The 57,297-nt window shown below is 72.7% G+C and carries 50 protein-coding genes, 2 tRNA genes, 1 other RNA gene and 2 pseudogenes (1 of these 55 only partly in view); 37 read left to right on the plus strand and 18 right to left on the minus strand.

Annotated features, from left to right (window positions below; genetic code table 11):
• Positions 1–117, plus strand: a pseudogene (locus CHB94_RS26035) (IS5/IS1182 family transposase); the annotation flags it as partial.
• A gap of 315 nt (positions 118–432) precedes the next feature.
• Here CHB94_RS26035 and CHB94_RS05670 read toward each other — a convergent pair.
• Positions 433–2,016 (minus strand): serine/threonine-protein kinase, encoded by a 1,584-nt coding sequence (locus CHB94_RS05670; RefSeq protein WP_217899190.1) that lies wholly within the window; start codon positions 2,014–2,016, stop codon positions 433–435.
• 48 nt (positions 2,017–2,064) lie between these two features.
• Entirely contained in the window at positions 2,065–2,412 is a 348-nt protein-coding gene (locus tag CHB94_RS05675; RefSeq protein WP_089335624.1) for a hypothetical protein, read from the minus strand.
• 212 nt (positions 2,413–2,624) lie between these two features.
• On the opposite strand from CHB94_RS05675, the gene CHB94_RS05680 reads away from it, so the two are divergent.
• Positions 2,625–2,709: transfer RNA gene (locus CHB94_RS05680), tRNA-Ser, on the plus strand.
• A 15-nt stretch (positions 2,710–2,724) separates the two neighbouring features.
• Here the strand turns inward: CHB94_RS05680 and CHB94_RS05685 are convergent.
• Positions 2,725–3,672, minus strand: a pseudogene (locus CHB94_RS05685) (DMT family transporter); the annotation flags it as partial.
• A gap of 255 nt (positions 3,673–3,927) precedes the next feature.
• On the opposite strand from CHB94_RS05685, the gene ffs reads away from it, so the two are divergent.
• From ffs to CHB94_RS05750, 13 genes are all read left to right on the plus strand, one after another.
• An RNA gene (ffs, locus tag CHB94_RS05690) (signal recognition particle sRNA small type) lies at positions 3,928–4,023 on the plus strand.
• Positions 4,024–4,192: 169 nt separating this feature from the next.
• Positions 4,193–6,418 (plus strand): DNA polymerase III subunit gamma and tau, encoded by a 2,226-nt coding sequence (locus CHB94_RS05695; protein ID WP_089335625.1) that lies wholly within the window; start codon positions 4,193–4,195, stop codon positions 6,416–6,418.
• A 4-nt stretch (positions 6,419–6,422) separates the two neighbouring features.
• Positions 6,423–7,592: an acyl-CoA dehydrogenase family protein gene (locus CHB94_RS05700; RefSeq protein ID WP_089335626.1), complete on the plus strand. Its 1,170-nt coding sequence runs from the start codon at positions 6,423–6,425 to the stop codon at positions 7,590–7,592.
• A 151-nt stretch (positions 7,593–7,743) separates the two neighbouring features.
• Entirely contained in the window at positions 7,744–8,088 is a 345-nt protein-coding gene (locus CHB94_RS05705; protein ID WP_089335627.1) for a YbaB/EbfC family nucleoid-associated protein, read from the plus strand.
• Positions 8,089–8,130: 42 nt separating this feature from the next.
• A complete protein-coding gene (gene recR, locus CHB94_RS05710; protein WP_089335628.1) occupies positions 8,131–8,730 on the plus strand; it encodes a recombination mediator RecR in 600 nt (199 codons plus the stop codon).
• Between the two features lie 413 nt (positions 8,731–9,143).
• On the plus strand, positions 9,144–10,229 hold the full coding sequence (locus CHB94_RS05715; protein ID WP_089335629.1) for a methionine ABC transporter ATP-binding protein: 1,086 nt from the start codon (positions 9,144–9,146) through the stop codon (positions 10,227–10,229).
• Positions 10,226–10,885 (plus strand): methionine ABC transporter permease, encoded by a 660-nt coding sequence (locus CHB94_RS05720; RefSeq protein WP_089335630.1) that lies wholly within the window; start codon positions 10,226–10,228, stop codon positions 10,883–10,885. The genes CHB94_RS05715 and CHB94_RS05720 overlap by 4 nt, the downstream gene beginning before the upstream one ends.
• Before the next feature lie 42 nt (positions 10,886–10,927).
• Complete coding sequence (locus tag CHB94_RS05725) at positions 10,928–11,749, plus strand: MetQ/NlpA family ABC transporter substrate-binding protein (RefSeq protein ID WP_089335631.1); 822 nt, start codon at positions 10,928–10,930, stop codon at positions 11,747–11,749.
• Between the two features lie 241 nt (positions 11,750–11,990).
• Complete coding sequence (locus tag CHB94_RS05730; protein ID WP_089335632.1) at positions 11,991–13,691, plus strand: ABC transporter substrate-binding protein; 1,701 nt, start codon at positions 11,991–11,993, stop codon at positions 13,689–13,691.
• A gap of 108 nt (positions 13,692–13,799) precedes the next feature.
• Positions 13,800–14,804 (plus strand): ABC transporter permease, encoded by a 1,005-nt coding sequence (locus CHB94_RS05735; protein ID WP_089335633.1) that lies wholly within the window; start codon positions 13,800–13,802, stop codon positions 14,802–14,804.
• Entirely contained in the window at positions 14,801–15,742 is a 942-nt protein-coding gene (locus CHB94_RS05740) for an ABC transporter permease (RefSeq protein WP_089335634.1), read from the plus strand. The genes CHB94_RS05735 and CHB94_RS05740 overlap by 4 nt, the downstream gene beginning before the upstream one ends.
• 7 nt (positions 15,743–15,749) lie before the next feature.
• Positions 15,750–16,805, plus strand: a complete 1,056-nt coding sequence (locus CHB94_RS05745; RefSeq protein ID WP_089335635.1) for an ABC transporter ATP-binding protein — start codon at positions 15,750–15,752, stop codon at positions 16,803–16,805.
• Entirely contained in the window at positions 16,802–17,938 is a 1,137-nt protein-coding gene (locus tag CHB94_RS05750) for an ABC transporter ATP-binding protein (RefSeq protein ID WP_089335636.1), read from the plus strand. Before CHB94_RS05745 ends, CHB94_RS05750 begins: the two co-directional genes overlap by 4 nt.
• Before the next feature lie 54 nt (positions 17,939–17,992).
• Here CHB94_RS05750 and CHB94_RS05755 read toward each other — a convergent pair whose 3' ends face one another.
• Complete coding sequence (locus CHB94_RS05755) at positions 17,993–18,352, minus strand: Rieske (2Fe-2S) protein (protein ID WP_089335637.1); 360 nt, start codon at positions 18,350–18,352, stop codon at positions 17,993–17,995.
• A 116-nt stretch (positions 18,353–18,468) separates the two neighbouring features.
• Here CHB94_RS05755 and CHB94_RS05760 point away from each other — a divergent pair, with 116 nt between their 5' ends.
• On the plus strand, positions 18,469–20,466 hold the full coding sequence (locus tag CHB94_RS05760; protein WP_089335638.1) for a TPM domain-containing protein: 1,998 nt from the start codon (positions 18,469–18,471) through the stop codon (positions 20,464–20,466).
• A gap of 93 nt (positions 20,467–20,559) precedes the next feature.
• Complete coding sequence (locus CHB94_RS05765) at positions 20,560–21,321, plus strand: VOC family protein (RefSeq protein WP_089335639.1); 762 nt, start codon at positions 20,560–20,562, stop codon at positions 21,319–21,321.
• Positions 21,322–21,469: 148 nt separating this feature from the next.
• Here the strand turns inward: CHB94_RS05765 and CHB94_RS05770 are convergent, their stop codons facing one another.
• From CHB94_RS05770 to CHB94_RS05780, 3 genes are all read right to left on the minus strand, one after another.
• A complete protein-coding gene (locus tag CHB94_RS05770; RefSeq protein ID WP_254920427.1) occupies positions 21,470–21,898 on the minus strand; it encodes a PPOX class F420-dependent oxidoreductase in 429 nt (142 codons plus the stop codon).
• Positions 21,899–21,983: 85 nt separating this feature from the next.
• On the minus strand, positions 21,984–22,952 hold the full coding sequence (locus CHB94_RS05775) for a pirin family protein (protein WP_089335640.1): 969 nt from the start codon (positions 22,950–22,952) through the stop codon (positions 21,984–21,986).
• 27 nt (positions 22,953–22,979) lie between these two features.
• Complete coding sequence (locus CHB94_RS05780) at positions 22,980–23,993, minus strand: pirin family protein (protein ID WP_089335641.1); 1,014 nt, start codon at positions 23,991–23,993, stop codon at positions 22,980–22,982.
• Between the two features lie 122 nt (positions 23,994–24,115).
• On the opposite strand from CHB94_RS05780, the gene CHB94_RS05785 reads away from it, so the two are divergent.
• From CHB94_RS05785 to mnhG, 11 genes are all read left to right on the plus strand, one after another.
• Entirely contained in the window at positions 24,116–25,144 is a 1,029-nt protein-coding gene (locus CHB94_RS05785) for a methylenetetrahydrofolate reductase (protein ID WP_254920428.1), read from the plus strand.
• Positions 25,141–25,911 carry a class I SAM-dependent methyltransferase gene (locus tag CHB94_RS05790; RefSeq protein WP_254920429.1) on the plus strand — a complete coding sequence of 257 codons (771 nt, stop codon included), beginning with the start codon at positions 25,141–25,143 and terminating at the stop codon, positions 25,909–25,911. Before CHB94_RS05785 ends, CHB94_RS05790 begins: the two co-directional genes overlap by 4 nt.
• A gap of 316 nt (positions 25,912–26,227) precedes the next feature.
• Positions 26,228–26,560, plus strand: coding sequence for a hypothetical protein (locus CHB94_RS26040; protein WP_254920430.1), 333 nt, complete (start codon positions 26,228–26,230; stop codon positions 26,558–26,560).
• Positions 26,557–27,873 carry an MFS transporter gene (locus tag CHB94_RS05795; protein ID WP_176445434.1) on the plus strand — a complete coding sequence of 439 codons (1,317 nt, stop codon included), beginning with the start codon at positions 26,557–26,559 and terminating at the stop codon, positions 27,871–27,873. Before CHB94_RS26040 ends, CHB94_RS05795 begins: the two co-directional genes overlap by 4 nt.
• 79 nt (positions 27,874–27,952) lie before the next feature.
• Positions 27,953–29,773 (plus strand): ABC-F family ATP-binding cassette domain-containing protein, encoded by a 1,821-nt coding sequence (locus tag CHB94_RS05800; protein ID WP_089335643.1) that lies wholly within the window; start codon positions 27,953–27,955, stop codon positions 29,771–29,773.
• Between the two features lie 106 nt (positions 29,774–29,879).
• A complete protein-coding gene (locus CHB94_RS05805) occupies positions 29,880–32,765 on the plus strand; it encodes a Na+/H+ antiporter subunit A (RefSeq protein WP_089335644.1) in 2,886 nt (961 codons plus the stop codon).
• The gene (locus CHB94_RS05810) at positions 32,762–33,286 is read left to right on the plus strand and encodes a Na(+)/H(+) antiporter subunit C (RefSeq protein WP_089335645.1); all 525 of its coding nucleotides are present in this window, start codon (positions 32,762–32,764) and stop codon (positions 33,284–33,286) included. The genes CHB94_RS05805 and CHB94_RS05810 overlap by 4 nt, the downstream gene beginning before the upstream one ends.
• A complete protein-coding gene (locus tag CHB94_RS05815) occupies positions 33,283–35,043 on the plus strand; it encodes a Na+/H+ antiporter subunit D (RefSeq protein ID WP_217899192.1) in 1,761 nt (586 codons plus the stop codon). Before CHB94_RS05810 ends, CHB94_RS05815 begins: the two co-directional genes overlap by 4 nt.
• Positions 35,040–35,633: a Na+/H+ antiporter subunit E gene (locus tag CHB94_RS05820; protein WP_089335646.1), complete on the plus strand. Its 594-nt coding sequence runs from the start codon at positions 35,040–35,042 to the stop codon at positions 35,631–35,633. The genes CHB94_RS05815 and CHB94_RS05820 overlap by 4 nt, the downstream gene beginning before the upstream one ends.
• Entirely contained in the window at positions 35,630–35,929 is a 300-nt protein-coding gene (locus CHB94_RS05825; RefSeq protein WP_254920431.1) for an MrpF/PhaF family protein, read from the plus strand. The genes CHB94_RS05820 and CHB94_RS05825 overlap by 4 nt, the downstream gene beginning before the upstream one ends.
• Entirely contained in the window at positions 35,926–36,393 is a 468-nt protein-coding gene (gene mnhG, locus CHB94_RS05830; RefSeq protein ID WP_089335647.1) for a monovalent cation/H(+) antiporter subunit G, read from the plus strand. Before CHB94_RS05825 ends, mnhG begins: the two co-directional genes overlap by 4 nt.
• Positions 36,394–36,458: 65 nt before the next feature.
• On the opposite strand, the gene CHB94_RS05835 is transcribed toward mnhG, so the two are convergent.
• Positions 36,459–37,184, minus strand: a complete 726-nt coding sequence (locus CHB94_RS05835) for a VOC family protein (protein WP_176445435.1) — start codon at positions 37,182–37,184, stop codon at positions 36,459–36,461.
• Between the two features lie 123 nt (positions 37,185–37,307).
• A complete protein-coding gene (gene leuA, locus CHB94_RS05840; protein ID WP_254920432.1) occupies positions 37,308–39,056 on the minus strand; it encodes a 2-isopropylmalate synthase in 1,749 nt (582 codons plus the stop codon).
• Positions 39,057–39,460: 404 nt separating this feature from the next.
• On the opposite strand from leuA, the gene CHB94_RS05845 reads away from it, so the two are divergent.
• Both CHB94_RS05845 and fdhA read left to right on the plus strand, forming a co-directional pair.
• Positions 39,461–40,234 carry an MIP/aquaporin family protein gene (locus CHB94_RS05845; protein ID WP_089335649.1) on the plus strand — a complete coding sequence of 258 codons (774 nt, stop codon included), beginning with the start codon at positions 39,461–39,463 and terminating at the stop codon, positions 40,232–40,234.
• A gap of 137 nt (positions 40,235–40,371) precedes the next feature.
• The gene (gene fdhA, locus CHB94_RS05850; RefSeq protein ID WP_089335650.1) at positions 40,372–41,586 is read left to right on the plus strand and encodes a formaldehyde dehydrogenase, glutathione-independent; all 1,215 of its coding nucleotides are present in this window, start codon (positions 40,372–40,374) and stop codon (positions 41,584–41,586) included.
• Between the two features lie 93 nt (positions 41,587–41,679).
• On the opposite strand, the gene CHB94_RS05855 is transcribed toward fdhA, so the two are convergent.
• The gene (locus tag CHB94_RS05855) at positions 41,680–43,272 is read right to left on the minus strand and encodes a phospholipase D family protein (protein WP_089335651.1); all 1,593 of its coding nucleotides are present in this window, start codon (positions 43,270–43,272) and stop codon (positions 41,680–41,682) included.
• 74 nt (positions 43,273–43,346) lie between these two features.
• Between CHB94_RS05855 and CHB94_RS05860 the strand changes: the two genes are divergently transcribed.
• Both CHB94_RS05860 and CHB94_RS05865 read left to right on the plus strand, forming a co-directional pair.
• Positions 43,347–44,615: an aspartate kinase gene (locus CHB94_RS05860; RefSeq protein ID WP_089335652.1), complete on the plus strand. Its 1,269-nt coding sequence runs from the start codon at positions 43,347–43,349 to the stop codon at positions 44,613–44,615.
• Entirely contained in the window at positions 44,612–45,670 is a 1,059-nt protein-coding gene (locus CHB94_RS05865; RefSeq protein ID WP_089335653.1) for an aspartate-semialdehyde dehydrogenase, read from the plus strand. Before CHB94_RS05860 ends, CHB94_RS05865 begins: the two co-directional genes overlap by 4 nt.
• An 82-nt stretch (positions 45,671–45,752) precedes the next feature.
• On the opposite strand, the gene CHB94_RS05870 is transcribed toward CHB94_RS05865, so the two are convergent.
• From CHB94_RS05870 to CHB94_RS05880, 3 genes are all read right to left on the minus strand, one after another.
• A complete protein-coding gene (locus CHB94_RS05870) occupies positions 45,753–47,564 on the minus strand; it encodes a S9 family peptidase (protein WP_089335654.1) in 1,812 nt (603 codons plus the stop codon).
• Between the two features lie 85 nt (positions 47,565–47,649).
• Positions 47,650–47,726, minus strand: a tRNA-Pro gene (locus CHB94_RS05875).
• A gap of 16 nt (positions 47,727–47,742) precedes the next feature.
• On the minus strand, positions 47,743–48,720 hold the full coding sequence (locus tag CHB94_RS05880) for a metallophosphoesterase (RefSeq protein ID WP_089335655.1): 978 nt from the start codon (positions 48,718–48,720) through the stop codon (positions 47,743–47,745).
• A gap of 53 nt (positions 48,721–48,773) precedes the next feature.
• Between CHB94_RS05880 and CHB94_RS05885 the strand changes: the two genes are divergently transcribed.
• Entirely contained in the window at positions 48,774–49,226 is a 453-nt protein-coding gene (locus CHB94_RS05885; RefSeq protein WP_089335656.1) for a GatB/YqeY domain-containing protein, read from the plus strand.
• Positions 49,227–49,286: 60 nt separating this feature from the next.
• Here the strand turns inward: CHB94_RS05885 and CHB94_RS05890 are convergent, their stop codons facing one another.
• Genes CHB94_RS05890 through bagA form a run of 3 tightly spaced genes read right to left on the minus strand, consistent with a single transcriptional unit; the run spans position 49,287 to position 53,892 of the window.
• Positions 49,287–51,608, minus strand: coding sequence for a penicillin-binding protein (locus CHB94_RS05890; protein ID WP_089335657.1), 2,322 nt, complete (start codon positions 51,606–51,608; stop codon positions 49,287–49,289).
• Between the two features lie 41 nt (positions 51,609–51,649).
• Entirely contained in the window at positions 51,650–52,909 is a 1,260-nt protein-coding gene (bagB, locus tag CHB94_RS05895; protein WP_254920433.1) for an ATPase BagB, read from the minus strand.
• Complete coding sequence (gene bagA / locus CHB94_RS05900) at positions 52,906–53,892, minus strand: ATPase BagA (RefSeq protein WP_089335810.1); 987 nt, start codon at positions 53,890–53,892, stop codon at positions 52,906–52,908. Before bagA ends, bagB begins: the two co-directional genes overlap by 4 nt.
• Before the next feature lie 109 nt (positions 53,893–54,001).
• On the opposite strand from bagA, the gene sp36 reads away from it, so the two are divergent.
• The 3 genes from sp36 to CHB94_RS05915 are packed head-to-tail and all read left to right on the plus strand — an operon-like array spanning position 54,002 to position 55,445.
• Complete coding sequence (gene sp36, locus CHB94_RS25020) at positions 54,002–54,172, plus strand: Sp36 family protein (RefSeq protein ID WP_089335658.1); 171 nt, start codon at positions 54,002–54,004, stop codon at positions 54,170–54,172.
• Positions 54,169–54,648 (plus strand): RidA family protein, encoded by a 480-nt coding sequence (locus tag CHB94_RS05910; RefSeq protein WP_089335659.1) that lies wholly within the window; start codon positions 54,169–54,171, stop codon positions 54,646–54,648. Before sp36 ends, CHB94_RS05910 begins: the two co-directional genes overlap by 4 nt.
• Positions 54,645–55,445: an NUDIX hydrolase gene (locus CHB94_RS05915; protein WP_089335660.1), complete on the plus strand. Its 801-nt coding sequence runs from the start codon at positions 54,645–54,647 to the stop codon at positions 55,443–55,445. Before CHB94_RS05910 ends, CHB94_RS05915 begins: the two co-directional genes overlap by 4 nt.
• A gap of 168 nt (positions 55,446–55,613) precedes the next feature.
• On the opposite strand, the gene CHB94_RS05920 is transcribed toward CHB94_RS05915, so the two are convergent.
• Positions 55,614–56,288, minus strand: coding sequence for a Crp/Fnr family transcriptional regulator (locus CHB94_RS05920; protein ID WP_089335661.1), 675 nt, complete (start codon positions 56,286–56,288; stop codon positions 55,614–55,616).
• Between the two features lie 146 nt (positions 56,289–56,434).
• On the minus strand, positions 56,435–56,674 hold the full coding sequence (locus tag CHB94_RS05925; protein ID WP_089335662.1) for a hypothetical protein: 240 nt from the start codon (positions 56,672–56,674) through the stop codon (positions 56,435–56,437).
• A 108-nt stretch (positions 56,675–56,782) separates the two neighbouring features.
• On the opposite strand from CHB94_RS05925, the gene nth reads away from it, so the two are divergent.
• On the plus strand, positions 56,783–57,297 hold the 5' portion of the coding sequence (gene nth / locus CHB94_RS05930; RefSeq protein WP_089335663.1) for an endonuclease III. 313 nt of this gene lie beyond the right edge of the window; only the first 515 of its 828 coding nucleotides appear in the window; the start codon lies at positions 56,783–56,785; its stop codon lies beyond the right edge, outside the window.

Here is a 57,297-nt window from a genome sequence, read left to right on the forward strand (position 1 = left end):
TGCGTCGACGCCTATCTAGCCCTGGCCGCCGCCATCGTCACCGTCCGTGCGCTATGCCGGGCCGCGTGGCGCCTCTACCGCTGGGACACCCGCCCAAAATCACCACGCATCCGCTGACCTACTGGCGGGAGCTCTTAGCGCGGTCGCGTCATGGCGGCCGGACTCCTTGGTCCGCGAGGAATGGAGCATGCACCTCAGCAACATGCTCACCGCCGCGCCCGACGATGACGACTGACATCAGACAGCGAGAACGCCAGACGAGCGCTTGGTGCCCCTTGGGGACGGGGAATGATCACCAGCGCGACGGGAAAGGGTTTTCACCAGGCGCTTGCTGTCCTGGTCCACGGCTTGTGTCGGTAGCCCGCAGAGAACGACGGCGGGCGCCCGCCCGGGTCCCAGCACCCGGCGGGCGCGCCGTTCGTCGTCCGGCCGTCAGCCGACCGGATAGTCGCTGTCGAGGATCAGCTCGCCGTCCCGGACGAGGAACGTGAACTGGCGCCGCGACGACTCGCTGCGGCCTCCGGGGGAGCGCAGCTCCATCGTGGCGGTGGCGGTGCTCCGCCCGTCCGCGGCCCGGATGTCGCTGAGCCGGACGTCCTCGAACTGTCCCCAGTAGTCGATGTAGTTGCTCTCGCTGATCGCGCTGCGCAGGGTCGGTCCGGTCAGTGCGTAGGCCTGGGCGGGGTCGGTGAGCACGAGCTCGTGGTAGCTCTCCAGGAACTGCTCGACGTTGTCCGCGGACAGCGCTTCCTGGGCCGCGGCCGGGGTCTCCGCCGGCTGCTCGGCAGGCGTGGTTTCCACGGGCGTGGTTTCCACGGGCGTGGTCGTCGCGGGCTCCTCGGTCTGCTCGGTGCTCGGAGCGGCTGCGGAGGAGCTGCTCGGCGACGGGGTCACCGCCTCGTCGGACGCGTCGTCCGCGGGCCGCATCACCAGGAAGGCGATCAGGCCGGCCAGGGCGGTGGCGACCAGTGCGGCCGTGATCCAGAGCGCTCGGCCGCGACGGCGCCTCGGCTCCGCACCCGGGCGGGCCGGTGGAGCGGGCGTCGGCACCGGCTCGGGGACCGGCGTCGGCGTTCCGCCGTCCGTCTCGAAGGGCGCCGCGAAGGCCGCCGTCCGGTTCCGCCCCGGGCCGGTCGCCCCGACGTCGGTCCGGGCCAGCAGGACGGTTGTCGTGTCGCCGTCCCGCCCGGCCGCGAGCCTGGCGAGCTCGTCGCGGACCTCCGTCATCTCCGGCCGGTCGGCGGGGTCGACGGCCAGCATCCGTAGCAGCGGCTCGGTCAGCGAACCGGCGCGCCGCGGCGGCACGATCTGGCCACCGGCGACCCGGTGCAGCATCGCGAGGGCGTTGTCCTCCATGCCGAACGGCGGCGTGCCCTCGACGCACGTGTACAGCGTCGCGCCGAGCGAGAAGACGTCGCTGGCCGCGGTCATCTCCCGGCCCTGCGCCACCTCCGGCGAGAGGAACGCCGGGGTGCCGGTGATCTGCCCGGTCTGGGTGAGCGTCACGTCGCCACTGGCGTGCGAGATGCCGAAGTCGGTGATCTTCACCAGACCCTCGATCCGGCCACCCTCGCCGATGAGGATGTTCGCCGGCTTCACGTCCCGGTGCACGATGCCCGCCGCGTGCGTGGCGGCCAGGGCGTCGGCCACCTGGGCGCCGATCTGCGCGACCTGGTCGGTCCGCAGGGTGCCGTCCTCGGCGAGAACCGCGGCGAGGCTGCGGGAGGGCAGGTACTCCATGACCAGCCACGGCTGTCCGGACTCCAGCGCCACGTCGTAGACCGAGATCGCATGGGGGTGGCTCAGTCGCGCGGCGATCCGGCCCTCGCGCAGAGCCCGCTGGCGCTGCTGGTCGGCCTCGGTCTCGCTGACGCCGGCCGGCGTCAGCACCTGTTTGACGGCGACCTGGCGGCCGAGCAGCTCGTCGCGGGCGAGCCACACGGTGCCCATGCCGCCGCCGCCCAGCTGGGACTGCAGCCGGTAACGCCCCGCCACCAGTCGTCCGGGCGTGGTCACGGGACGGGTCATGGATCGGCGGGGGCGACGGCGTCGACGGGGTGGGGATCAGACGGCGGACGGGATGCCGAACCGGCGCGCGTACTCCTCCTGGGCGCCGGCCGGGAGAGCGTCGTAGAGGTGACCGAGCTGGGCGTGCACGTCGGGGGAGAGGTCGTCGAAGATCTGCTGCCACGTGGGCGGCTCGTCGTAGCTGCGGGTCAGCAGCAGCTCCCACGCCTTCGACTGGCGATCGCGCTTGCCACGCTCGGCCAGGAACTCCGAGAGGTAGGAGTCCTTGGCCGCCGCCTTCTCCGCAGCCGTCGCACCCGGAGGCAGGTCCGCGGGGTCGCCGCCCCTGAGGACGCCGACGATCGCGTCGACCACTTCCGGCCGCACCTCGCCCGATTCGCTCATGTCCCTGCCTCCTCCCAGCCCGCTCCGTACGCAGATCATGCCGTGCCGCAGAGCCTTCCCCGGCGGCTCGACGATCAACCGCCCGGGGTGCAGGATGCCGTACGCCGGACGGTCCGTCGCCCCCGGAGCACCGGTCCGTGACTTCCGGCAGCGCCTCGAGCGCACCGGGACGCGGGTCCGGGGGCAGCGCCCGGTAGCATCGCCGGTGCACTGGAGGATTCGCCTAGTGGCCTATGGCGCTCGCTTGGAAAGCGGGTTGGGGGCAACCCCTCGGGAGTTCGAATCTCCCATCCTCCGCAGATAGAGCCCCGCGACGGCGGCGAGCACGAGCAGTCCCCCGGCCAGGGCGCCGGGGGACAGCCGCTCGTCCAGGAACGCCGTCGCCAGCGCTGTCGCGGTGAGCGGCTCCAGCAACGTCACGATCGAGGCCACCGCGCCCGGGACGCTGCGCAACCCGCGGAAGAACATCCCGTAGGCGAGCGCACTCGGCACGGCGCCCAGGTAGAGCAGCACGCCCAGCGCCACGGGATCGGCGGTGAAGCGCAGACCGGTCAGGAGCGCGACCGGTGTCAGGATCAGCGCCCCGCCGGCGAATCCGGCGAGGGTCACCGGGATCCCGGCCGGCACCCCGGCCCCGGCCAGGGTGACGACGGCGTAGCCGAGTGCCGAGCCCACCGCCACGAGTGCGCCCAGGACGACCATCGATCCCGTGTCGGCGCCCGCGGAGATCCCCACGAGCAGGACCAGCCCGAGGAGGGCGACGAGGAGGGCGACGACCGTGGCCCGGTCGGGCCGCCCGTGCCCGAGCACCGTGGCGCCGACGGCGATGAGGAGCGGCGCGAGCCCGAGCGCCACGAGCGTGGCGATGCTGACTCCGGCCGTGGCCACCGCGGCGAAGTAGGCCAGCTGGTAGGCGGCCAGTCCGGCGGCGACGAGGGCGAGCCTCGCGGCGGTGCCGCGCGTGGGCACGGTCGTCCCTCCGGTCCGGCGACGGCGGGTGAGGGCGAAGCCGGTCAGCAGCACGACCGCCCCGATGGCCATGCGGTGCCAGGCGATGTCGAGCGGTCCGAGGCCGGCGCGGTCGGCCACGATCTGGCCGCTGACACCGGAGGTGCCCCAGCACAGCGCGGCGAGGACGACGAGCAGGAACCCGCGGCGAGACGCGGCGGGGAGGGCGGGGGAGGACCCGGCGGGGAGGGCGGGGGAGGACCCGGCGGGGAGGGCGGGGGAGGACCCGGTGGGGAGGGCGGGGGTGGACATGACGCTCCTGGATCGGTGCCGTGGTGGGGGACTCGGATCCGGAGCACGGTGATGCGGCAGGTCGAACCGGCCTGCGGGTGCGGGATCAGCCCGCGGTGCTCCGGGTCAGGAGCGGGGCGGGGGCAGTGGAAGGACCCCGTCCTCCTCACCCCTCGCGGGCTCGGGGCGAGCCTCGGGACGGGGCCTGGGCGTCATGGGCGCGAAGGGTAGCGGGAGGCGTCGTCGGCGCGCAGGTGCAGTCCTCTACAGTGGACGCCAGACCCCTCGTGTGGCGTCATCCTGTGAACCTCCCCAGGGCCGGAAGGCAGCAAGGATAAGCGGGCTCTGGCGGGTGCGCGGGGGGTCCTTGCTATGTGATCTGTCGTCCTCCGGACGACACCGCCGCCAGGTGCCGTGCCCCGGGCGCGTGGAGCCGCTGCCCGTGTCCCCGTCGGGAGACCCACCGGGCCCCCGCGACGGGTCCACATACGAGGTCGCCCGTGTGCGCCGGCCTGTCGCAGCGGGCACGTAACCTGCCCACGTGGCTCTGGCGCTCTACCGCAAGTACCGTCCGGCGACCTTCGCCGAGGTGGTCGGGCAGGAGCACGTCACCGCCCCGCTGATGAACGCGGTGGACGGCGGCCGGATCAACCACGCCTATCTCTTCAGCGGCCCCCGCGGCTGCGGCAAGACGTCGTCGGCCCGCATCCTGGCGCGCTCCCTGAACTGCGAGCAGGGGCCGACCTCCACCCCCTGCGGCGTCTGCGAGTCCTGCATCGCCCTCGCACCCGACGGCCCCGGCTCACTGGACGTCATGGAGATCGACGCGGCCAGCCACGGTGGTGTCGACGACGCCCGCGACCTGCGCGAACGGGCCTTCTTCGCTCCGGTGAACAGCCGCTACAAGGTCTACATCGTCGACGAGGCGCACATGGTGACCACGCAGGGCTTCAACGCCCTGCTGAAGGTGGTGGAGGAGCCGCCGGACTTCCTGGTCTTCGTCTTCGCCACGACCGAGCCGGAGAAGGTCCTCCCGACCATCCGGTCGCGCACCCACCACTATCCGTTCCGCCTGGTTCCGCCGACGACGCTGCGCGGCCTGCTGGAGAAGACCTGCACGGCCGAGGGCGTGACCGTCGAGCCGACCGTCTACCCGCTGGTCGTCCGCGCCGGTGGCGGCTCGGTCCGCGACTCGCTGTCGATCCTCGACCAGCTCCTGGCCGGTGCCGGTCCCGAGGGAGTGACCTACAAGGCCGCGGTCGGACTGCTCGGCGTCACCGACGACGCGCTCCTGGACGAGACGATCGACGCGCTGGCCGCCCACGACGCGCCGGCGGTGTTCCGCGCCGTCGACCGGGTCGTCGAGGCGGGGCACGATCCCCGCCGCTTCGCCACCGACCTGCTCGACCGGCTGCGCGACCTGATCGTGCTGGACGCCGTCCCCGACGCCGGCGGCAACGGCCTGCTCGACTGCCCGCCCGACCGGCTGGACCTGATGAACCAGCAGGCCTCGGCACTGGGGTCCGCGACGCTCTCTCGGATGGCCGACACCGTGCACGAGGGCCTGACCGAGATGCGGGGGACGACGGCGCCACGGCTGCTGCTCGAACTCGTCTGCGCCCGCATGCTGCTGCCGGCCACCGATGACTCGGCGGCCGCGACCCTGCAGCGCCTCGAGCGGCTCGAGCGGCGGATGTCCATCGCCGGCGAGCACGCCGGCCGCCCGGGCGCGGAGGCGCCCGTTCGACAGGCCGCACCCCGGGAGACCCAGATCCCCGAGGCTCCCGTCCGCGAGGCGGCTCCGCGTCCGGTGCCGGCAGCCGCCCCGACGCCGACGGCCCCACCCGCGGCGGCCGCGGGTGCGCGCAAGGAGTACGTCCGTCCCTCGCAGCGCAGCGCGGTCCCGGCTCCGGTGCCCGCCAGTTCTGCCCCGGCCGCCGCCCCGGTCGCCGACGACTGGCCCGAGACGGTGCAGCCGGGCACGGGCCGGAGCAAGGCGGCGACCCCGGCGGCTGCCGGACCCGCCGCACCGCCCGCACCGCCGGCCGATCGGACGCCGGGCCGCGCGGTGACCGGCGAACCCGACATCCCGTTGCCGCCCGAGCCCACCGACGACGAGGACTGGCCGCACCCCGCCAGCTCCACCGCCGCCCGTGCCGCGGCCGCCCGCACCGAGGCCGCCGGCAGCGGGAGCGACGCGGCGAGCCCCCCGCCCCGCGCCGCGGCCGAGTCCGCACCGGCCCCGCGCGGCGGTGAGCCGACGCCGGTCGTCTCGGCCAACCCGGAGCCGGCTGCCGAGGACGGCGAACTCACCACCACCGACGTCCGCCGGATGTGGCCGGAACTGCTGTCGGTCGTCAAGAAGCACAAGCGCACCACCGAGGCGCTGCTCAAGAACGCCCAGGTGCACCAGCTGGCCAACGGCGTCCTCACCCTGGCGACGTCGTCACCGGCACTGGCCCGCCGCCTCGGCGACGACCTGAACAAGGACGTCATCCGGGAGGCGCTCAACGAGCTGCTCGGCGTCCGCTGGCGGGTCGAGGCCGTCGTCGAAGGTGCCGCGGCAGCCGGGCCGGCCGTTCCGCCCGAGCAGGCGCGGGAGGCGGCGCGCGCCGCCGAGGCCGCCGAGGCCCGCGAGCTCATGGCCGAGCGGGCCGCCGACGTCTCCGCCGGCGGCGACCGTGCGCCGGAGCCCGTGGTCGACCCCGAACAGGCGGCCCTGTCGCTGCTCCGGGCTCAGCTCGGCGCCCGCCCGGTCGACAGCTGAGCCGATGCGCGCGCGGGACCTCCCCGAGGACGAGCAGGCGATCGTCGAAGCCGTCGCGCACTGGGTCGACCGCGAGGTGCGCCCGCACGCCGGCCGGCTCGAGCGGGCGCAGGAGTACCCCACCGCCCTGATCGACCAGATGAAGGAGATGGGGGTCTTCGGGCTCGCCGTCCCCGGCCGGTGGAGCGAGTCCGCCGTCTCCACCCGGTGCTTCGCGCTGGTCACCGAGGAGCTCGCCCGCGGCTGGATGAGCCTGGCCGGGGCGGTGGGCGGGCACAGCGTCGTCGCCCGGCTGCTCGCCGGGTACGGCACCCCGGAGCAGCAGGAGCGCTGGCTGCCGCGGATGGCGACCGGCGAGGTCCGCGCCGCCATGGCGCTCACCGAGCCCAGCGGCGGCTCCGACCTCCAGGACATCCGCACCCGGGCCGTCCGGGACGGGGACGGCTACGTCGTCGACGGCAGCAAGACCTGGATCACGAATGCCCGGCACGCGGGCCTGATCGCCACCCTGGTGAAGACCGACCCGGCGGCGCAGCCGCGGCACCGGGGCATCAGCATCCTGCTGGCCGAGCCGGGACAGGTCGAGGTGTCCCGCGACCTGCCCAAGCTCGGCTACCGGGGCGTGGAGTCCTGCGAGCTGTCCTTCGCGGGATCGCGTGTGCCGGTGGACGCGCTGCTGGGCGGGGAGGAGGGCCACGGCTTCGCCCAGTTCATGGCCGGCCTGGAGCTCGGCCGGGTGCAGGTGGCCGCACGCGCGGTCGGGGTGGGCCAGGCGGCGCTGGACGACGCCCTCGCCTACGCCCAGCAGCGCGAGACCTTCGGCAAGCCGATCTGGGAGCACCAGTCGGTCGGCAACCTGCTGGCCGACATGGCCACCAAGGTGCACGCCGCCCGGCTGCTGGTGCTCGACGCGGCCGCCGGCATCGACGCCGGTCGGCGCAGCGATCTCGAGGCCGGGATGGCCAAGCTCTACGCGTCCGAGGCCTGCATGCAGGTGGCCCTGGACGCGATGCGCATCCACGGGGCCGCCGGGTACTCGGCCGAGATCGATGTCGAACGCTATTTCCGCGACGCCCCCCTGATGATCGTCGGCGAGGGCACCAACGAGATCCAGCGCAACGTGATCGTCCGCCGCCTGGTGGAGCGCTCCCAGGAGCGCAGCACGCGGAACTGACGTGGCCCCGTCCCGGGTCCCGCCCTGAGCCTGCGCAGGCAGATGGCCCCGTCCGGAGGCTCGCCGCGAGCTCGCGAGCGGGGAGAGGGACGGGGCCCTGCCAGGGGTCCGCTTACCGCTGCTGGTCATATGCGCGGCCTACTCTCGTGGCATGTTCCCCGGTGGTCAGCCCGACATGGCGCAACTCCTCCAGCAGGCCCAGCAGATGCAGCAACAGCTGGTCGCCGCCCAGGAGGAGCTGGCGCGTACCGAGGTCACCGGCTCGGCCGGTGGTGGCCTGGTCACGGTCACGATGACCGGCAGCGGTGACGTCACCGCCGTCACCATCGCGCCGGCCGCCGTCGACCCCGACGACCTCGAGACGCTGCAGGACCTCGTCGTCGCCGCCCTCCACGACGCCAAGCGCGCGGCCGACGAGCTGGCCGCGAGCACCATGGGCCCTCTCGCGGGCGGCCTGGGCGGTCCCGGTGGCGGTCTCGGCCTGCCTGGCCTCTGACCGCCTTCGCGAGACCACAGCGACCGGAGACAGAGGACAACCGTGTACGAGGGTGCCGTCCAGGACCTGATCGACGAGCTGGGCCGGCTGCCCGGCGTCGGCCCCAAGAGCGCACAGCGCATCGCCTTCCACCTGCTCTCGGCCGAATCCGCCGACGTGGGACGCCTGGTGTCGGCGCTGACCCGCGTCCAGGAGGAGGTCCGCTTCTGCGTGACCTGCTACAACGTCGCCGAGGGCGAGCAGTGCCGGATCTGCCGTGACCCGCGTCGGAGCGACGAGGTCCTGTGCGTCGTCGAGGAGCCCAAGGACGTCGTGGCGATCGAGCGCACGCGTGAGTTCCGGGGGCGCTACCACGTGCTCGGCGGCGCGATCAGCCCGATCGAGGGCGTGGGGCCCGACGACCTCCGGGTCAAGGAGCTCATGACGCGGCTGATGAACGGCGCCGTCACCGAGCTGATCATCGCCACCGACCCCAACCTCGAGGGCGAGGCGACGGCGGCCTACCTGGCCCGGCTGGTGTCCCCGATGGGTCTGGCGGTCTCCCGGCTGGCCAGCGGGCTGCCCGTCGGCGGCGACCTGGAGTACGCCGACGAGGTCACGCTGGGCCGGGCATTCGAGGGTCGCCGCCGCATCGACGCCTGAGAAAGGACCCCACTGCCCCCCACCGGCCCCCTGCAGGGTCCCGCCGCTAGCTTGCGAGCGGTGGGGGGCAGGGGGTGTTTCATCCTGCAGCGGGGCCGCGCCATGGCGTCGCCTGGTGTCCGCCGCAGGGCCGCGGCCGATGGTTGAGGGTTCTCTCACATTCGGCGGTGCTCGGTGGCAGGCAGGCCGCGGTCCGGGGCATCCTCGACAGGTGCTGAGGGGGTTTGCGTTGACGCGTCGTCGCGCCATCGACCTCATGCGCACGGCCAGCCGGCTGTAGCTCCGGAGCCGCCGAGCCCGCACGGACCCTTCCCGCCGTCAGGTCCCCCGCCCGCGGCCGCCGCCTCCGACCGGGCTCGCCCTTCCCGCGTCACCGTCCCGTGCGCACCCCGCCAAGTCCTGCCGAGGCCCTCGTGATCGAACTGTCCGACGTCCGCAAGGTCTTCCCCGCACGTCGCGGGGCGGCCGAGGTCGCCGCGGTCGACGGCGTCACGCTCTCGGTCGCCGCCGGCGAGTTCGCCGGCGTCGTCGGTCCCAGCGGGTCGGGCAAGAGCACCCTCGCCCGCCTGGTGAACCTGCTCGAGCGGCCGACCTCGGGCCGCGTCGCCGTCGACGGTCAGGTGCTGACCGATCTCGACGACGACGGCGTGCGCCGGGCACGCCGCTCCGTCGGCATGGTCTTCCAGCACTTCAACCTCCTCGACTCACGGACCGCGGCCGGCAACGTCGAGCACCCGCTCGAGCTGGCCGGGGTCGGCCGGGTCGAGCGCCGCCGCCGCGTCGCCGACCTCCTCGACCTGGTGGGCCTGGCCGATCGGCACGCCTCCCGCCCGGCCCAGCTCTCCGGTGGTCAGAAGCAGCGGGTGGCCATCGCCCGGGCCCTGGCCGCACACCCCAAGGTGCTGCTCTGCGACGAGGCGACCAGCGCGCTGGACCCCGCCAGCACCACCGGGGTGCTGGACCTGCTGCGCCGGGTCCGTGCCGAGCTCGGCCTCACCGTCCTGCTGATCACCCACGAGATGGCGGTCGTCCGCGCGGTCTGCGACAGCGCTGTCCTGCTGGAGTCCGGTCGGGTCGTCGACGGCGGCCGGCTGACCGATGTGCTGGCTCGCCCGCACTCGCCGCTGGCCGCACAGTTGCTGCCCGCGCCCGCCGTCGCCGGTCGGGACGGCGATCTGGTCCGGGTCACCGTCACCGACAGCGCGCCGGAGGGCCGCGTCCTGCGGACCCTCGCCGGGGAGCTCGGCCTGGACGTCGAGGTGGCGGGCGGCTCGGTGGAGACCGTCGCCGGCCGCCGGTTCGGCCGTCTCCTCCTGTCGGTGACCGGCGACGACGGCCGGCTGGACGCGGCGCTGCAGCGACTCCGGGACGGTGGATCGCTGGTCGAGCGGGCCGTGCCCGGAGACGAGCCGCCGGCGATCGGGGCACACGACGAACCGGCCACGGCCGAGCAGCCCTCGGCCCCCCGCCTCCTCGACGCCCCCGGGGTGCCGCTGTGAACGACTGGTCCCGCATCGCCCCGCAGCTGGCCGAGGCCACCGGAGACACGCTCTACATGGTCGGCGTCGCCACGGTGCTCACGGTCCTGATCGGCGTCCCGCTGGGGGTGCTGCTCACCGTCACCGCCCCCGGGGCGCTGTCCCCGCGCCCGATGCTGCACCGCGTCCTCGGCCTGCTGGTCAACCTCGGCCGGTCGCTGCCCTTCATCATCCTGCTCGTGCTGGTCGCTCCGGTGACCCGCGCGATCGTCGGGACGACCATCGGCTCGACGGCGACGATCGTCCCGCTGACCCTCGGCGCCGTCCCCTTCCTCGCCCGGCTGGTGGAGACCAGCCTGCGAGAGGTCAGCCCGGGCAAGGTCGAGGCCACCCTGGCCATGGGCGCCCGGCGCCGCGACGTCGTCCGGACCGTGCTGCTGCCCGAGGCGCTGCCCTCGCTGGTCGCCGGGGTGACCGTGACCGTCGTCGCGCTGATCAGCTACTCGGCGATGGCCGGCGCCATCGGTGGTGGTGGCCTCGGCGACTTCGCCATCCGCTACGGCTACCAGCAGTTCCGCACCGACATCACCGTGGTCACCGTCGTCCTGCTCCTGGCCGTCGTCCAGCTCCTGCAGTGGGCCGGCGACCGCTGGGCGCGCCGGCTGGCCCACGTCTGACTTCCCGCGCACGACCCGCCACCACGAGGAGAGAACCCGCACATGCACCGCCCGAAGAAGTCCGTCCTGGCCGCCGTCGCCGCCGCCACCCTGCTCGGCCTCACCGCGTGCGGGGGCGACGCCGAACTCTCGGCCGCCGACGAGCCGTTGAAGGTCGGTGCCTCACCGGTGCCGCACGCGGAGATCCTCCGGTTCGTCCAGGAGGAGCTGGCCGACGACGCCGGACTGGACCTCGAGATCGTCGAGTTCACCGACTACGTGCAGCCCAACGTCGCTCTCGACGACGGCTCGATCGACGCCAACTACTTCCAGACCGTGCCCTACCTGGAGGAGCAGGAGGCCAGCGCAGGCTACGACTTCGCCGCGCTGGACCCGGTGCACATCGAGCCGCTGGGCATCTACTCCGAGTCGCTCACCGACCTCGCCGACATCCCCGACGGCGCGACGGTCGCGATCCCGAACGACCCGACCAACGCCGCCCGCGCGCTCCGCCTGCTCGAGGCCAACGACCTGCTCACCCTGGCCGACACCGGGGACGCCGCGCCGACCGCCCTCGACGTCGAGGCCAACCCGAAGAACCTGGAGATCCAGGAGATCGAGGCCGCCCAGCTGCCGCGCTCGCTGACCGACGTCGACCTCGCGGTGATCAACGGCAACTACGCCATCGACGCCGACCTCTCGCCGGCCGACGACGCACTGGCGCTGGAGGAGGCCGAGGGCAACCCCAACGCCAACCTGCTCGTCGTCCGCAGCGGCGACGAGGGCGACGAGCGGATCACTCAGCTGGAGGAGCTGCTGCACTCCTCGGAGGTCCGGCAGTTCATCGAGGACACCTACGCCGGCGCAGTCCTTCCGGCGTTCTGAGCCCAGCAACGAACTCCGGCCCCGGGACCGTCGCACCGACGGCCCCGGGGCCGTCTGCTGCCTGCCCGCCCGAGGCGCCAGGCACCAAGGTCACGAGATGGTGTCGATGACGACGACGGCCTCACCAGCATCGACGGCGGCGTCCTAGGGTCCGCGTACGTCTGTGGACCGAATCACTTCCACGGCTGTCCCGCCCGGAGCACGTCCGGCCCGAGAGGGCCGAGAAGGCAGGTTTTCCGCGATGACCCGTCGCCATACCCGAGCTGTCGCCGCGTCCGCGGCGGCCCTCGTCGCCGTGACCCTGTCCGCCTGCGCGTCCAGTGACCGGGACTCCGGTGAGGGGGGCGGCGGCGAGCAGACCGGCGGCACCCTCGTTTTCGGCGCCGCCGGCGACCCGGCGATGCTGGACCCCGCGTTCGGCAGCGACGGTGAGACCTTCCGCGTCTCGCGGCAGATCTTCGAGGGCCTGCTGGGCAACGAGCTCGGTGGCACCGAGGCGGTCCCCGAGCTGGCGGAGGACTGGGAGGTCAGCGAGGACGGCCTCGAGTACACGTTCAACCTGCAGCAGGACGTCAAGTTCCACGACGGCACCGACTTCAACGCCGAGGCCGTCTGCTTCAACTTCGACCGCTGGCACAACTTCGAGGGCCTGGCCCAGAGCCCGAGCGCTTCGTACTACTACCAGGCGGTCTTCGGCGGCTTCGCCAGCACGCCGGACACCCCCAGCATCTACGAGAGCTGCGAGGCGACCGACGAGAACACCGCGGTGATCCGGCTGACCCAGGTCACCTCGAAGTTCCCCGCTGCCCTCGCGCTGCCCGCCTTCTCCATCCAGAGCCCAACGGCGCTGCAGGAGTACAACGCGGACGAGGTGTCGGGCAGCGAGGACGCGCTGACCTACTCCGAGTACGCCCTGGAGCACCCGGTCGGCACCGGCCCGTTTAAGTTCGAGAGCTGGGACCGGGGCAACGGCGAGGTCACCATCGTCCGCAACGACGACTACTGGGGTGAGCCGGCCAAGCTGGACGAGGTCATCTTCCGGACGATCTCCGACGGGAACACCCGCCGGCAGGAGCTCGAGGCCGGCTCGATCGACGGCTACGACTTCGTCTCCCCGGCCGACTACGAGACGCTCGAGGAGACCGGCGCCCAGGTCCTCGTCCGCGACCCGTTCAACATCCTGTACCTGGGCATGAACGGTGGGAACGTCCCCGGCTCGGGGGCCAACCCGGCACTGCAGGACCCGCGGGTCCGTCAGGCGATCGCCCACGCGATCGACCGGGAGACGATCGTCAACTCGCTCCTGCCCGAGGGCGCCGAGCAGGCCACCCAGTTCATGCCTCCGACCGTCGACGGCTGGGCCGACGACGTGACGACCTACGAGTACGACCCGGAGCGCTCGAAGGCCCTGCTGGCCGAGGCCGGGGCCACGGGGACGACGCTGCGGTTCTTCTACCCGACCGACGTCAGCCGGCCCTACCTGCCGGACCCGGCCGCGATGTTCCAGGTCATCAGCCAGAACCTGACCGACGCCGGCTTCACCATCCAGCCGACGGCGCTGCCGTGGAACCCGGACTACCTGAACGCCGTCCAGGCGGGTCAGGCCGACATCCACCTGCTGGGCTGGACCGGTGACTACAACGACGCCTACAACTTCATCGGCACGTTCTTCGCCGAGGCGTCGAACAACCAGGCGTCGGCCGAGTTCGGTGCGTTCAGCGCGCCGGAGATCTTCGCCGCGCTGGCCGAGGCCGACTCCGAGCCCGACCCGGCCAACCGCACGGAGATGTACCAGGAGGCCAACCGGCTGATCATGGACTACCTGCCGGCCGTCCCGATCTCGCACTCCCCGCCGGCGCTGGTCGTCGCGGAGAACGTGCAGGGCCTCGAGCCCAGCCCGCTGACCGCCGAGGTCTTCTCTACGGTGTCCCTCAGCGACTGAGAAAGGACCCCCTCGCCCCCCACCGCTCGCAGGCTCGCGGCGGGCCCCTGCAAGGGGTCCGCCGCGAGTCTGTCGGTCCGGTCCGCTCAGTGAGAGGGAACCGAGCGCGTGCTCCGCTTCATCGTCCGGCGGCTCCTCCAACTGATCCCGATCCTGCTCGGGCTCTCGATCCTGCTGTTCGCCTGGCTGCGCGCGCTGCCCGGCGGGCCGGCTCAGGCCGCGCTGGGGGAGCGCGCCACCCCGGAGGCCATCGCCCGGTACAACGAGCTCTTCGGCCTCGACGAACCGCTCATCGTCCAGTACCTGCGGTTCCTGGGCCGCGCCGTCCGGCTGGACTTCGGCACGTCCGCGCGCACCGGTCGCCCGGTGACGACGGAGTTCCTCGAGCGGATGCCCGGCACCATCGAGCTCACGATCTTCGCGATGATCTTCGCGATCGGCGTCGGCATCCCGCTGGGCTACCTCGCCGCCCGCAAGCACGGCAGCTGGCTGGACTCCGCCTCCGTCATCGGCTCGCTGCTGGGCGTCGCGATCCCGGTGTTCTTCCTCGCCTACCTGCTGCGCCTGGTGTTCGCCGTGGAGCTGGGCTGGCTGCCGGGCTCCGGCCGTCAGGACGTGCGGATCGACGCCACCCGCATCACCAACTTCTACGTCCTGGACGGCCTGCTGACGCGCGAGTGGGACGCCGCGTGGGACGCCGTCCTGCACCTGATCCTGCCCGCGATCGCGCTCGGCACCATCCCGCTGGCGATCATCGTGCGGATCACCCGCGCCTCGGTCCTCGACGTGGTCAACGAGGACTACGTCCGGACGGCGAACGCGAAGGGGCTGGCCACCTCGACCGTGCGGCGCCGGCACATCATCCGCAACGCCCTGCTGCCGGTGTCGACCACGATCGGTCTGCAGACCGGCCTGCTGCTGTCGGGCGCCGTCCTCACCGAGAGCGTGTTCTCCTTCGGCGGTGTGGGATCGGCGCTCTACGACGCGATCTTCGCCCGGGACTTCGCCGTCCTGCAGGGCTTCATCCTCATGCTCGCGGTGGTGTACGTGCTCGTGAACCTGCTGGTCGACATCTCCTACGGCCTGCTGGACCCGAGAGTGAGGGTCAGATGAGCGCGCTGGGCGAGCTCAAACGGGAACGGATCGACCAGCTCGCCGCCCGAGCCGGACAGGTGCCCGAGGGTGAGGGCGGGGTGTCGCTCACCCGCAGTGCCCTGCGGCGGCTGCGTCGGGACCCGGTGGCGATCATCGGGGCGGTCATCGTCGTGCTGTTCCTGTTCGTGGCCGCGTTCGCTCCGTTCCTGGCGCCCAGGGACCCGCTGGCCCAGAGCCTGCTGTCCGACATCCGGCCGGGTTTCATCCCCGGCAGCCAGGAGGGCTTCCCGCTCGGGGTGGACAACCTCGGTCGCGACCTGCTGTCCCGGCTGATCTACGGATCGCGGCAGTCACTGATGATCGGCGTCATCTCGACCGTGCTCGGCGTCATCGTCGGCATGGCGCTCGGCGTGCTGGCCGGTGCCTTCGGTGGCCGGGTCGACACGCTTCTGATGCGGTTCGTCGACATCCTGCTGTCGATCCCCAGCCTGCTGATGGCGATCAGCATCTCGGTGCTGCTGGGCCAGAACCAGTACGCGTTGATGATCGCCATCGCGGTCACCCAGGTGCCCATCTTCGCCCGGCTGCTGCGCGGGTCCATGCTCGCTCAGCGCGGCAGCGACTACGCCGTCGCGGCGCAGGCCCTGGGCATCCGCAAGAGCCGGATCGTCTTCGGGCACGTGCTCCCGAACTCGCTGAGCCCGGTCATCGTGCAGGCCACGCTGTCGCTGGCGACGGCCATCATCGAGGCGGCCGCGCTGTCGTTCCTCGGTCTCGGCGACCCCGACCTGGCCCGGCCGGAATGGGGCGCGATGCTGGCCAACGCCCAGGCCTTCCTGTCGATCCGGCCGGAGCTCGCCATCTATCCGGCGTTGTGCATCATCGTGGTCGCCCTGGGGTTCACCCTGCTCGGTGAGTCGCTGCGTGAGGCCCTCGACCCGAAGTTCCGGAGGTGAGCCGCCGATGAGCTCGGTGCCGGGCGGGCCGGCAGGCGCCCCTGTCCTGGAGGTCGACGACCTCGCCGTCACCTTCGCCCGCCGCGGCGAGCAGGCCACCCGCGCGGTCGACGGGGTGAGCTTCGCCGTCGGCGCCAGTGAGACGGTCGGCCTCGTCGGGGAGTCGGGCTGCGGCAAGTCGGTGACCTCGCTGGCCATCATGGGGCTGCTGCCGCGTCGCGGGGTGACGGTCAGCGGTTCGGTCCGGCTCGAGGGACAGGAGCTGATCGGCGCGAGCGACAGCCGCCTGCGCACGCTGCGCGGCGCGCACATGGCAATGGTGTTCCAGGACCCGCTCTCCTCCCTCAACCCGACGGTGCAGATCGGCACCCAGGTGACCGAGGTGCTGCTCGAGCACCGGGACATGTCGAAGTCCGAGGCCGCCACCGAGGCCGCCGACCTCCTGGACCGGGTGGGGATCCCCGACCCGTCCCGGCGGCTGAAGGAGTACCCGCACCAGCTGTCGGGCGGCATGCGCCAGCGCGCGCTCATCGCCATGGCGCTGGCCTGCTCGCCCCGGTTGCTCATCGCCGACGAGCCGACGACCGCGCTCGACGTTACCATCCAGGCCCAGATCCTGGAGCTTCTCAGAGAGCTCGTCGTCGACACCGGGACGGCGCTGGTGATGATCACCCACGACCTCGGCGTCGTCGCCGGACTGTGCGACCGCGTGCACGTGATGTACTCCGGGAAGATCATCGAGACGGCCGACCGGCACGAGCTCTTCGCCCGGCCGCGACAGCCCTACACCGGCGGCCTGCTGGCGTCCGTGCCGCGGCTGGACGCCGGGCGGGGCACGCCGCTCACGCCGATCCGGGGCTCGGCGCGCGACGCCATCCCGTGGGCCGAGGGCTGTGCCTTCGCGCCGCGCTGCGACAACGCGCAGGACGACTGCCTCACCGAGGTCTCCGGCAGCGTCGTGCCGCTGGAGTACGACGGGCCGGGCCGGGAGCTCCGCTGCCGGCACCCGCTCGAACACCCGCCGGCGCCGTCGGGCGCCACCGCCGCCGGAGCCGCCCGATGACCACGCCGGCCGCCGAGCCGCTCCTGCGGGTCCAGGGCCTGAAGGTGCACTTCCCGATCAAGAAGGGGGTCTTCTTCGACCGCACCGTCGGGCACGTCCGGGCCGTCGACGGGGTGGACCTCGCCATCGAGCGCGGCTCCACCTACGGGCTGGTCGGGGAGTCCGGGTGCGGCAAGTCGACGCTCGGACGGGCCATCCTGCGGCTGGTCGAGCCCACCGCCGGTGAGGTGCTCTTCGACGGCACGGACGTCGCCTCGCTGGAGAGGGAGCCCCTGCGGCAGATGCGCCAGCGCATGCAGATGGTCTTCCAGGACCCCCTGGGGAGCCTGGACCCCAGGCAGAACGTCGAGTCGCTCCTGGCCGAGCCGCTGCGGGCACACGGTCTCGGCGGCGGGACGAAGGGCATCGCGGACAAGATCCGTGGCCTGCTCGATGCCGTCGGTCTGCCCTCGGCCGCGCTGCGCCGTTACCCGCACGAGTTCTCCGGCGGGCAGCGGCAGCGCATCGGCATCGCCCGCGCGATCGCCCTGGAGCCGGACCTGCTGATCGCCGACGAGCCGGTGTCCGCGCTGGACGTCTCGGTGCAGGCGCAGGTGCTCAACCTGCTGGAGGAACTCCAGGAGCGGCTCCAGCTGACCTACCTGGTCATCGCCCACGACCTGGCGGTCGTCCGGCACATCAGTGACGTCGTCGGCGTCATGTACCTGGGCTCGCTGGTCGAGCAGGCGCCCGCCGACGCCCTGTACGAGCAGCCGCTGCATCCCTACACGCGGGCCCTGATGAGCGCCGTCCCCGTGCCGGACCCTGTCGTCGAGGAGACGCGCGAGCGGATCCTGCTGGCCGGGGACCTGCCGTCGCCGGCGAACCCGCCGAGCGGCTGCCGCTTCCACACCCGCTGCCCCTGGCGGCAGGAGACCCGGTGCGACGACGAGGTGCCGGTGCTGCGCGAGCTCGCGCCCGGACGGCTCGTGAGCTGTCACTGGGCCGAGGAGATCCGGGACGGCGTCCTCCACCCGAAGTCGGCCGAGGAGGTGGCGGCGGTCATGGGCGTCTCCGTCCGGGCGACCGGGGCGGAGGCGCAGGAGACCGACGCGCTGGTGCAGGGCGTCGACCAGCCGGTCGAGCGCACCTGAGGCCCTGTCCGGAGGCTCGCCGCGAGCCTGCGAGCGGTGAGGGGGACGGGGTCCTCATTCCAGGACGACGTCGTCGCCGATGCGGGCCGCCCGGCGCACCCGCAGCCGGGCGATCCGGCCGAAGGCCTGGACCAGCTGGGAGTAGATCGGCGTCGGGCCGTGATAGGCGAGGAAGCCGGTCGGCCCCTCGACCATCTCTCCGGTCCGTACGTCGTACCGGCTCTGGTGCCAGGGGCAGACCAGGCAGCCGTCGGCGTCGATGCTGCCCTCGGACAGGTCGGCGAGCTGGTGCCGGCACCGGCGGGACACCGCGAAGTACTTGTCGTCACCGCGGTTGCCCACGGCCCAGTCGCCGGAGCGGCGCACCGTTCCCGGCGGCAGGTCGGCGGCGGGCAGGCGGTCGGGCTCTGGCACGGGGGCTCCTCGTCGGTGGGGACGGCGGATCCCGCCCTACCCCGCACGGCCCGGCCGGACGCCCCTCCCGTCGGTAGGGTCGAAGATCTCGATCCGCGAACCGTCCAGGAGGTGCCGTGCGCCGGCTTCCCGTCGTCCTGGGCGCCACCGCCCTGTTCCTGGGCAGCGGTGGCCCGGCCCTGGCCGAGGATCCGTTCCGCCTCGACGATCAGGTCGTCGACGAGGCAGGGGTGCTCGGCGACGCGTCCGGGATCGAGTCGGCCGTCGAGGAGCTGCGGACCGAGGACGGCATCCAGCTGTTCGTCGTCTTCGTCGACACCTTCGAGGGCATGTCGGCCGGGGACTGGCTCCAGGAGACCGGGGAGCTGTCCGGGCTCGGTGGCACCGACGCGCTGCTGGCCGTCGCCGTCGACGACGAGAGCTACACGTTCGCCCTGCCGGCGAGCGCCGACGTCTCGCTCGACGAGGCCGACCAGCTGGCCGCCGAGGCGGTCGAGCCGGAGTTCGCCGAGGGCGACTGGGCGACCGGTGCGGAGGTGTTCGCCGACATCGTCCGGACCGGGGACGCCCCGGGCGGAGCGGACTCCGGAGGAGGCGGGGCGCTGCTCGTCGTCGGAGCGATCGCGCTGGCCGGCGGCGGCGCCTACCTGGTCGCCCGCTCCCGGCGCCGCAAGCAGGAGGCGCAGCCGCCGCCGGTGCAGCGGCTGGAGCGGCCCGACCCCTACGCCGGGACGACGACCGAGCAGCTGCAGTTCCGCGCCAGCAGCGCGCTGCTCGAGCTCGACGAGGCGGTGAAGACCTCACAGCTGGACCTGGACTTCGCCCGCTCCCAGTACGGGGAGGAGGCCGTCACGGGGTTCGACAAGGCGCTCGCCACCTCCCGGGACGAGCTCTCCCGCGCGTTCACCATGCGCCAGCAGCTCGACGACGACGTCCCGGAGGACGAGCCGACCACGCGCCGGATGCTCGGCGAGATCCTCCGGCTCACCGAGGCCGCCGACGCCCGCCTGACCGCCCAGGCGGAGGCCTTCACCCGGTTGCGGGACCTGGAGCACACCGCGCCCCAGGTGCTGGAGGCCCTCGCCCCCCGGATCGCCGCGCTGCGGCAACGCATCCCGCAGGAGGAGCAGCGGCTGGGCGAACTCCGGCGTCGCTTCGCCGACTCCGCGGTGGCGCCGGTCCGGGACAACGTGACCGAGGCCCGGGCCCGCCTGGCGGCCGCGGAGCAGGAGGTCAACGAGGCCCTCGACGCGCTCGGTGCCGGCCGCGCCGGTGAGGCGGTCGGCGACATCCGGGCCGCCGAGGACGCGGTCGCCCAGACCACGACGCTGCTGGACGCGGTCGGCCGACTGGCCACCGACCTGGACGCCGCGGCCGGCCGGGTCGCGGCCGTGCGCGCGGAGACCGAGAAAGACATCGCCGAGGCCCGGTCGCTCGTGGCGGCCGGGAACCGCAGTGGCCTGGGGCCGCAGATCGCCCGCGCCGAGGCCGCCCTCACCTCCGCCGACGCGGCGCTCTCCGGCCCGCAGCCCGATCCGCTGGCCGCGCTGCGCCAGCTGGAGGAGGCCGACATCGCACTCGAGCAGGCCCTCTCGGTCGCCCGCGACGCCCAGACCCAGGCCCGTCGGGCGGCCGCCGGGCTCGATCAGGCGGTGCTCACCGCGCGATCGACCATCGCGGCGGCGAGCGACTTCATCAGCACCCGCCGTGGAGCGGTCGGCCCCGAGGCCCGCACCCGGCTGGCCGAGGCGCAGCGGCACCTCGACGTCGCCGTCGACCTCGGCCGTGACGACCCGATGACCGCACTGCGGGAGGCGCACCAGGCCACGACGCTCGCCCAATCGGCTCTCGACCGCGCGCAGGACGACGTCTCCACGTGGTCCGGTGGCTACGGCGGCGGGCCGGGCGGGTTCGGTGGGGGGTACGGAGGCGGGTACCGGCGCGGCGGCGTCGACCTCGGCAGCCTCGTGCTGGGCGGCATCCTGCTGGGCGGTGGCCGGGGCGGCGGCGGCTTCGGGGGCGGGTTCGGTGGTGGTGGCGGCTTCGGGGGAGGGGGGCGCCGCGGGGGCGGTGGAGGTTTCGGTGGTGGGGGCACGGGCGGCGGCCGGTTCTGAGTCCCCTCCCGGCGGCGTCGTGGGTGCCGCGGGTCCGGGAACTGTCGGTCCCCGGTGGGACGGTTCTCCTCCCCGGAACGTGGAGGAGGAGCGATGCCCAGACGGAACACCCCGTGGCCTGCCGGCACACCCTGCTGGGTCGACTACGGCGCGGCGGATCTCGATGCGGCCAAGGCGTTCTACGCCGAGGTCCTCGGCTGGAGCTACACCGGTGGCGAGCCGGAGTTCGGTGGCTATCTGACGGTCACCGTGGACGGCGAGCAGGCGGGCGGCATGGGGCCGCAGCAGGACCCGGACGACCCGCCGAAGTGGATGACCTACTTCGCGACCGATGACGCGGCCGCGACCGCCGCGTGCATCAGGGAGGCCGGCGGCTCGGTGATCGTCGAGCCGATGGAGGTCGGCCCGATGGGCACCATGGTCATCGCGCGCGATCCCCAGGGGAACCCGTTCGGCCTGTGGCAGTCCGGTCTCAACACCGGGATCCGCATCCACAACGAGCCGGGCGCGCTCGCCTGGAACGAGGCGATGGTCGCCGACACGGCCGGCGCGAAGCAGTTCTACACCGCCGTCTTCGGGTTCACCTTCGAGCAGATGGACCCCGAGACGGCCGGCGAGGGCATGGACTACGCCACCTTCAACACCGGTGGGAATCCGCTGGGCGGTCTCGGAGCCTCCGATCCGAGCATGCCCTCGGGTTGGCTGACCTGCTTCTCGGTCGCCTCCGCCGACGAGGCGGTGGCCGCGGTCGAGGCCAGGGGCGGCACGGTGACGATGCAGCCGATGGACACGCCGTTCGGGCGGTTCGCCATCGTCGAGGACCCGTGGGGTGCGCCGTTCGAGGTCCTGCAGTAGAAGGACCCCCAGAAGGGCCCCGTGCTCCTCACCGCTCGCCCGCTCGAAGCGAGCCCCTGGACGGGGTCTCCACTTCGCAAGCTCAGGGCGGGCCCCTGGACGGGGCCGGACGGGCCGGCGTGAACGGGGCGCGCCGGCCGGACCGGCCTCAGCCGCGCAGCTGTCCGTACGCGTGCTCCGGCCGGAACCGGACGACGAGCCGCCGATCGGCCACCATCGCCGCCCGGTACTCGTCCCAGTTCTCGTGCTCGCCGCTGATGCTGCGGTAGTAGGTGATGAGCTCCTCGACCGTGGCGTCGTGCGGCTCGGCCGCCACCGGGGTGAGTTCGGCGGTGCCCTCGACGGCGACCCAGGTCCAGAAGTCCTTGGACGCCACGTGCAGCGTCACCCGTGGGTCGGCCTGCAGGTTGCGGGTCTTGGCCCGGTCGGCGGTCACCGAGACCCGGAACAGTTGTGACTCGGCGTCGTAGGAGTATCCGACGTTGGACAGCTGCGGCCGTCCGTCGCGCTTGACGGTGGCGAGGACACCCCACCGGTGCTCCGCGACGAACGCCAGCATCCGGGCGTCAACGGTCACGGGAGAACCTCTTCCGAGTCGGAGCGGGCCCCCTGCAGGGGCCCGCCGTGAGCGTGCGAGCGGTCGGGGGCAGGGGGTCCTTCTCTCACCGCTCGCGCCCGCGCGGCTTGAGCGGGATCGGCGGCAGCGGCGGGGCCTCGAGCCGGGCGCCGTCGTAGCCCGCGACGGTGCCGAACCGCTCCGACTCGCCGTTCCACTGCTCGGCGTAGTCGGCGATCTCCGCACCGGACCGCCCGACGAAGTTCCACCACATGACGAGGTGTTCCTCGAACGGCTCCCCGCCGAGCAGCAACAGCCGGCTCGCGTCGGCCGCCCGGAGCCTGACCGACCTCCGACCCGTGCCCAGATAGAGCATCGCGCCCCGGTCCAGCGGTGCGCCCTCGGCCGACGCCGTCCCGGAGGCAGCCAGGAGCCCGTACTCGAATTCCGGTTCCAGCGGGACCTCGACATCGGCCCCCGCGGCGAGGTCCAGGTCCACGCCCACCAGCGGGCTGTACGCCGTCCCGGGCGAGGTGGCCCCACCGAACGATCCGATCAGCACCGTTGCGGTGACGCCGTCCGACGTCCAGCCCGGCAGCGTCGCGTGGTGCTCGAACGCCGGGGCCGTCTCGCGGTGCGCGTCGGGCAGTGCCACCCACAGCTGGGCGCCGTGCAGGAACCGCGGATGGTTCGCCGGCGACTGCTCGGCATGGGAGATCCCGTGCCCTGCCGTCATCAGCGCCAGCTGACCAGGTCCGAACCGCACGTCGCTGCCCACGGAGTCCAGGTGGTGCACCTCGCCCTCCAGCAGCCACGACACTGTCTGCAGCCCGGTGTGCGGGTGCGGCGCGACCTGCATGCCGGCGGAGGTGGCGATGTCGTCGGGGCCGTAGTGGTCCACGAACGCCCAGGCGCCGATCATCCGGCGGCCCAGGGTGGGCAGCAGCCGGCGGACCCGGGTGCTCTCGCCGAGCAGCACCTCCTTGCCGGGCAGCAGGTCCAGCGCCGGGCCGGCCGAGGTCCCGTCGAGGCCGCCCAGCTCACGCGCGGCGGGGCGGCGATCGAGGTTGCTCATCTCTGTCCTCTCGAACCGACGGCGCCGTCAGGCGTCCGGCGTCTGCCCAGTCTCGCCCCGCACGTCGCCGTGCGGAACGTCCCGGCGGCCGTAGGTGGCCGGGATCGATCCCAGCCGGCCGGCCTGGAAGTCGGTGAAGGCGTCCATGACCTCCTGCCGGGTGTTCATGACGAACGGCCCGTACATCGCGATCGGCTCGCGGATCGGCGCACCGCCGAGGATGACGACGTCCAGCGCCGGGGTCCGCGACTCCTGATGGACCGCGCCGTTGATCGTCACGGTGTCGCCGGGGCCGAGGACGGCCAGCTGCCCGGTGCGGACCGGGGCGCCGTCGATGCCCACCGAACCGGCACCGGAGAGCACGTAGACCAGCGCGTTGAAGTCCGGCCGCCACGGCAGGTCGAGGGTGGCGCCCGGGGAGATGGTCGCGTGCACCATCGCCATGGGCGTGTAGGTCGAGCCCGGACCGACCTGCCCGGCGACGTCACCGGCGATCACCCGCAGGAAGGCGCCGGCATCGGGGCTGGCCAGCAGCACCGACTCGTCGGCGCGCAGATCCTGGTAGCGCGGCTCCACCCACTTCTGTGCCCGGGGCAGGTTCACCCACAGCTGCAGGCCGTGGAACAGTCCACCGCTCAGCACGAGGTGCTCCGGGGGCTTCTCGATGTGCAGGACGCCCCCGCCGGCGGTCATCCACTGGGTGTCGCCGTTGCTGATCGTGCCGCCACCGCCGTGGGAGTCGGCGTGCTCGAAGGTTCCGTCGATGATGTAGGTGACGGTTTCGAAGCCGCGGTGCGGGTGCCAGCTGGTGCCCTTGGGCTCGCCCGGCGCGTACTCGACCTCGCCCATCTGATCCATGTGGATGAACGGGTCCAGGTCGCGCAGGTCGACGCCGGCGAACGCCCGGCGGACCGGGAATCCCTCGCCCTCGAAGCCCGACGGCGCCGTGGTGACCGAGCGGACCCGGCGGCGGACCGTCCCGGGAGCGGGCACGGGCACTCGGGCGAGCGTGGTGGTGTCCTCGACGGTCACGGCAGGCATGCCGGCCTCCTGATTGAGATCTCAACTAGCGTGGCACTGTAACCCCCACTGCCGGCGATGTCTTCCCTCTCGTGGTCCGCGCGAGGGGTTTCGAGCGGCGCTCCACCGGTCAGCCCTCCAGGGTGCAACCCGAGTCCGCGACCGCCGGGCGGCTGGGCTGCCCCAAGCGGATGGTGTTCGGCCCCTGCGGTGGGGTCCGGGAGGACGAGCGGTGCGAGCTCGCCCAGCACCGCTGCGTGTTCCTCGGCGAGCCCCTGGTCGGCTGGCCCGACCCGCCCGTCGCGCCGCCCGACCCCGCCCCGGACGGGCTGCTCGCCCGCGCGGCGCGGGCGCCGGTCGTGCTGGCCGACCTCTCCGCACCGGCCTTCGACACCGCGGCGGTGCGGCGGGTGGTCGACATCCTCGGGCCCGTGTCCGACGCGCTCCTGCTCGGCGAGCATGCCAACCGCCCCGATTTCCCGCCGACGATGCTGGCCGCGGAGGCCCTCGGCGCGGGTGCGCGACTGTGGGCCACGCTGGCCTGCCGGGATCGCAATCGCGTCGTCCTCGAGCAGGAGCTGGCCGGCCTGGCCGCACTCGGCGTGGACGGCGTCCTGTGCGTGACCGGTGACGGGCGTGGACCCGGTGTGCGGCCCGGTGCGAGTCAGGTCTTCGACCTCGACGGCGTGCGGCTGGCCGCGCTCGCCGCCGCGCAGGGTCTGCAGATCGCCGTTCCAGAGGCGCCGGAGGCGCCGCCGGTCGACCTCCGCCCCGCGCGAGTGGCCGAGAAGCAGCGGGCCGGCGCGCAGCTGTGCGTGCTCAACCACGTGAGCACCCCGGCCCGTGTGGCCGCGTTCGTCTCCGCTGCCCGGGCCGCCGGCGCGACCCTGCCGTTCATCGCCGGCGTCGCGGTCTACACCGACGAGCGCTCGGCGCGGGTGCTGCAGCGGTTCCCCGGCCTGCACCTGGACGACGCCGTCGTGGAGCGGGTGCTCACCGCGCCCGATCCGCGCGACGCCGGCATCGCGGCCGCGGTCGCGGAGGCCCGCGCGTTGCTGGCCGTGCCCGGCGTCGTCGGGGTCAACCTGTCCGGCATGGGTTCCGCCCGGGACGCGGACGACGGCGCGCGGATCAAGGCGGAGGTCGCCGCAGAAGTGCGAGGTATGGCGTGAGCGAACTCGAGAGCGAAGCGATGGAGGCCGAGTTCGACACCGTCGCCGGGTGGACGGAGGAGGCGGTGCGCGCGCTCGGGCCCGAGTACGCCATCCCCGCCGGGTGCCGGGGGAGCGGCAGCGAGGGGGCGCTGCGCTGGCTGGCCGACCGGCTGGACCTGCGTCCGGACACCCGGCTGCTCGACTCCGGAGCGGGTGTGGGTGGGCCGGCGGGGTGGCTGGCGGCGCAGCGGGGGCTGCGGCCGGTCTGCGCCGAGCCGATGGCCGCCGCCGTCCGGGCCGGGCGACGGTTGTTCGGCCTGCCGTCGGTCGTGGCGGTGTCCCAGTACCTGCCGTTCGCCGACGCCTCCTTCGACGCCGCCTGGTGCCTCGGCGTCCTCTGCACGACGTCGGACAAGGCGGGCCTGCTCGCCGAGCTGCGCCGGGTCCTCGTGCCCGGCGCCCGGCTCGGCCTGCTGGTGTTCGTGGCCGACGGACCGCTACCCCCACCCCTGCCGGAGGGCAACGAGTTCCCGTCCGAGGGCGAGCTCCGGCGGCTGCTCGCGGACGCCGGTTTCCGGCTGGAGGCGAGCGCGGGCGCCGACCTGGGCGACAGCCCGGAGGAGTGGACCCGGCGCGCCGACGCCGTGGAGGCGGAGGTGGAGCGCCGGCACGGAGCTGACCCGGCGTTCGGGCAGGCGCAGGAGCAGTCCCGACGGGTCGGTCGTCTGCTGTCCGACGACGCGCTGCGGGGCTGGCTCGGCGTGGCGGTGGCCACCGGCGGCTGACCGCAAAGAAACACTGCAAAGCATTCTCTGCACCTTCTGTCGTCCGGCACGTGGCCACCGACGAGACCCCGCTGGAACCCGCCGTCCAGGTGACCGACGTGCGCGCCCTCCGCGCGCTGTCGCACCGCTGCGCAACCGGCTGCTCGGGCTGCTGCGGCTGAACGGCCCGGCGACGGCCAGCCGGCTCGGCCGGGCGGTCGGTGAGAGCAGCGGCTCGACCAGCTACCACCTGCGCCAGCTCGCGGCCTACGGCTTCGTCGAGGAGGTCGAAGGCCACGGCAACGCGCGGGAGCGGTGGTGGCGAGCCCGCCACCGCATGACCAGCTGGGAGGCCGCGGACGTCATCGCCCAGGAGGGCGGCGCCGAGGTGCAGGACGAGCTGACCCGCCAGGAACTCGCCGGTCACGCTCGGGTCCTCAACGCCTGGCAGAGCCAGAAGGCGGACCTCGATCCCGCCTGGACCGCCGGTGCGTCGCTCAGCGACTACGGACTGCGGCTGCGGCCCGACGAGGCCAGGGCGCTCGCCGCGGAGCTGCACGCGGTGATGATGCGCTGGCTCGACGCCCATCCGGCCGAGGAACCGTCCGAGGGGACCGACCTGGTCGCCGTCCTCATCGACGTGGTCCCCCTGAAGGAGTGGCCCACGTGAGTGGGCCGACGACCGTCCGGGCGGCCACCCGCCGGCTGGTGGGGCTCACCGCGCTGCGGTGGCTGCCCGTAGGGCTCACCACGCCGATCACCGTCCTGCTGGCCCAGGCTCGCGGGCTGTCGCTGGGCGAGATCGGCGTGTTGTTCACCGTCCAGGGCCTGGTGGTGATCGCGCTCGAGCTACCCACCGGCGGGCTGGCCGACGTCCTCGGCCGCCGCCCGGTCGTGGTGCTCGGAGCCGTGTTGCACCTGCTGTCCTGCCTCGCCTTCGCGGCGGCGACCAGCTTTCCGGGCTTCCTGGCCGGCGTCCTCCTCATGGGGATCGGGCGTGCCCTGGACTCCGGCCCCGTCGAGGCCTGGTACGTCGACACCGTCCACCGGATCGACCCGGCCGCAGACGTGGCGCCCGGACTGGCCCGCCACTCCGCCGCGGACGGCGGGGGTCTCGCCGTGGGCGCAGTCATCGGAGGACTGCTGCCCGGGCTCCTCGGCGGTGGCGGCGCAACCGCGCTCGCGGTGCCGTTCCTCGCCGCGGCCGCGCTCGACGTCGTCTTCGTGGGTGCCGTCCTCCGGCTGCTGACCGAGAACCGGCCGCCGCGGCAGGGCAGCATCCGGGCCGCGCTGACCGCCGGTGCCAGGCAGGTGCCGGCCACGGTCGCGGGCGCCGTGCGGCTGTCGGTCAGCGATGGTCCGATGCGCCTGGTCCTCCTGCTCACCGCCGTCGGTGGAGTGGGGCTCGTGGCGTGCGAGCTGCTGGGGCCCCTGCGGTTCACGGAGTTGGCGGGAGGCCGGGACGACGGCGCCGCGGTGTACGGCACGGTGCTGGGCCTGTCCTTCGCCGCGGCGGCGGTGGGCGCAATGATCACGCCCAGGCTCAGGCGGCTGCTCCGCGGCTCCACCCGGCTGACGTGCGCCCTCCTGTCGACGCTGGGTGCGGGAGCCATGGCGGTGCTGGCCGGACCGGACGTCCTCGTCGTCGCGGCGATCGCCTTCGCCGCGTACTACGTCGCCCATGGCTCGTCGTGGCCCCTGTTGAGCGCCGTCCTGCACGGACGGGTCAGCGCGGCGAACCGGGCGACGGTCGTGTCCGCCATGTCACTGGCGATGGCGCTCGGCGGCATCGGCGGCAACCTGTTCATCCCGGTGCTCGCCACCGCGGTGAGCGTGGAGGCGGTGTTCGGCGTCGTGGCGGTCGTCGTCCTGCTGAGCGCGGCCTCCTGCCTGCGGCTCCCACGGGCGACGGTGGCGGAGCCGGTCGAACCCGCCGCCGACTCGCTGGCGACATCTGCTCAGTCGCCACCATCAGTGCCCTGAAGCGGGCGACGACCCGGGATGGCTCGTCCCGAGGCCGGCCGGGTGGGCATCGTGAGGGCTGCGGGGATACTGGGCAGCGATGAGCGCACCCCTGAACCTGGTCAACCTCGAACGGGTGCACAAGGCACACGGCACGACCGTGATCCTCGACGACGTCTCCCTCGGCGTCGCCGCGGGTGAGCGGATCGGTGTCGTCGGGCGCAACGGCGGCGGCAAGAGCACCCTCCTGTCGCTGCTGACCGGAGCCGACGAGCCCGACTCGGGCCGGGTCACCCGCCGCGGCGACCTCGCCATGGGCGTGCTGGACCAGTCCGGCACGCTGCCGGAGGGCACGACGGTCCGCGACGTCGTCCTGCCGCCGTCGATGTTCGCCGCCGAGCACGAGTGGGCCGGCGACCCCGCCGTCCGCTCGGTGCTGACCGGCCTGGAGCTCGACCGGCTGGGCCTGGACGCGCCGGTCGCCCCGATGTCCGGCGGGGAGCGGCGCCGCGTCGCGCTCGCCGCCCAGCTGATCCGGCCGCTGGACCTGCTCGTCCTCGACGAGCCCACCAACCACCTGGACGTCGAGGGCGTGGCCTGGCTGGCCGAGTACGTGCGCGCCCGGGCCGGCGGGCTGGTCGTCGTCACCCACGACCGGTGGTTCCTCGACGAGGTGTGCACGACCACGTGGGAGGTGGCCGACGGCAACGTGCACTCCTACGACGGTGGGTACTCGGCGTACACGCTGGCCCGGGCGGAACGGGCACGGATCTCGGCGGTCACCGAGGAGCGCCGGCTCAACCTGGTTCGCAAGGAGCTGGCCTGGCTGCGCCGTGGCCCGCCGGCCCGCACCAGCAAGCCGAAGTTCCGGATCGAGGCGGCGCAGGCGCTGATCGCCGACGAGCCACCGGCCCGCGACTCCATGGCGCTCAAGGGCTTCGCCGCCCGGCGGCTCGGCAAGAGCGTCTACGACGTCGAGGACGTCGACTACGCCGTCCCCACCGAGGACGGACCGCGCACGCTGTTCAAGGACCTCACCTGGCACGTCGGCCCGGGCGACCGGATCGGCATCGTCGGGGTGAACGGCGCCGGGAAGACGTCGCTGCTCAAGCTGCTGGTGGGGGAGACGCAGCCGGACGCCGGGAAGGTGGCCGTCGGGCAGACGGTGGCGGTGGCCTACCTGTCCCAGCACGTCACCGAGCTGCCGCCGCGTGCCCGGGTGCTGGAGGCGGTGCAGGACGTCGCCCGGGTCGCCCGCATCGGCAACCAGGAGATCTCGGCGTCGTCCCTGGCCGAGCGGTTCGGATTCGCGGCGAACCGGCAGTGGACGCCGGTCGGGGATCTCTCGGGCGGTGAGCGCCGGCGGCTGCAGCTGCTGCGGCTGCTCATGGCCGAGCCCAACGTGCTGGTGCTCGACGAGCCCACCAACGACCTGGACATCGACACCCTGACGGCGCTCGAGGACCTGCTCGACGGCTTTCCCGGGACCGTCCTGGTGGTCAGCCACGACCGGTACTTCGTCGACCGGGTGTGCGACAAGGTCGTCGCGCTGCTCGGTGACGGCTCGCTGGCCGAGCTGCCGGGCGGGGTGGAGGAGTACCTGCGCCGCCGGGCGGCGGGCGGTGCCCCGTTGACGACGGCGGCCGGTGACGGCGGGCCCCGTCCGGTCGGCGCCCCCTCGACGTCGGCGCCGGCGGTGTCGGCGGCCGAGGCGCGGGCGGCGAAGAAGGAGGCCAGCCGGCTGGAGCGCCGCATGCTCAAGCTGGACGCCGACGAGAAGAGGCTGCACGAGCAGCTCGCCGTGGCCGCCGCCGACTACGCGAAGGCGGCCGCACTGGATGCCGAGCTGAAAGCGCTGCACGCCGAGAAGGAACGGGTGGAGAACGACTGGCTGGCGGCCACGGAGATCGCCGAGGGCTGAGTGGGAGAGCCGGGAGGACGGCGGGCAGGTAACCTGAGGTCACCGCCGCCGGTGTCCCCGCGACGTCTGTGGTCGTCCCCGAGCCCTTCATGACTCCCGGAGACCCGTGCTAGCTGTTCTGCTGCTGCACTCGCTGGCCGCCGTGCTGGCGCCCGCCCTCGTGCGGTGGTGGGGCAGGCAGGCGTTCCTCGTCCTCGCGCTGGTCCCCGCGGTCGGCTTCGGCTGGCTGCTCGCCCAGCTGGGCACGGTGACCGGGGGCGGCGAGGTCCTCGAGAGCGTTCCGTGGGTGCCTGCGCTGGACCTCGACATCGCGCTGCGGCTGGACGCGCTCTCGCTCATCTTCGCGCTGATCGTCACCGGCGTCGGCGCGCTGGTGCTGGTGTACTGCGCGCGCTACTTCGAGCCCGATGACGAGGGAACGGGCCGGTTCGCGGGAAACCTGACCGCCTTCGCCGGGTCGATGCTCGGGCTGGTGCTCGCCGACGACCTGCTGATGCTCTACGTGTTCTGGGAGCTCACGACCGTCTTCTCCTACCTGCTCATCGGCGGATCGGGGACGAAGCTGGCCGCGCGGCGGGCGGCCAGTCAGGCGCTGATCCTCACCACGGCCGGCGGGCTGGCGATGCTGGTCGGGCTGATCATGATCGGCGAGACCAGCGGCAGCTACCTGCTGTCGGAGGTGGTCGCCGACCCGGGCGACGGGCCGTTCCTGGTCGCCGGGACGGTGCTCGTGCTGGTCGGGGCGATCACCAAGTCCGCGATGATCCCGTTCCACTTCTGGCTGCCTGCCGCCATGGAGGCACCGACACCGGTCAGCGCCTACCTCCACGCGGCGGCGATGGTGAAGGCCGGCATCTACCTCGTCGCCCGGCTGGCACCCGGCTTCGCCGAGGTTCCGGGCTGGCGGCCGATCGTGCTGGGGCTCGGCGTGGCCACCATGCTCGTGGGTGGTTACCGGGCCCTGCGGCAGAAGGACCTCAAGCTGTTGCTGGCCTTCGGCACCGTCAGCCAACTCGGCTTCCTCATGGTGCTGGTCGGCGGCGGCAGCCGGGAGCTCGCCGCCGCCGGGCTGGTGATGACCCTCGCCCACGCGCTGTTCAAGTCCACCCTGTTCCTCACCGTCGGTGTCATCGACCACGCCACCGGCGTTCGTGACCTCCGCAGGCTCTCCGGGTTGGGGCGCCGGCTGCCGGCCCTCGCGATCATCGGCACACTGGCCGCGGCGTCCATGGCCGGGATCCCGCCTCTCCTGGGGTTCGTCGGCAAGGAGGCGGCGTTCACCGCGCTGTGGGACGGCGGGCTGCCCGACCGCACCGGCGCCGTCGTCGTCCTCACCGGACTGGTTCTCGGGTCGGTGCTCACCGCCGCCTACACCGCCCGGTTCCTGTGGGGCGCGTTCGCGCGGAAGCCGGGCCTGGACCCGATCGAGCCCGCGGAGCTCATCCACCCGCCCCGTGCGCTCTTCCTCGCCGCCCCCGCGGCACTCGCGCTCACCGGCCTGCTCGCGGGGCCGTTCAGCCCGCTGCTGGAGCCGCTGGTCGCCGGCTACGCCGACGACCTGCCGCTGATCGCGCCGGAGGCGGAGAAGCTGGCGCTGTGGCACGGCTGGCAGCCGGCCCTGCTGCTGTCCGCGCTCACCGTGCTCGGCGGTGCCGCCCTGTTCGCCGCCCGGACGGTGGTGTTCCGGACCCAGCGGCGGCTGGCCGTCCGGGCCTCGGCCGACGAGGGCTACTGGAACACGCTGCAGGCCCTCGATCGACTCGCCGTCCTGGTCACGGGGACGACCCAGCGGGGTTCGCTCCCGGCGTATCTCGGCACGATCCTGGTCGTCGTCCTGGCCCTCCCGGGGTCGGTCCTCCTGTTCCGTGCCCCGTGGCCCGGGGAATGGCGGGCCTGGGACAGCCCCGTCCAGGCGCTGGTCGGCGCGGTCGTGCTCATCGCCGCCGTGCTGGCGCTGCGGATCCGGCAGCGGCTGTCCGCCGTCCTGGTCGTGGGCGTCACCGGTTACGGCCTGGCGGTCCTGTTCGCACTGCAGGGCGCCCCGGACCTCGCGCTCACCCAGTTCCTCGTCGAGACGCTGACCCTCGTCGTCTTCGTCCTGGTGCTGCGCAAGCTCCCCAAGGACATCGCCGAGCGGCACAAGCCCCACGAGCGGGCCGCCCGGGGAGTGATCGCCGTCGCGGTCGGGGCGCTGATGGCGGCGGCCGGAGCCGTCGCGATGAGCGTGCGCACCGCCACGCCGGTCTCCGTGGACTACCCGGAGGCGGCCTACGACTTCGGCGGTGGCCAGAACATCGTCAACGTGACGCTGGTCGACATCCGCGCCTGGGACACCCTCGGGGAGATCTCGCTGCTGGTCGTCGCCGCCACCGGCGTCGCCAGCCTGGTGTTCCTGCGCCGGCGGACCGGCTCCGTGGACCGTCTGGACCCCGTGCAGCTGGCGCGGGACGAGCGCACGTCCTGGCGGGCCCCTCGAGGTCAATGGCTGTCCGCCTCGGCCGCCCTCGCCCCGGAACGGCGGTCGGTGATCCTCGAGGTGATCACCCGGATCCTGTTCCACACGATCGTGGTGTTCTCCCTCTTCCTGCTCTTCAGCGGCCACAACGAGCCCGGTGGCGGGTTCGCCGGGGGGCTGGTCGCCGGGCTCGCGCTGGTCCTCCGCTATCTGGCCGGGGGGCGGTACGAGCTGGGTGAGGCGGCACCCGTCGATCCCGGGCTGCTGCTGGGCGTCGGGCTGCTGTTCGCCGGCGGCACCGGCGTGGTCGGCCTCGTGCTGGGCGCCGAGGTCCTGCAGACGGCCATCCTCGAGACCACGCTGCCGGTGCTCGGGGACGTCAAGCTCGTCACGTCGCTGTTCTTCGACATGGGCGTCTACCTGATCGTCGTGGGCCTCGTGCTCGACATCCTCCGCAGCCTGGGAGCCGAGCTCGACCGGCAGGTGGACGAGGACGACCCGATCGACGTGGCCCCCGACGAGGTGATCCTCCGATGACCCCCACCGTCGTCCTGCCGGTGATCATCGGCGGTCTCTACGCCGCCGGGGTGTACCTGCTGCTCGACCGCAGCCTCACCCGGGTTCTCCTGGGCTTCCTGCTGCTGGGCAACGCGACCAACCTGCTGCTGCTCTCCAGCGGCGGCGCGGCGGGGTCGGCCCCGATCCTGGGCTACGGCGACCCCGAGGAGATGAGCGATCCGCTCCCTCAGGCGCTGATCCTCACCGCCATCGTGATCACCTTCGGGATCGCGGCGTTCGTGCTGGCGCTCATCTACCGCTCCTGGCGGTTGGTCCGCCAGGAGGTCGTCGGAGTGGACGAGGAGGACCGCCGGGTCGCCCGCCGGTCGGGCATGGACGCCGACGAGATCGACCCCGACGACCTGGCGCCCGAGGACCGGCCGGCCATGCACGCCGACACCCTGGCCGCCGACGACGACGCCGAGCGCGGCTTGGCGCGGCACTACTCAGGCATCGCCTCCGACGACGTCGACCTGCCGACCCCGCGGAGCAACCCGTGATCAGCGTCCTCACCCCGCTGCCCGTGCTGCTGCCGCTGCTGGGGGCGGCCGCCGCGCTGCTGGTGGGTGGCCGGCATCCGGGGATCCAGCGGACCCTGAGCATCCTCGTGCTCTCTGCGGTGCTGGCTGTCTCGGTCGCACTGCTCCTGCTCGCGGACGCCGACGGGGCGCACGCGGTGTCGGTCGGGGGATGGACGGTGCCACTCGGCATCGTCCTGGTGGTCGACCGGCTGTCGGCGCTGATGCTGGTGGTGGCCGCGACGGTCGCCCTCGGGGTGCTCGTCTTCGCCGTGGGCCAGGGTGCGGCCGACGGCGACGAGGAGACGCCGATCTCGATCTTCCACCCGACGTTCCTCGTGCTCATCGCGGGCGTGGCCAACGCCTTCCTGGCCGGTGACCTGTTCAACCTCTACGTCGGCTTCGAGATCCTGCTGACCGCCAGCTACGTGCTGCTGACCCTCGGTGGCTCGGCGCCCCGCATCCGGGCGGGGATCACCTACATCATCGTGAGCCTGCTCAGCTCGCTGATCTTCCTCGCGGCCATCGGCCTGGTGTACGCCTCGACCGGCACGGTGAACATGGCGCAGCTGGCCGTGCGGCTGGCGGAGCTGCCCGACGGGACCCAGCTGCTGCTGCAGTCCATGCTGCTGATCGCGTTCTCGATCAAGGCCGCCGTCTTCCCGCTGTCCGCGTGGCTGCCCGACAGCTACCCGACCGCCCCGGCGCCGGTCACCGCCGTCTTCGCCGGCCTCCTGACCAAGGTGGGCGTCTACGCGATCATCCGGACGCAGACCCTGCTGTTCCCCGGTGGTGCGCTCGACCAGGTGCTCATGTGGGCGGCGCTGGCGACCATGGTCATCGGCATCCTCGGGGCGGTCGCCCAGACCGACATCCGCCGCATCCTGTCCTTCACCCTGGTGAGTCACATCGGCTACATGGTGTTCGGGATCGCCCTCGCCTCCACTGCCGGGCTGGCCGGGGCGATCTTCTACGTCGTCCACCACATCGCGATCCAGACCACGCTGTTCCTGGTCGCCGGCCTGGTCGAGCGGCAGGGAGGCTCGACCAGCGTCGACCGGCTCGGAGGGTTGGCGAAGGCATCGCCGCTGCTGGCCGTCCTGTACTTCGTGCCGGCCATGAACCTCGCGGGCATCCCGCCGTTCTCCGGCTTCATCGGGAAGCTGGGGCTGCTGGAGGCGGGGGTGGCCGACGGCGGCTCGCTCCCGATCGTGCTGGTCGGCGGCGGCGCCCTCACCAGCCTGCTGACCCTGCTGGCGATCTCCCGCGTCTGGAACCGCGCATTCTGGCGGCCGCCGGCACAGTCGCCGGCGGACGACACCTTCCGCGCCGCGGCGGAGGCCGCCGGGCCCCAGCTCGCACCCGGGCCGATGCCGGGTCCGGCCGACGAGCAGCAACCTGCAAGTGAGAAGCAGCCGGCGGGCGCCGGCACCGCCACCGGTAACGGCAGCGGCAGCCGTGCCGAGGCCCGGCGGGCGGCCTGGGAGCGGCACACCGCCGTGGCCACGGCGACCGCTCCGGTCAGCGACGGGCTGGATGCAGGGGACGGCTCGCGCGAGCGACCGCTGCGACCCCTGCCACAGGTGATGGTGGCGTCCACGGCTGCGATGGTGGTGCTGACCGTCGGCCTGACCGCACTGGCAGGACCGCTCTACGCGGTGGCGGAACGCGGGGCCGAGGACCTCATGGACCGGACCCCGTACATCTCGTCGGTGTTCGGCGGGGAGGACGTGCCGTGACCGTCGAACCCGCGCGCTCCGCGCTCGGGCATCAGCTGCGGCACCAGCTGCCCCTGCTGGTCTGGCTCGTGCTGGTGTGGAACCTGCTGTGGGGCACCTGGTCGTGGGCGAACCTGCTCAGCGGGATCGTCGTCGCGCTCGCCGTGACCCTGCTGCTGCCCCTTCCGCCGGTGGTCGGCGGCACTCACCTGCACCCGGTGGGCCTGGTGGTCTTCCTCGGCTACTTCTTCCTCGACCTGGTGCGGTCGGCCGCCCTCGTGGCGTGGCAGACCATCCGGCCCGGTGGGATCGGGCGCAGCGCGATCATCCGCGTGCAGCTGCGCACCGACTCCGACCTGCTGCTGACCATCGTCGCCGAGTCGCTGACCCTGGTGCCCGGATCGGTGGTCATCGACATGGACCGGGAGCGGCGGACGCTGTCGATCCACGTCCTGCACGTGCGGAACCTGGAGGACGTCGAACGGCGACGGGCGGCGGTCCTCGCCGAGGAGGAGCGGGTGGTCCGGGCGTTCGGCTCAGCGGACGAGATCGCCGCGCTGGCGCACGCGCCCGGGGAAGCGCCTACCGGAACCGGGAGGAGGACGCCGTGACCGCGGTCTACTGGGCTGCCTACGCCATGCTCGGTGGCGGGGCGTTGCTCACCCTGGTCCGGTTGGCCCTGGGACCCTCGCTGCTCGACCGGGTGGTCGCCACCGACGTGCTGCTGGTCATCATCTCGGCGGGACTGGCGGTCTACGCGGCGCTGGCGCGCGACCCGACCGTCGTGCCGGTACTGGTCGTGGTGTCGTTGCTGGCCTTCGTCGGTTCGGTGTCGGTGGCCCGGTACATCGGCGGCATGCTCGTCCACGCGCCGGCCGCCGATGACCGGGGGGAGGAGGGGCGGTGAACGAGATCGCCACGGTGCGGGACGTCGTCGCCATCGTGCTGGTGCTGGCCGGGGCGTTCCTGTGCCTGACGGCCGGGCTGGGCCTGCTGCGCTTCCACGACGTCCTCACCCGGATGCACGCCGGCACCAAGCCCCAGGTGCTGGGCATCCTGCTGATCATGGTCGCCGGGGCCATCCGGCTGCAGGGCTGGTCGGCCATCTGGATGCTGCTGCTGGTGGCGGCCTTCCAGATGCTGACCGCGCCGGTCAGCGCCCACATGATCAGCCGGGTCGCCTACCGGCGCCGGCACGTACGCCGCGACCTGCTGCTGGTCGACGAGATCCGCAGCGGCGAGAGCGTGGACAGGGTGTACCGCGGCGACGAGCCGGCCGACGCCCCACCGGAGCAGCCGGCGGCCTCGCTCCGGGCCAGCCGCCGGGAGGATCAGGCCCCGTCCGGAGGCTCGCCCCGAGCTGGCGAGTAGGAGGACCTCCTCCTCCCCTCGCACGCTCGGGGCGGGACCCGGGGGGCCTGGGACGGGGTCCTTCTTCAGTCGAGCTGACCCAGCCAGAAGCGCAATCCCTGGTCGTCGCGGCAGGGCACCGACAGGCCGAAGGACTGTCGCTCGATCTCACCGGCCTCCCCGCCGGCGGTGCGGACGGCGGCGACGGCGACCTCGATGTCGTCGACGGCGTACATCGGAACGGTGCCCGGCTCGCTGCTGCCTCCGCCGATGCCCACCATGGGCGTCGGACCCTCGACCTGCCAGCCGTCGGGCACCCTGCCCGGGACGGCGGTCCAGCCGAGGACCGCCCCGTAGAAGTCCAGCGCCCGGGCGCCGTCGGGCACGTTCACCGTCAGGTAGACCGTGTCGCCCGGCCGCGGGGCGCTCGTGGCCGGGGCCGCGGGGGACTGCAGCATCCAGCGGTGGCCGTAGGGGTCGACGACCACACCCGTCCGTCCGTACGGGGTGTCGCCGGCGGGGCGCTCGAGGGTGGCCCCGGCCATGACCGCGCGGTCCATCGCCGCGTCGACGTCGCCCACCGAGAGGTGCAGGCTGACGGCCACCCGGCCGTCGTCCGGCCCGGTCAGGCCGAGCTCGGGGTAGGGGTCGGCGAGGTAGACCGTCGCGCCGGCGATCTCCACCTCGGCGTGGCCGATCCGGTCACCGTCCAGGTAGGGGTCGCCGACGGTGTGGGCACCGAAGGCGTCGGCGTACCAGCTGATGGCCGCGCGGGCGTCACGGACGACGAGGTACGGCACGAGTGCGGACACGGCGCTGCTCCCTCTGTGTGGCAGAGGCGGGACGGTACTGCAGCGGCAGGCGATCCAGCCGCTCCCGGAGCGCGGTCCCGGAGCGGGCTGGTCATGCCTGTTCGTCGCCCGGACGCCCTTCTACTACCGCTGAGCCCGGTTCACCGCCGAGACGACCGCGCGCAGGGAGGCGCTCACGATGTTCGGGTCGATGCCGACCCCCCAGAGGACGCGGTCGCCGACGGCGCACTCGACGTACGCGGCGGCCTTCGCGTCGCCACCGGAGGAGAGGGCGTGCTCGGCGTAGTCCAGGACGCGCACGTCGACGTCGAGGCTCGTGAGGGCGTCGACGAACGCGGCGATCGGGCCGTTGCCCCGGCCTTCGAGGGTCACCGGGACGCCGTTGTCGACGAGCTCGACGACCATCTCGTCGACCTGCTCGCCGTCCGCCTGGTGCCGGTGGCCGGCCAGGGAGAAGCGGCCCCACGGAGCGTGCGGATCGGGCAGGTACTCGTTGCTGAAGGCCGCCCACATCTGCGCGGCCGTGACCTCGCCGCCCTCGTCGTCCGTGTGCTGCTGGATGACGCCGCTGAACTCGATCTGCAGCCGGCGGGGGAGGTCCAGCTGATTCTCGGTCTTCATGATGTAGGCGACGCCCCCCTTGCCGGACTGGCTGTTCACCCGGATGACGGCCTCGTAGCTCCGGCCGACGTCCTTGGGGTCGATGGGCAGGTACGGGACCGCCCACGGCATCTGCTCGACGGACTTCCCGGCGGCCTCCGCGTCGGCCGCCAGCACCGTGAAGCCCTTGTTGATCGCGTCCTGGTGGGAGCCGGAGAAGGCGGTGTAGACCAGGTCGCCGCCGTAGGGGTGCCGCTCGTGGACGCCCAGCTGGTTGCAGTACTCGACGGTGCGGCGGATCTCGTCGATGTCAGAGAAGTCGATCTGCGGGTCGATGCCCTGGCTGAACAGGTTGAGGCCGAGGGTGACCAGGTCGACGTTGCCGGTGCGCTCGCCGTTGCCGAACAGGCAGCCCTCGATGCGGTCGGCGCCGGCGCGGTAGCCCAGCTCCGCGGCGGCGACGGCGGTACCGCGGTCGTTGTGCGGGTGCAGGCTGAGGACGACGGCGTCACGACGGGCCAGGTTGCGGTGCATCCACTCGATCTGGTCGGCGTAGACGGTCGGCTCGGCCATCTCCACGGTCGCCGGCAGGTTGAGGATGGTCGGCCGGTCGGGGGTGGGCTCCCAGACGTCGGTGACGGCGTTGCAGACCTCGACGGCGAAGTCGAGCTCGGTGCCGGTGAAGGACTCGGGCGAGTACTCGAAGAGGATGTCGGTGTCGCCCATCTGCTCGGCGAACTTGCGCACGACCTGCGCGCCGTGGACGGCGATGTCGACGATGCCGGCCCGATCGGAGTTGAAGACCACCCGGCGCTGCAGGGTGCTGGTCGAGTTGTAGAGGTGCACGATCGCCTGCCTGGCGCCGCGCAGGGACTCGTAGGTGCGCTCGATCAGTTCGTCGCGGGCCTGGGTCAGCACCTGGATGGTGACGTCGTCGGGCACGAGGTCGTCCTCGATGAGCTGTCGCACGAAGTCGAAGTCGGTCTGGCTGGCGGCCGGGAAGCCGACCTCGATCTCCTTGTAGCCCATGCGGACCAGCAGCTCGAACATCCGTCGCTTGCGGTCGGGCGTCATGGGGTCGATCAGTGCCTGGTTGCCGTCGCGCAGGTCCACGGCGCACCAGCGGGGGGCGACGGTGGTCACCTTCTCCGGCCAGGTGCGGTCGGGCAGGACCACGGGGGAGAAGGGGGCATAGCGGTGGATGGGCATCCGCGAGGGCTGCTGCGGATTGCGTGCATGGGGATGGGCAGGGTGCGGGTGCTCGGCGTTCACGAATGGGCTCCTCTGGCGCGAGCTGGACTCAGCTCCGAATGGGCGGTCAGCAGGCGCCGGGTGCGCGCGAAACCCGCGGCGAGGGGGCCGACCTAGGAGAGGGCCTCGCCGCGGCTGGTAAGCAGGAGGCTGCCGCGCACGACGACCACGGTAGCAGCGGGTCCGGCTCCGACCCAGTTGCCCGCTCGAACGGCAGGGAATTCGGCAGACGCGAGGCGTCTCCGGCTCCCGTTTCGCGCGCATGGCAACGCAGCGGTCCTGCTCCCCTGCGAGGTGACACGTACTGCCTGGACTGACCCGGCCTGCGCACCGCGGACGGATGGGTTGCACACGAGCCGCTTGCCCGCGATGGTGTGACGAGTACCACAGCGGTCTTCGTGCTCGATCGAGTCCGGGAAGGCGTCATGACTGGGTCCCTCGCGCGCCGATGTGGCGCCGAACTCGTCGGCACGGCACTGCTGATCGTGTTCGGCCCGGGCGCGGTCGTGGCAGCCCTCACCGTGGGGGACGGCACCCTGGACTACGCCGGCCTGGGCATGATCGCGTTGTCCTTCGGGCTGGTGGTCGCGTTGGTCATCTACGCCTTCGGCAGCACCTCGGGAGCACACATCAATCCCGCGGTGACGCTGGCGTTGGCCACCACCGGCCGCTTCCCCTGGCGTGATGTCGGCCCGTACGTGCTCGCCCAGCTCGCGGGCTCGGTCCTGGGTGGCCTGCTCGTCGTCGGCGCCTTCGGAACGGGCGCGGTCGACCTCGGGAACGTCGGTGGGGTCGCCTTCGGCGACGGTGTCGGCTATCCCCAGGCCATCCTCGCCGAGGCGCTGGGGACCTTCCTCCTCATGATCACGATCATGGCCCTCGCGGTGGACCGTCGGGCGCCGGTGGGTTGGTCGGGTTGGCTGATCGGCTTGTCGGTCACCGGGCTCGTCCTGGTCTTCGGGCCGCTCACCGGCGCCGCCGTCAACCCGGCCCGCGCCTTCGGGCCCAACGCGACGGCCGCCCTCTTCGGTGGCGACGTGGACTGGACCCAGTACCCGGCCTACGTGATCGGTCCGCTCCTCGGGGCGCTCGCCGCCTCGCTCGTCTACGACGTCCTGGCCCGGCCCGGTGATGCCGAGCCGGGTCCGGGGCCGGATGTGCAGGGCACCCAGGGCGAGGTCACCGGCTCGCGGACCTGACGTCGCAGAACGCGTCATCAGCCACAGGCGGAATTCGACACGGGCCAGGAGGTGACGCGCGCAGCAGTCCCCTGAGGGCGCTGGACGGTCGCCACGGGCGGCAACAGGAGATACGGCTCACTGGAGGGAAAAGGCACATGGCAGGCAACAAGGGCGTCGCCTACATCGGACCAGGCAAGGTCGAGGTCCAGGACATCCCCTATCCGAAGCTGGAACTGCAGGACGGCCCGGGGGTCAACCCGGCCAACATCGGGCGCAAGACCGAGCACGGCGTCATCCTCAAGGTCGTCACCAGCAACATCTGCGGCAGCGACCAGCACATGGTGCGTGGCCGTACGACCGCTCCGGAGAACCTCGTCCTGGGCCACGAGATCACCGGTGAGGTGATCGAGTGCGGACGCGACGTCGAGTTCATCAAGGTCGGTGACGTGTGCTCGGTGCCGTTCAACATCGCCTGCGGACGGTGCCGGAACTGCAAGGAGGGCAAGACCGGCATCTGCCTCAACGTCAACCCCGCCCGGCCGGGTGCTGCCTACGGGTACGTGGACATGGGCGGCTGGGTCGGTGGTCAGGCGGAGTACGTGATGGTGCCCTACGCCGACTGGAACCTGCTCAAGTTCCCCGACCGCGACCAGGCGATGGAGAAGATCCGGGACCTGACCATGCTGTCGGACATCTTCCCGACCGGTTTCCACGGCTGCGTCACGGCGGGGGTCAAGCCGGGCTCGACCGTCTACATCGCGGGCGCCGGGCCGGTCGGCATCGCCGCCGCGGTCGGAGCGCAGCTGCTCGGCGCGGCCGTCGTCATCGTCGCCGACCTGGTCGAGTCCCGGCTGGCCCAGGCCCGCAGCTTCGGCTGCGAGACCGTGGACATCTCCAAGGGTGACCCCAAGGACCAGATCGAGCAGATCCTCGGCGTACCGGAGGTGGACTGCGGCGTCGACGCCGTCGGCTTCGAGGCGCGCGGACACGGTGAGGGATCGGGCAAGGAGGCTCCGGCCACGGTCCTCAACTCGCTGATGGAGATCACCGCGGCCGGCGGCGCGGTCGGCATCCCGGGGCTCTACGTCACCGGCGACCCCGGCGGGATCGACGAGGCGGCCAAGGTCGGGGCGCTGTCGCTGAGCCTGGGCACCGGCTGGGCCAAGTCGCTGTCCTTCACCACCGGGCAGTGCCCGGTGATGAAGTACAACCGGGGCCTGATGATGGCGATCCTGCACGACAAGGTGCAGATCGCGAAGGCGGTCAACGCCACGGTCATCCCGCTCGACCAGGCCCCCCAGGGCTACGCGGACTTCGACAGCGGAGCGGCGAAGAAGTACGTCCTCGACCCGCACGGCATGGTCGCCTGAATTCCGGTCGGGGCGGCGGCACGCGATCCGGCCGCCGCCCCGACCGACGCGCCGGCGCAGCGGGAACAGGCGGTGCCGCTATGGAGGTGCCGGTCAGAACTTTCTCCCGAGCCGCATGCGCAGCGGGCGGCCGTCGGGGTCGTCGAGCAGCCGGTAGACCGGCGTCGCCCACAGCCGGGTGAACAGCGGCAGCCGTTCGGCGCGGTGCTCGCGCAGCCGGCCGGGCGGGCGAGTCCCCTTCCGGCCGCCCTCGTGCCACGCGTCCAGCGCCGCCGCCCGCTCGTTCAGGACGTCGACGAAGCGGGCCGTGTCGAGCACCTCGTCGTCCTCGCTGCCGTCCGCGGCGAGGTCCAGGTGCTCGCGGGCCAGGGCCAACCGCAGGTCGCGGGCGAAGGTCCGGGCCCCGTCCCCGTTCCCGCCCGGGTCCCGCGGCTCCCGCGGATCACGTGTGGTGTCCAGGACCGTGCTGGAGAGCTCGCTGTCATGGGTCCACGAGCGACGGTTGAAGTTGTCGCTGCCCACGCTGGCCCAGGTGTCGTCGACGACGCAGACCTTCGCGTGGACGTAGACCGGCGTGCCGGCGTGGTTCTCCACGTCGAACACGTGCACCCGTCCCTCGCCGGCCTTCCGGCACATCTCGATCGCCTGCCAGCGGCCGACGTACTGCGGCCGTTCGGCGAAGGCGCCGTCCTGGTCGGGGACCCGGGGGACGACGACCACCAGATGCAGCTCCGGGTGGTCGGAGAGCGCCTCGGCGAACAGCTGGGCGACCTCGGCCGACCACATGTACTGGTCCTCGAGATAGATCAGCCGCCGCGCTCGCTTGATCGCCTTGGTGTAGCCGCGGGCCACCGATCGCTCACCGTCGGGCGCGAAGTTGTACGGCGGGCGGATCGCCGGATACGTCCGCAGGTTCTGCACGAAGTGCGGGCCGCACTCCGGTGGCGGCGGCAGCTGCGGTGGCAGCGGATCGGCATGCAGCCGCGCGTGGTGCAGCTTGTCGTGGATCCAGGCGAGGGGGTGGTCCTCGTCGGGGCTGTTGGGGTCGTCCCACCGCTCCCGGAAGACGGTGTCGAGCACGTGCACGGCCGGACCGCGGATCTGCAGCTGCACGTCGTGCCACGGCGGGTTCTTCCCGTAGGCGGCGGCCATGGGCAGCGGCTGCGGGTCGCCGCCGTGGTCGGCGTCGTCGCGCCGGCCGTAGCAGAGGTCGATCCCGCCGACGAACGCGATGTCCCGGGACGGGTCCTCGTCGTGCCGCAGCACCACCAGCTTCTGGTGATGGCTGCCCATCCGCCGGATCCGCTGGTCGAGGATCACCTCCCCGCCGCCGTGCTCGATCTCACGGTCCAGTGACCGGTTGGATTCCTTGTTCAGCGACAGCCGCGACATGTGCGACCGCCAGACCAGGCCCCGGACGCAGACGCCACGCTTCACCGCCTCGGTGAACAGCTCGGCGACGGTCGGCCCCTCGTCACGCAGGAGCTCGTCCGGATCGCCGCGCCAGTCGGTGAAGAACAGCTGGTCGCCGGCATTCAGCGACCGGACCTCCTCGACGAGCCGGTCGAAGTAGGTGCTGCCGTGCAGCAGCGGCTCGGCGAGGTTGCCGGCTGTCCAGCCGGGCAGCGTGGTGGCGGGGTTGCCGCGCTCCTCGGCGCGGAGCAGCCACTGCTCCGGTGAGTCCATCCCATGATCACAACGCGCGTGTGACGGGGACGCAACCACCGGTCGCCCGGTGGACGTCGGTAGCCTGTGAACCCGTGGCCCTCGTCGTCCAGAAGTACGGCGGTTCCTCCGTCGCCTCCGCAGCGCACATGAAGCGTGTCGCCGAGCGGATCGTCAGCGCGAAGAAGAACGGCGACGACGTCGTCGTGGTCGTCTCCGCGATGGGCGACAGCACCGACGAACTGCTCGACCTGGCCGGTCAGATCACCGCCGACCCGCCCGGCCGCGAGCTCGACATGCTGCTCACCGCCGGCGAGCGCATCTCCATGGCCCTGCTGGCCATCGCCATCTCCACGCACGGCTACGAGGCGCGGTCCTTCACCGGCTCCCAGGCCGGCGTCATCACCACGGGCAGCCATGGCAGGGCCCGCATCATCGACGTCACGCCCGGCCGGCTGCGCTCGGCGCTCGACGAGGGCTCGATCGTGATCGTCGCGGGTTTCCAGGGCGTCAGCCAGGACACCAAGGACATCACCACGCTCGGCCGCGGCGGTTCCGACACGACCGCCGTCGCCGTGGCCGCAGCCCTGAGCGCCGACGTCTGCGAGATCTACACCGACGTGGACGGCGTCTTCACCGCCGACCCGCGGATCGTCCCCAACGCCAAGCGGCTGGACACCGTCACCTACGAGGAGATGCTCGAGCTGGCGGCCTCCGGGGCCAAGGTGCTCATGCTGCGGTGCGTCGAGTACGCCCGCCGCGAGGGAATTCCCGTGCACGTCCGCAGTTCGTACTCACAGCTTCCCGGCACGATCGTGGCCGGCTCGATGGAGGACCTCCCGGTGGAACAGGCGATCATCACGGGCGTCGCGCACGACCGCTCCGAAGGCAAGATCACCGTCTACGGGGTGCCCGATCGGCCCGGGGAGGCGGCCCAGCTCTTCCGGGTCCTCGCCGACGCCGAGATCAACATCGACATGATCGTGCAGAACGTGTCGGCCGAGGCGAGCAAGCTCGCCGACATCTCCTTCACGCTGCCCAAGAGCGACGGCCCCGCCGCCCTGGCGGCACTGGAGAAGGTCAAGCACACCGTCGGCTACACCGACGTCCGCTTCGACCAGCACATCGGCAAGGTGTCGCTGGTCGGCGCCGGCATGCGCTCCCACCCCGGCGTCTCGGCCAAGTTCTTCGGTGCCCTGGCCGACGCCGGCGTCAACCTCGAGCTGATCAGCACCTCGGAGATCCGCATCTCGGTGGTGTGCCGCGACACCGAGGTCGACGTCGCCGTCCGCGCGGTGCACGACGCCTTCGACCTCGGCTCGCACGAGTCCGAGGCCGTCGTCTACGGAGGGACCGGACGATGACCACCTTCTCCGCCAGCGGCCTGCGGGTCGGCATCGTCGGCGCGACCGGCCAGGTCGGCGCCGTCATGCGCGAGATCCTCGCCGAGCGGGACTTCCCGCTCAGCGAGCTGCGGTTCTTCGCCTCCGCCCGATCGGCCGGCAGCACCCTGCCGTGGGCCGGCGGCGAGATCACCGTCGAGGACGCCGCGACCGCCGACCCGACCGGGCTGGACATCGCGATCTTCTCCGCGGGTGCGACCACCTCGAAGGCCCAGGCGCCGCGGTTCGCCGAGGCCGGTGTGACGGTCATCGACAACAGCTCGGCCTGGCGCCGCGACCCCGACGTCCCGTTGGTCGTCAGCGAGGTCAACCCGCACGCCCTCGCCGACATCCGCAAGGGCATCATCGCCAACCCGAACTGCACGACCATGGCCGCGATGCCGGTCCTGGCCCCCCTGCACGCCGAGGCCCAGCTGACCAGGATCGTCGCCAGCACCTACCAGGCGGTCTCCGGCAGCGGCGTCGCCGGCGTCGAGGAGCTGGACCTGCAGGTGAAGGCCGTCGTCGACAAGGCCGCGGAACTCACCCACGACGGATCGGCGGTGGCGTTCCCGGAACCGGTCAAGTACGTGCGGCCCATCGCCTACAACGTGCTGCCGATGGCCGGGTCCCTGGTCGACGACGGCACGTTCGAGACCGACGAGGAGCAGAAGCTCCGCAACGAGAGCCGCAAGATCCTCGGCATCCCGGACCTGCGGGTCTCGGGCACCTGCGTCCGGGTTCCGGTCTTCACCGGGCACTCGTTGTCGCTCAACGTGGAGTTCTCCCGGCCGCTGACCGTCGAACGGGCCACCGAGCTGCTCTCGGCCGCGCCCGGCGTCGAGCTCACCACCGTGCCGACCCCGCTGCAGGCGGCCGGCAAGGACCCGAGCTTCGTCGGCCGCATCCGGCAGGACCCGGGCGTCGACGGCGACCGCGGCCTCGCGCTGTTCGTCAGCAACGACAACCTCCGCAAGGGCGCGGCGCTCAACACCGTCCAGATCGCCGAGCTGATTGCATCGTCACGCTCCGCGTGACACCGCATCCAGTAGAAGGGCCTCGTCCCTCCCCACCCTTCGCGAGCTCAGGGCGGGGAGGGACGAGGCCGTTCCAGCCCGCTCAGGGCTTCACGTGTCGTAAGGCGAAGGCGAGCGCGACCTCGACCTGGCGGATGGTCTCCTCGATGACCAGGGAGCCGTGGCCGGCGTCGAACCGGTACACCTCGTGGTCCTTGCCCAGCTTCTCCAGCTGCTCCAGGTAGTTGTCGATCTGCCGGATCGGGCAGCGCGGGTCGTTGGCGCCCGCGACCACCAGCACGGGTGCGGCGACCGCGTCGACGTAGGTGATGGGCGAGGAGCGCACGTACACGTCGTGCACCTCTTCCGGTGAGCCGCCGAACAGCGCGCGGTCGTAGGCGCGCAGGCCCTCCATCTCGTCCTCGTAGGCGGCCAGGTAGTCGGCGACCGGCACCTCGGCGATGCCCGCCGTCCAGCGCTCCGGCTGCGTCCCGAGCCCGAGCAGGGTGAGGAACCCGCCCCAGGAGCCACCCGTCAGGAGCACCCGCTCCCGGTCGAGGAAACCCTCGGCCAGCAGTGCGTCGTACACGGCAGCGATGTCCTCGAGCTCGGTCAGGCCCGGCCGCCCGGTGAGCGCGTCGCGCCAAGCGCTGCCGTAGCCGCTGGAGCCGCGGTAGTTCACGTGCACGACCGCGTAGCCGGCGTCCACGTAGGCCGCCCGGCGGGCGCGGTAGGAGTCGTCGTCGGCGGACTCCGGCCCGCCGTGGACGAGGAACGCCGTCGCGTACGGAGCCGGCCCGTCCGGGCGGACCACCAGGGCGTGCACGTCGCCACCGGGACCGGCCACCCAGCGGTCCTCCACCGGGTAGGCGGCGGGCGGCTCCTCGTCCGCGACCGACAGCACCACGGGGCCGTCGGCCCGGCGGATCACCGGTGGCAGCTGCGACGACGACCAGGCCAGCTCGACGGTGCCGTCGGGCCGGGCGGTCGCGCCGCGGACGACGCCGGGCGGGGTGTCCAGCTTCTCCAGGGCGCCGGTCGCCAGGTCGTAGCGGTAGATCTCGCTGCGGGCAGCGTGGTCGTGTCCGACCAGCAGGGCCGAGCCGTCGGGGTAGAAGCCGGCGGTCACGTCGCCGGGCAGGTCCAGCACGATCTCGGTCTCGGTGTCGGCCTCGACGTCCCAGATCAGCAGCTCCTCGCGGCCGCGCCGCTCGTGGCTCACCAGCAGCCGCCGATCGTCGGGCAGCGGCCCGAACTCCAGGGCGTGCAGGCCCAGGCCCTCGCCGTCCCACTTCTCCGCGACGACGGCCGGGGCGTCCTCGGTCGTGTCGGCGGTCCGCAGCACCCGCAGGGCGGGGTAACGCGGATCGCCGGGCTCGGAGTGGGAGATGACCAGGAGCTGGTCGTCCTGGGTGAGCGCATCCACCGATGCGGGATCGGTGTGCCGGTAGATCACCCGCGGCGTCCCGCCGTGGGGGGCCAGCCACAGCTCGCTGCCGTCGTCGGTGGACCGGCCGATGGCCACCAGCGTGCGCCCGACCTCCAGGCCGGCCGGGTAGGCCGGACCGACCTCCGGGACGGCGACCGCATCGGGGCCGCCGGGGAACGGCTGGGTCATCCAGATGCCGAACTCGTCGCCGTCGGTGTCCGCGAACCACCAGATCGTCTCGCCGTCGGGGCTGAGGGTGCCGATCAGCGTGCCGTTGGGCCGGTCGGTCACCTGGCGGTGGACGTCGGTCTCCCGGTCCCAGGCGTACTGCTCCACCACGCCGCTGACGTCGGAGGCGTAGAGGTTCCGGTGCGGGGCGTCCTGCGCCCAGTCGGGCAGCGACACCCGCGGCGCCCGGAAGCGGGCCTGCCAGCGGGCGGTGACCTCGGGGGAGAGAGCGGGGGAAGCGGTCGGCTCGGCAGTCACCGGACCATCTTCCCCCGGCCGGAGCGGCGCACCGTCCGCGGCCCGGGAACGACTCAGGGGCCGCCGGTGGCGGCCCCTGAGCTGGTGGTCGGGGTGACAGGATTTGAACCTGCGGCCTCGTCGTCCCGAACGACGCGCGCTACCAAGCTGCGCCACACCCCGAGGTCCGCCGACGAGTCTAGCGCCCGGTTTCTGTCGGCCCCTCTGCAGGGTCCCGCTGCGAGCGTGCGAGCGGTGGGCGGCAGAGGGGTCCTCTCTCGGTGAACGTGAGCAGGGTCGCCTCGGGCGGACACGCGAAGCGCGCCGGCGCGTACGGGCTGGTCCCCAGACCCGCCGACACGTGCAGCCAGGTACCGCTCGGGTGGGCCGGCGTCGGCTCGGCCCAGCGGTGCAGCCAGCGCGCGCGGTCCCGGTCGATGCCGCAGTTGGTCACCAGTGCCCCGTAGAACGGCACCCGCAGCTGGCCGCCGTGCGTGTGCCCGCAGAGGAGCACGTCGTAGTCGTCGGCGGCGAACCGGTCGAGCACCCGCGGCTCGGGGGAGTGGGCCAGGCCGATCCGTACGTCGGCGGTCGGGTCGGCCGGGCCTGCGACGTCGTCGTAGCGGTCCCGCTCGAGGTGGGAGTCGTCGACGCCGGCGAAGACGATCCGCCGTCCGCCCACGGTCAGCTCGCCGGTGGCGTTGGTCAGGTCCAGCCAGCCGCGGGCCAGCATCCCGTCGCGGAGATCCCGCCAGGGCAGCTCCGTGCCGTGGACCCGCTTGTGGTTCGGCCGGAAGTACTTCAGCGGGTTCTTCGGCCGGGGTGCGTAGTAGTCGTTGCTGGCGAGCACGAAGGCGCCCGGGCGGTCCATCAGGGGGTCCAGTGCGGCGAGCGTCGCGGGGACGGCGTCGAAGCCGGCCAGGTTGTCGCCGGTGTTGATCACCAGGTCCGGCTCGAGGTCGGCCAGCCCGGCGACCCACTCCTGCTTGGAGCGCTGACCGGCGGTCATGTGCAGGTCGGAGATCTGCAGCACCGTCAGCGGGGCGGAGCCGGGGGCGAGCACCGGCACGTCGAAGCGGCGCAGCGTCCACCGGGTGCGTTCGTAGAGGCTCGCGTAGGCCGTCACCGCCGCACCGGAGGCGACGGTGGCTGCGGGGAGGGCGGTGTACCAGCGCACGGGCGCAGAGCCTACGTGCGCGATCCCGGGAGGCGCCGTGCCAGGCTGGAGAGGTGCCCGAGCTGAAGAACCGCCTGCGCGAGGACCTGACCACCGCCATGAAGAACCGGGACGAGCTGCGGACGGCGACCCTTCGCATGGTGCTCGCCGCCGTCAGCGCCGAGGAGGTGTCGGGGCGGGAGGCCCGCGAGCTCTCCGACGACGAGGTCATGGGTGTGCTGCGCCGGGAGGCGAAGAAGCGCCGGGAGGCCGCCGAGGCGTTCGCCGGGGCCGGGCGGGCGGAGCAGGCTGAGCGGGAGGAGGCCGAGGGCGGGGTGCTCGCCGGCTACCTGCCGGCCCAGCTCGAGGACGCCGATCTCGCCGCGCTGGTCGCCGACGTCGTCACCCGCACCGGGGCGTCGGGCATGAAGGACATGGGGAAGGTCATGGGCGCGGTGCAGGGTGCCGTCGCCGGCCGGGCAGAGGGCGGCCGGGTCGCCGCGGAGGTGCGCCGCCAGCTCGGCTGATACGGCCTCGTCCAGGGGCTCACCGCAAGCGTGCGAGCGGTGAGGAGGACGAGGTCCTTCTCAGTCGGGGTCGCGCTCCGGATCGCCCGGGCCGTTGCCGGGTTCGCCCGCGGCCGCAGGTTCAGCCGGCTCCTCGGTCGTCTCCGGCTCGGCCGGCGTCTCCGCGGCAGCCGACCCGTTGCTGACCTGGATGGTGACCAGGTCGTCGACGTTCGCCCGGGTACCCGCGGCCGGGCTCGTGCCCAGGAACGCGCCGTCCGGCTGGTCGCTGTCGACCTGCCGGACGCTGGACCGGAACCCGGCGTCCTCGAGGGCGGCCTCGCACGCGCTCACCGAGGAGCAGCTGGGCACGGTCCGCATGTCGCCGTTCGCCACGGTCGGGTCCTCCGGCGGGAACGGCGTCACCGGCTGGCCGGTGAGGATCGGTGCCATGGCGTCGTGCCAGATGGTCGCGCCCTTGCCGCCACCGAAGCCGCCGACGCTCTTGTCGGCCGCCGAGTTGAACACGAGGACGCTGGCCGCGTACTGCGGCGTGTAGCCGACGAACGTCACCGAGGCGTTGTTGTTGATCGTCCCGGTCTTGCCGGCGATCTCGTGGCCCGGTACGTAGGCGCGCGATGCGGTCTGGCCGCTGTAGCCAGGCTCGACATCCTTGCGCAGCATCTGGTTGAGCGTGTTCGCGACGCCGGCCGGGACGGCCTCGGGCGTGCAGCTGTTGCCGGCGTACACCGGCTTGCCCTCGTCGTTCTTCACGGGGGCGCCGTTGCGATCCAGGATCCCGGTGATCGGCGTGGGATCGCACTGGGTGCCGCTGGCGGCCAGCGTGGAGAACGCGCTGGCGAGATCCAGCGGACTCACCGCGTCGGTGCCGAACGTGAACGAGCCACGGTTCTCGGCGATGATCGTGTCAGCCGGGTACTGGTTCGGGGCGTCGAAGTGCATGCCCATGCGCTGGGCCATGCGCACCGGCCCCTCGACGCTGCCGAGCTTGTCCTCCAGAGCGAGGAAGTACGTGTTCGAGGACATGTAGAGAGCCTTCTCCATGTCCAGCGTGTTCGGGTAGTTGCTGCCGACGTTCGGGACGTCGTAGGGGCCGGCGCCGTCCTTGTAGACCCGGGACACGTAGGGGTTCGCGGTGGTCAGCGTGTAGTGCTTCGAGTACCCCTGCTCCAGCGCCGCGGCGGCGGTGAACACCTTGAACGTCGATCCCGAGCCGCGGCTGGGGACGACGTTGAGGTTGACCGACTCGCACTCGGGCGCGTCGCAGCCGTAGCGGCGGTTGTTGGCCATCGCCAGCACGTGCCCCGTCCCGGGCTCGACCGCCGTGTAGGTGCCGACCAGCTCGTCACCCATGGCGAGCGTGTTGAGCACGGCCTGCTCGCCGGCCGCCTGCATGTCCGGCCGCAGCGTCGTCTGGATGGTGAGGCCACCGTCGGCGATCTCGCGCGGGTCCAGTCCCAGCGTGCCCGTGAGGTACTGCAGCACGTATGCGCAGAAGAACCCCCCGGTCGTCGCGTCGATGCAGCCGTTGGGCGGGTCCTGTCCCTGGGCCACCGCGACCGGCTGCGCCGAGATCTCGGTGAACTCCTGCTCGGTGATGTGCTTCAGGTCGTACATCCGCTGCAGCACCTGGTTGCGCCGCACCTGGGCGTTCTCGGGGTTGGTGATCGGGTCGTCGTTGGCCGGGCTCTGCACGAGGCCCGCGAGCATCGCCGCCTGAGGGAGGGTGAGGTCCGCGGCGTTCACGCTGAAGTACTTCTGCGCGGCGGCCTGGATGCCGTAGGCACCCTGCCCGAAGTACACGGCGTTCAGGTACCGGGTGAGGATCTCGTCCTTGGAGTAGGTCTCCTCCAGAGCCATCGCCAGCCGCGCCTCGCGGAGCTTGCGCCCCACGCTCTGCTCGGTGGCCGCCTGCCGGTCCTCCGGGGTGGTCGCCGTCTGCAGCAGCGTCTGCTTGACCAGCTGCTGGGTCAGCGTCGAGCCGCCCTCCTGGACCGAGCCCGCCGCCACGTTCGTGACGAGCGCGCGCATGGTGCCCTGGACGTCCAGGCCGTTGTGGTCGTAGAAGCGGGAGTCCTCGATGTCGACCAGCGCCTGCTTCATCACCGGCGCGATCTGGTCCGCCGTCACCGGCGTGCGGTTGTTGTCGTAGACGTAGGTGATCAGCGAGCCGTCCGCGGCCAGCACCTTGGTGTTGCCGGCCGGGGTCCGGTCGGTCAGCTCGACCGGCAGGGCGTCCAGCAGCGTCGCGGAGTTCCGTGCCACCAGCCCCGTGCCCCCGACCCAGGGGAACAGGAAACCGGCCATGAGCGCACCGGCGACGACGATCGTCGCGGCGAGCTTGGCGAGGGTGTGGGACCGAGACTGCGCGTTCTCCGACATCGGCGTCGAGGGTACGTGGCCCGGAGAACGGAACGCCGTCGTCAGCGGCGGCGCGCTGGCAGCACTCGGCTACGGGGGGTACCGGTCGGCGTGTCACCGTCCGGGCCCGTCAGCTCCTCGCCCATGCTCCGCAGACCGTCCAGGTCGTGCACGTCCCCCGCGGCCGCCGGCACGGTCCGGACGGCGACCTCCGGGTGAGCGCTGGTGAACCGGTCGGCCAGGTGCTGCTCGCGGGCGGCCAGCTGCATCCGTTCGGCGTGCACCCGCAGGGCCGCGGCTGCCAGCTCGGCACCCGGGCCGCCGGCCTCGAGGACCTCCTCGGCCGCGCCGTCGGCACGGGTGGCCGACAGCGCCGTCGTCGCCGGCGGGTGGGTGCGGTTGAGCACCAGCCCGGCCAGCGGCATCCCCTCCGCCGACAGCCGGTCGACGAAGTAGGAGGCCTCACGCAGGGCATCGGGCTCCGGCGTCGCGACGACGACGAACCAGGTGCCGGGACGGCGGAGCAGCTCGTAGGTCGCCGTCGCGCGTTCCCGGAAGCCGCCGAACATGGTGTCCAGCGCGGCGACGAACGCGGAGATGTCGCGCAGCAGCTGACCGCCGAGGATCTTGCTGACGATCCGGCTGAAGAGCAGGAATCCGGCGCTGGCGAACTTGAACCCGGCCCGGCTGGGCGCCATGAGCAGCCGGATCATCGTGCCGTCGAGGAACCGGCTCATCCGGTTCGGCGCGTCGAGGAAGTCCAGCGCCGACCGGGACGGCGGGGTGTCGACGACGATCAGGTCCCACTGCTCGCTGGCCCGCAGCTGGCCCAGCTTCTCCATGGCCATGTACTCCTGCGTTCCCGCGAACGAGGAGGAGAGCGCCTGGTAGAAGGGGTTCTCCAGGATCTGCTGCGCCCGCTCGGGCGTGGAGTGAGCGGCGACGATGTCGTCGAAGGTCCGCTTCATGTCCAGCATCATCGCGTGCAGCTGCCCGGTCGCCCCCGTGGCCGCGCCACCAGGGATATCGACCCGCCGCGGTTCGTTGTCCAGCTCCACCAGCCCCAGCGACTGCGCCAGCCGGCGGGCCGGGTCGATGGTGAGGACGACGACCGTCCGGCCGGCCTCGGCGGCGGCGAGTGCCAGCGCGGCCGACGTCGTCGTCTTGCCCACGCCACCGGCGCCGCAGCAGACGACGATCCTGGTCTCCGGGTCGGCGATGAGCGCGTCGAGATCCATGGGTGGCGCGACCGGCCCCGGGCGCGGCTGGCGGGGAGCGCGGGCCGGCCGCTGGGTGGGCTCCGGCTGCGGGGCGGCGGTCACGCGGCCACCTCGGTCTGCAGGTGCTCCTCGAGCCGGGCGGCCAGCTCGAACAGCGAGCCCAGATCCATCGGCCCGGTCATCAGGGGCAGCTCCACCACCGGCCTGCTCAGCGCCTCCACCTCGTCGCGGAGCGCGTCCTGGCCGGCCCACCGCTGCGCGTGCTCGGTGACCTCCGCGGCCAGGGCACCGGCGAGCTCGGGACCGCCGTGCAGATGGGCGGCGGCCAGTGCCGGAGCGAGGTCCTCGCCGGTGAGCCTGCCGCGGGCCGCGAGCGCCAGGCCGTCGGCCGGCAGGACCGGCTCGGTGGCCATGTTGACGATCACCGAGCCGACCGGCAGGTCGGCCTTGGTCAGCTCGCTGATGGCATCCGCGGTCTCCTGCACGGGCATGTCCTCGAGCAGGGTCACCAGGTGCACCGCGGTCTGCGGCGAGCGCAGCACGGCCATGACTCCGTCGCTCTGCGTCTTGATCGGGCCGGAGCGGGCCAGCTGCGACATCTCGGCGGTGACCCCGAGGAAGCGGGTGATCCGGCCGGTCGGCGGGGCGTCGACGACGACGGCGTCGTAGACCGGCCGCCCGTCGTGCCGGCGGGTCACCGCCTCCTTGATCTTGCCGGTGAGGAGCACGTCGCGCAGGCCCGGCGCGATGGCCGTGGCGAAGTCGATCGCACCCATCTTCCGCAGGGCCCGGCCGGCCCGGCGCAGGTTGTAGAACATGTCGAGGTAGTCGAGCAGGGCCTCCTCGGCGTCGATCGCCAGCGCCTTGACCTCGCCGCCACCGCGGGTGACCGCCACCCGGCGTTCCTCGTAGGGGAGCGGTGGGGTGTCGAAGAGCTGGGCGATGCCCTGCCGGCCCTCGGTCTCCACGAGCAGCACCGATCGGCCGTCGGCGGCGAGGGCGAGGGCCAGCGCGGCAGCGACGGTGGTCTTGCCGGTCCCGCCCTTCCCGGTGACGACGTGCAGGCGCACGGGATCGGGGCTCACCCGCACCAGCGTAGGAGAAGGACCCCGTGCCCCCCACTCCTCGCAGGCTCGGGGCGGGGCCCTGCACGGAGCCGCCGGTCAGGTCACCTGCTGCGCTAGCGTCCACGTCATGACCGAATCGGCGCGCCGCAGGTGGGAGTACGCCACCATCCCCCTGCTGATCCACAACACCAAGGCGATCCTCGACTCCTGGGGCGTCGACGGGTGGGAGCTGGTGACCGTCCTGCCGGGCCCCGGGGGCTCCGACCAGCTGGTCGCCTACCTCAAGCGCCCGGCATGACCAGCCCCTCCGCGCCCGCGACGAGCTGGCACGCGCGGCTGGCCGAGCTCGGCATCCGGCTGCCCCCCGTCGCTGCGCCGGTCGCCGCCTACGTGCCCGCCGTCCGCACCGGTTCCCTGGTCTTCACGTCCGGGCAGCTGCCGTTCGTCGACGGTGGGCTGCGCCGCACGGGCAAGGTCGGCGGCTCGGTCGACGTCGAGGCGGCGGCGGCCGACGCGAAGGTGTGCGCGCTCAACGCGCTGGCCGCCATCGACGACCTCGTCGGCCTGGACTCGGTGGCCCGCATCGTGCGGGTCGTCGGCTACGTCGCCAGCGCCGAGGGCTTCACCGGGCAGCCGCGCGTGGTCAACGGCGCGAGCGAGCTGCTGGGCAAGATCTTCGGCGACGCCGGACAGCACGCCCGCAGCGCCGTCGGTGTCGCCGAGCTCCCGCTGGGCGCCCCTGTCGAGGTCGAGCTCACCGTCGAACTGAGATGACCGCGCCGGCCGAGCCGCGGCAGGCAGCCACGGTGCTGTTGCTGCGCGACGGGGAGCCGGGGCTCGAGGTCTACCTGCTGCGACGCACCAGGGGCATGCCGTTCGCCGGCGGGATGACCGCCTATCCCGGCGGCGGGGTGGATCCGCGGGACGGTGACATCGAGACCGCCTGGTTCGGGCCACCGCCCGCGCAGTGGGCCACCGCCTTCGGCTGCGACGAGCGCACCGCGCGCGAACTGGTCTGTGCCGCCGTCCGGGAGACGTTCGAGGAGGCCGGCGTGCTGCTGGCCGGTGACCCCGAGGGTGGCCGGGTCGTGCCGGACGTCTCCGGCGACGACTGGGAGGACCAGCGGCAGGCGCTGCTGTCCCGGGAGCTGTCACTGGCCGAGCTGCTGGCCGGTCGTGGCCTGGCGCTGCGGTCGGACCTGTTGCGGCCCTTCGCGCACTGGATCACCCCGCCGGTCGAGCCGCGGCGCTACGACACCAAGTTCTTCGCTGCCGCGCTGCCGGTGGGGCAGGAGGCGCGGCACGTCTCCGGGGAGGCCGACGAGGCCTCCTGGCTGACGCCCACCGCCGCGCTCGCGGAGCTGGCCACCGGCGACCGGCCGATGATGCCGCCGACCACCCACACCCTCGGCCAGCTGGCCCCGTTCCCGGACGTGGCGGCGGCGCTGGCCGGCTCGCCGCCGGAGCCGTTGCATCCGATCAGCCCGACGTTCGAGGAGACGCCCGACGGCCGGTGGGCGGTGCTCCCCGACGGCACCCGCATCCGTCTCGTGATCCCGCTTCCGCACTGAGCTCTGAACCAGAGAGGCCCAGAACCGTGATGGTTCTGGGCCTTCCTGGTTCAACAGTCGTGCCGAGTGGGCCCCGCAGGGGTCCGCGCAGGCGCGAAGCAGCGGCTCAACGTGGGGCGGGGACGGCTCGTGGCCGCGGTGCGATCCGGAGGATCGCAGTGTCATGGCTCATCGCGCGCGGCGGCGCAGGCGCTCCTCGTCGAGGACGACGACCGACTTGCCCTGCAGCTGGATCCAGCCGCGGTGCACGAAGTCGGCCAGAGCCTTGTTCACCGTCTCGCGTGAGGCGCCGACGAGCTGGGCCAGCTCCTCCTGCGTCAGGTCGTGCTTGACGCGGAGACCGTCGCTCTCGCGGCTGCCGAACCGGTCGGCCATCTGCAGCAGCGCCTTGGCCACCCGACCGGGCACGTCGGTGAAGATCAGGTCGGCGACGGAGTCGTTGGTGCGACGCAGCCGGCGGGCGAGAACCCGCAGCAGCTGCTCGCCGATCTCCGGGTGCGCGTCGATCCAGGGACGCAGCACGGACTGGGGCATGCGCGCGAGCTTCACGTCGGTCACGGCCGTCGCGGTCGCGGTGCGCGGGCCGGGGTCGAACACCGAGAGCTCGCCGAACTGGTCGGAGGGGCCCATGACGGCCAGCACGTTCTCCCGGCCGTCGGGCGACCGGCGGGACAGCTTGATCTTGCCGGACACGACGATGTAGAGGCTGTCGCCGGGCTCGCCCTCGTTGAAGACCACTCGACCGCGCGGCAGCGTGATCATCTCCAAGCGACTGGCGACCGGGTCCACCGCGTCTTCCGAAAGCCCCTGGAAGAGCCCGGACTGGGCCAGTACCTCGTCCACTGCACGTCCTCTCGCAACCGTTCGTACGGACGCACCGGCGTCCGTGTCCGGAGCGAGTGTAGGCGGCTGTGCCTCCGGTCACCCGTTCGGTGGGCGGACGCGTCCCCCCTCCGAGCGAGTGGCCTGGAGCACACCCGCCGGACCGCTCAGACCAGCGGTGGGTTCGTCGTGGCGCCGCGCCTACCGCGACGACGGCGCCAGCGGGACAGGGCACGTCGGATACCCGACGAGGCAAGGGTGTCCACCTCGCCGGGCGTGGCCGTGTTCAGGAACTCCGTCACCTCGCGCGGACTGGCCGGTCGGCGCAGCGGCTCCTCGACGCGTTCCATCACCAGCAGGAACGCGATGAGCAGCGGTGGAAAGAGGATGACGCTCAGCGCGACCACTGCCACCTCCTCCTGCGATCCGGCCGGGACCGCCCCGGCACACGGCTGTCGATGATGACACGGACCGGTTACCCGTCGGACCGGCCGCCTACCCTCGACGACGTGTCGATGCCCGCGTCCGAGTCCGTGAGCGCGCCCGTGGCGGCGTCCGGGGCGCCCGGTTACGCCCGTCCTGCCCGCCTCCGGCGGCCCACCCGCGCCGCGCGGACCGGTGCCTCGCCCTACGACCCGGAGGAGACGCCTCTCGGCCGGACCAGGCGTGCCCGGCGGATGGCCCGGGAGCTCGCTGTGATCCACCCCGACGCACACTGCGAGCTCGACTTCACCAACGCCTTCGAGCTGCTGGTCGCCACGGTGCTGTCGGCGCAGACCACCGACAAGATGGTGAACAAGGTCACGCCGACGCTGTTCGCGAAGTACCCGGACGCCGTCGCGCTCGCCGCCGCCGACCGCGAGGAGCTCGAGGCGATCCTCAAGCCGACCGGCTTCTTCCGGGCGAAGGCGAACTCGGTCCTCGGGCTCAGCCAGGCGCTGGTCGAGCGCTTCCACGGCGAGGTGCCCGGCCGGATGGCCGATCTGGTCACCCTGCCCGGGGTGGGCCGCAAGACCGCGAACGTCGTCCT

The sequence above is a fragment of the Blastococcus mobilis genome (assembly GCF_900188025.1).
Lineage (GTDB): Bacteria > Actinomycetota > Actinomycetes > Mycobacteriales > Geodermatophilaceae > Blastococcus_B > Blastococcus_B mobilis.

Coding starts and splice junctions, on each gene's coding strand:
- CHB94_RS05675 (WP_089335624.1), bottom strand. CDS start 2,412: ATGAGCGAATCGGGCGAGGTGCGGCCGGAAGTGGTCGACGCGATCGTC.
- CHB94_RS05700 (WP_089335626.1), top strand. CDS start 6,423: ATGCGCGCGCGGGACCTCCCCGAGGACGAGCAGGCGATCGTCGAAGCC.
- CHB94_RS05705 (WP_089335627.1), top strand. CDS start 7,744: ATGTTCCCCGGTGGTCAGCCCGACATGGCGCAACTCCTCCAGCAGGCC.
- CHB94_RS05725 (WP_089335631.1), top strand. CDS start 10,928: ATGCACCGCCCGAAGAAGTCCGTCCTGGCCGCCGTCGCCGCCGCCACC.
- CHB94_RS05730 (WP_089335632.1), top strand. CDS start 11,991: ATGACCCGTCGCCATACCCGAGCTGTCGCCGCGTCCGCGGCGGCCCTC.
- CHB94_RS05740 (WP_089335634.1), top strand. CDS start 14,801: ATGAGCGCGCTGGGCGAGCTCAAACGGGAACGGATCGACCAGCTCGCC.
- CHB94_RS05745 (WP_089335635.1), top strand. CDS start 15,750: ATGAGCTCGGTGCCGGGCGGGCCGGCAGGCGCCCCTGTCCTGGAGGTC.
- CHB94_RS05750 (WP_089335636.1), top strand. CDS start 16,802: ATGACCACGCCGGCCGCCGAGCCGCTCCTGCGGGTCCAGGGCCTGAAG.
- CHB94_RS05765 (WP_089335639.1), top strand. CDS start 20,560: ATGCCCAGACGGAACACCCCGTGGCCTGCCGGCACACCCTGCTGGGTC.
- CHB94_RS05775 (WP_089335640.1), bottom strand. CDS start 22,952: ATGAGCAACCTCGATCGCCGCCCCGCCGCGCGTGAGCTGGGCGGCCTC.
- CHB94_RS05780 (WP_089335641.1), bottom strand. CDS start 23,993: ATGCCTGCCGTGACCGTCGAGGACACCACCACGCTCGCCCGAGTGCCC.
- CHB94_RS26040 (WP_254920430.1), top strand. CDS start 26,228: ATGACCAGCTGGGAGGCCGCGGACGTCATCGCCCAGGAGGGCGGCGCC.
- CHB94_RS05800 (WP_089335643.1), top strand. CDS start 27,953: ATGAGCGCACCCCTGAACCTGGTCAACCTCGAACGGGTGCACAAGGCA.
- CHB94_RS05810 (WP_089335645.1), top strand. CDS start 32,762: ATGACCCCCACCGTCGTCCTGCCGGTGATCATCGGCGGTCTCTACGCC.
- CHB94_RS05845 (WP_089335649.1), top strand. CDS start 39,461: ATGACTGGGTCCCTCGCGCGCCGATGTGGCGCCGAACTCGTCGGCACG.
- fdhA (WP_089335650.1), top strand. CDS start 40,372: ATGGCAGGCAACAAGGGCGTCGCCTACATCGGACCAGGCAAGGTCGAG.
- CHB94_RS05855 (WP_089335651.1), bottom strand. CDS start 43,272: ATGGACTCACCGGAGCAGTGGCTGCTCCGCGCCGAGGAGCGCGGCAAC.
- CHB94_RS05865 (WP_089335653.1), top strand. CDS start 44,612: ATGACCACCTTCTCCGCCAGCGGCCTGCGGGTCGGCATCGTCGGCGCG.
- CHB94_RS05890 (WP_089335657.1), bottom strand. CDS start 51,608: ATGTCGGAGAACGCGCAGTCTCGGTCCCACACCCTCGCCAAGCTCGCC.
- sp36 (WP_089335658.1), top strand. CDS start 54,002: ATGACCGAATCGGCGCGCCGCAGGTGGGAGTACGCCACCATCCCCCTG.
- CHB94_RS05910 (WP_089335659.1), top strand. CDS start 54,169: ATGACCAGCCCCTCCGCGCCCGCGACGAGCTGGCACGCGCGGCTGGCC.
- CHB94_RS05915 (WP_089335660.1), top strand. CDS start 54,645: ATGACCGCGCCGGCCGAGCCGCGGCAGGCAGCCACGGTGCTGTTGCTG.